The following is a 56,751-nucleotide window of genomic DNA, read 5'->3' on the forward strand; positions in this document are numbered from 1 at the left end:
CGTAGCCGGTCAGCCAGGCCGGTTCGGTCCCGCCCTGCAGCAGCGCCCGGTCGGTCATCACCAGCTGCACCTCGAGCCGGGCCGGGTCCGCGGTGCTCCGGCCGGTGACGCGTTCAAACACGGTATCGGCCATCATCTGGCCCCGGCTCCTGGGGTCCCCGGCGTTGCGCAGCCGCTCCGCTTCCTGATGCAGCGCGGCCATCACCGCGACCCCTTGGGAAACGGGCAGCAGGGTGCGGACCGAGACCATTACGTCGGGTTCGGGCCGGGAGGAGACGTGCCGGTCCGCTTCGGCCTTCGCCGCCCGGCCGACCACCGCCCGCGGGTCCAGCCGGTACGCGATCCGTTTGGCCTCGGCCTCCAGCTGCCGGTTGCCCATCCCGTGCAGTCGCTCCGGGTTCCCGGCCAGCTCCCGGTCCACCCCGGCCCGATGCTCCGGGCTCAGGCAGTCGGTTTCCCGGACCAGGATCGCCGCCCGCCACTCATTCAGCGTCCCCGTTTGCAGTGCTTCGAGTGTGTGCGGCATCTGGTTGACCAGGACCCTGGCCCGGCCCAACAGCAGGGCCGCCCGGTGCGGGGACTCCCGGCGCGCCAACCCGATCTGCTTCGCGATCCCTTCACCCCGCCGCCCGGCCGGGACGCCCGCGGCGGCGCGCTCGGCCCGGATCCGCTGCTCCAGCGCAACCATCAGCCTGGCCTGGTCCGCGGCGATCGCGTCCTTGGCATCCTCCCTCGCGGCGAGCTGGTCCACCAACTCCTCCACGGGAGCCTCCAGATCAACCGGCGGCAACGAAACCGCCACACCGCTCACGGCGGCAGGCGCCGCGGCGGAAGGTTCAGGTGCTACCGGATCAAACATTCTCACGCGTCTCAATCTTCAGCATGCCCACACAGGGCACGGCATCGACTACGAACGGTCACGGAACAAAGCCCGCAGACACCACCGGAAAACCCCGCCCCGATGGCCAACGTTTGGTACAGAACTGCTACTGAAAACAGCCTATAAGCCGGGTCGGACACTTTCGGTGGGTGCAAGAAGGGCTACTGAAACCAGCTTGTGCGGGACCAACGGTTTCGGATCCCCATCGGCTGTGAGCGACGCTACCCCTGTGTTGGCTTGAGTGCCGCCACGAGCCAATGCAAAACGCGCGCGTATCTGGTTGTCCGGCTGGCGCCGACTGGCCGGACGGCACGCGCTAGCTCAGGGCCGCGACGAGGTGCGGCAGCAGAGCGCGGAACGCTTGGCCGCGGTGGCTGATGGCGTTCTTTTCTTCCGGTTGCAGTTCCGCGCAGCTGCGGTCCATCCCGGCCGGCTGCAGGATGGGGTCGTAGCCGAAGCCTCCCGAGCCGCGAGGTTCGGTCAACAGGACGCCGGCTAGGCGGCCCTCTTCGACAGCTTCCAGCCGTGGGGACACAACGCTCGCGGCGCAGACGAAGGAGGCACCTCGGTGCTCGGGCGCGATGTCGGCCAGCTGGGCCAACAGGAGGCGCAGGTTGGCTTCGTCGTCGCCGTGTTTCCCGGCCCAGCGGGCGGAAAAGATTCCGGGTGCGCCGCCAAGTACGTCTACGGCTAAGCCTGAGTCGTCGGCGACAGCCACGAGGCCGGTGGCTTCGGCGACCGCGCGCGCCTTCAACAGGGAATTTTCCGCAAAGGTCAGGCCGGTTTCGGTGACGTCGGGCGCACCTGCTGCAGCAGCGTCGATCACCTGGGTGTCCACGTCGAGCCCCGGAATCTGATGCCGCAGCAGTTCGCGTAGTTCGCGGAGCTTGCCCTGGTTGTGGGTGGCCAGGACCAGACGGGGTTCGGTGCCCGGTGAGCTCTGGGGGTCCTGAGCGCTCCGGGAGCTCAGTGCGCCGCCCTGTTCAGCCGCTGCTTCAGCCACGGATGACTTCTCCCAGCGTCTCCGAGAGCGTGTCGCGCTGGATCTGGGAGAGCTGAGCAGTGCCAGCCAGAGCCAAGTCCAGCAGGGCGTCGAGCTCCGTGCGGTCGAACGGCGCGCCTTCGGCGGTGCCTTGGACCTCCACGAACTGACCGGATCCGGTGACCACCACGTTCATGTCGGTTTCCGCGCGAACGTCTTCAACATAAGGCAGGTCCAGCATGGGAACGCCGTCGATAATGCCCACACTCACGGCGGCCACAGTGTCGGTCAGGGGCCGGGCGGAGCGGGCGACCAGTTTCTGCTCTTTGGCCCAGTGCAATGAATCGGCGAGGGCAACAAAGGCGCCGGTGATGGCGGCGGTGCGGGTGCCGCCGTCGGCCTGCAACACGTCGCAGTCAAGCACGATGGTGTTCTCCCCCAGCGCCTTGGTGTCGATCACTGAGCGAAGCGAGCGGCCGATCAGCCGGGAGATTTCGTGCGTGCGCCCGCCGATCTTGCCTTTGACGGATTCTCGGTCAGAACGGGTGTTGGTGGCCCGCGGAAGCATGGCGTATTCGGCGGTGACCCAGCCACGCCCCTCGCCCTTGAGCCAGCGCGGTACGCCGGAGGTCAGCGAGGCGGTGCACAGCACGCGGGTGTTGCCGAATTCGATGAGCGCCGAGCCTTCGGCCTGGTTGGACCAGCCGCGGGTGATGCTGATCGGGCGCAACTGCTCAGGCGTCCGGCCGTCGGCTCGGACAGTGACGGCGGGCAGGGCGGAGCTGGAATCAACATCAGTCATGGCACCAGCCTATCGGCTCGCGGCTGCCGCGTGCGGTTCAGGAGGGCGAGTCAAGCGCCGCGGTTCGGCCGGAGTGAGCTAGGCGCCGCGGTTCAGGCGGTGCGAGTCAGTCAGTGTGGCACGGGCCGTGCGGTTAGGGCACGACGGCGCAGGCTTCCGCGCGCCGCCGCCGCCGCCGCGGTTCAGGAGGTGCGCGTCAGACGACGTAACTGACGCCGGCTACCGCCACGGCCAAATCGCCCTGGTAAGTTTCGCGGGCTTCGTTGACGGTCCGGACCGAGTCGTTCCAGACCGGCAGGTGCGTCAGCAGCAGCCGCCGGACCTGGGCCTCGGTGGCGGCTGCGCCGGCACGCTTCCCGGTGAGGTGCACGCCGTCGACCGCGTCGTCACGGCCTTCGTGGAAGGCGGCTTCGCAGAGGAACATGTCCGCGCCGGTGGCTGCTTCAACCAACCCAGGGCAGCTGTCGGTGTCCCCGGAGTAAGCCAACACCCGCGTCACCGGCCCATCGGGTGTGGGTTCAGTGGCCTCGACGCGAATAGCGTAGGCCTCGTCCACCGGATGGCGCACCGGGTAGGGCGTGATGGTGAACGGCCCCAGCTTCACCGGTTCCCGTTCGGCCCAGTGGTGGAAGTCGAACTCCTCGGTCATGCCGGGGTCCAGCTCCAGTCCGTAGGCGGTGGCCATCCGATCCGCGGTGGCAGCCGGTCCCCACACCGGAATCCGGCCCTTGGCCCAGCCGCCGGGATTCCAACGCACCGCAACGTGGAGTCCGCACAGGTCCATACAGTGGTCCGGATGCAGGTGGCTCAGGAAGATCGCGTCGATATCCTCCAGCTCCATGTAGCGCTGCGCGGTCCCCAGCGCGCCATTGCCCAGGTCCAACAGGATGCGCCAGATGCGTTCGCCGTCGTTGGCAGTTACCAAATAGCACGACGCCGGGGACTGCGGTCCGGGAAACGAGCCGCTGCAGCCGATGATGGTCAGGTTCATGCCCGCTCCCCTTGGCTGGGCTGCCCCGCCGTGGCGGCAAACGGCGAAATCCTGGGTTCCGACGGCGCGCCGGCGCGCGCGGCGGCAATCATCTCCGGAGTAATCCGGGCCATGCTGCCGGTGGGATATTGTGCGGCCACGTGGTCCACATGCTCTACCGCAATCACTTCGGGTCCCAGGAACCGGCGGGCCAGCACCTCGAAGGAAGCGGCATCGCCGGTGGCAATAAAGTGGTGCTGGCCCGGCGTTCCTTCCGGCCGAAGCAGATCGTGGGAAACCAGGGAACGGTAGACGTCCTTGGCGGTCTCTTCCGCGCTGGACACCAGCGTGACGCCGTCGCCCATGACATAGGAGATGACGCCGGTCAGCAGCGGATAGTGCGTGCAGCCGAGCACCAAGGTGTCGACGTCGGCCCGCTTGAGCGGCTCCAGGTATTCTTCGGCGGTTGACAGCAGTTCCTGCCCCGCGGTCACGCCGGCTTCCACGTATTCAACGAAACGCGGACAGGCCACCGAGGTCACGTCCAGGTGTGGCGCGGCGGCGAACGTGTCCTCGTAGGCGCGGGAGCCGACCGTGGCCGACGTGCCGATCACGCCGATCCGGCCGCTGCGGGTGGAGGCGACGGCGCGGCGGACGGCCGGCTGGATCACCTCGATCACCGGGATGCCGTAGCGGGCGGTGTAGCGCTCCCGGGCGTCGCGCAGCACGGCGGCGGAGGCGGAGTTGCAGGCAATGACCAAGAGCTTCACGCCGGCGTCGACCAGTTCGTCCATCACGCCCAGCGCGTTGGCGCGCACTTCGGCGATCGGCAGCGGACCGTAGGGGCCGTTCGCGGTGTCCCCCACGTACAGAATGGATTCGTTCGGCAGCTGGTCGATCACCGCGCGGGCCACGGTCAGCCCGCCCACCCCGGAATCAAAGATGCCGATCGGGGCTGCGGGTTGGATCAACATCTTCAGTTTCACTGCCTTTCCGGGCTCATGTTCACTAGAGGATAAGACGTTGGCGGCGGGTTGGGCGAACTTCTGCGCCACTTCTGTAAGCCATCTCACACCCCCGCGGGCGTCCAGCGGCCTCTCCTCGCGGCGGCGCGCAGCTCAGTACTCGTGCGCGGCGGCGCTGAGCCAGGAGCTAGGCGCTAGTGCGCAGCCCCGCGGAGCTCAGCGCCCGTGGCCGGATTGGCGGTCTAGTCCGTCCAGCAGGGCCTGCATCAACGTTTCCTGAAGCCAGGTCATGAAGTTATAGACCAGTGCCAGATAGGTCTCCAGGTCCTCGGCCTGGGACCAGTCGTCGATCTCATGCAGCGCCTGCGCGTCCTCATCGGTGCGGATGTTCAGCCGCTCGGCCAGCACCAGCCGGACGTCGTTGGTGGCGCGTGCGAACAGCCGGGCCTGCTCGTCGGTCAGTTGCAGCGGCGTGTGTTCCAGCAGCAGCGCACTGGCGCGCAGCGCCCCGAGTTTGTCCTCGCGCAGTGAGCGCTCGGTGAGCCTGCGGAACTCCAGCGCCTCGCCGTCGTCGTGCTTCACCGCGTCGGGAAGCAGTCGCAGCAAGGCGGCATCCTGGGGCTTGGCGGCGTCGAGGTCCAGCCCCACCATCGCCGCCAGCGGATCCTCGTCCTGCCGGTCGACCTCCAGCAAGGAGATCACGTCCCCGAACAATTTCCCGATAAGGTCCCGCTCGGCCGGCTCCAGGAAGCCGGTAATCCCCTTGCGTGTGCGCTTGAATGCCTTGGCCATCTACGCCTGGTCCGCCTTCTGGTAGGTGGCCCACAGGCCGAACGAATGCATCGCCACCGTGTCCCGCTCGGCCTGTTCGCGGCTGCCGGTGGCCACCACGGATTTGCCCAGCTGGTGCACTTCGAGCATCAGCTTGTGCGCTTTGGCCTCCGAATAGCCGAAGTAACTCTGGAAGACATAGCTGACGTAGCTCATCAAGTTGACCGGATCGTTCCACACGATGACGACCCACGGGACGTCTTTGGCCGTGAGTTCGGACGATTCCGTGCGGCGGGACGTCTCAATATCCGCGTCCAACACGGTTGTGCAGGAGGGAAGCATGCTCACGGTCATGGCTTCCATTGTAGGCAGGCGCCGCTTCGGGACCCGCCGGCGGCCTCGAAGTACTCAGACGGCGAACACAGGATTAGAGTCGTGGATGTGAACACTGCAGCTGGCTGGGGGCACCCCAGCACCTCCCTGTACACCGACCACTACGAGCTGACCATGCTCCAGGCCGCCCTGCACTCCGGGGCAGCCCATCGGCGTTCTGTCTTCGAGGCCTTCGCCAGGCGGCTGCCCGACGGGCGACGTTACGGAGTAGTGGCCGGCACGGGCCGGGTCCTGGAAGGAATTGAACACTTCACTTTCTCCGAAAACCAGCTGGACTTTCTTGCCCGCACGGACGTGGTGGACGCGAAGACCATCGACTGGCTGGCAGATTTCCGTTTTACCGGCGACATCTACGGGTATGCCGAGGGCGAGGCCTACTTCCCGTACTCGCCGATCCTGATCGTAGAGTCCAGCTTCGCCGAGGCCTGTGTGCTGGAGACGTTCATCCTGTCAGCGCTCAACCACGACAGCGCCATCGCCTCGGCTGCGTCGCGGATGGCCGGCGCGGCCGGCAATCGGCCCTGCATCGAGATGGGGTCCCGGCGTACGCACGAGGAGTCGGCTGTGGCCGCGGCCCGCGCTGCGGTGATTGGCGGCTTCTCCAGCACCTCCAACCTGGAAGCCGGCTACCGCTACGGCGTCAAGACGGTGGGAACCGCCGCCCATTCCTTCACCTTGCTGCATGACACCGAGCAACAGGCCTTCGAAGCGCAGCTGGCTTCGCTGGGTGTGGGCACCACCCTGCTGGCGGACACGTACGACGTCGAAACCGCCGTCCGTACGGCCGTGGACTTGGCAGGTCCCGAGTTGGGCGGCGTGCGCTTGGATTCGGGCGACCTGATCGCCCAGGCGCAATGGGTGCGCAAGTTGCTCGATGATCTGGGCAACCACCACACCCGCATCACCGTCACCTCCGACCTGGACGAGTTCGCCATCGCCGCACTGGCCTCGGCCCCGGTGGATTCCTACGGCGTCGGCACCGCACTGGTCACCGGGTCCGGCGCGCCCACCGCCAGCATGGTCTACAAACTCGTGAGCCGCGAGGGCCCGGACGGCGAGCAGGTCTCGGTGGCGAAGGCGTCCAAGAACAAGATCTCGGTCGGCGGACGCAAATACGCGCTGCGCCGACTCAATCCGAAGGGCGCTGCCACTGCCGAGGTGGTCGGCATCGGCCACCGGCCTTTGGACGACGGCAACGACCGGCCGCTGCTGCATCAATTTGTCACCAACGGCAAGCTGGCGGACGGTTGGACCGGCGCCGAAGGCGTCCGCCGTGCCGCGGAACGCCACACCGCTTCGATGGCCGAACTGCCCGGCGCCGTACACCGGCTGCAGCGCGGCGAGCCCGCCATTCCCACCGAATTCGAGGAGCTGTCATGACACGTGCACTGATCATCGTCGACGTCCAAAACGACTTCTGCGAGGGAGGTACCCTGGCGGTCGACGGCGGCGCCAAGACTGCCGCCGACATCAGCGAGCACTTGGACAACCGGCCGGATGACTACGACGTCGTGGTGGCGACCCAGGACTGGCATGTGGAGCCGGGCGGCCACTTCTCCGACGAACCGGACTTCGTGGACAGCTGGCCGCGGCACTGCGTGGCAGGCACGCGCGGGGCCGACCTGCACCCTGACTTGGACACCGACCGGATCGACGCCTACTTCCGCAAGGGCCAGTACGACGCCGGCTACTCCGGTTTCGACGGCCTGCTGGCTCCGGCCGACGAAGTAGCCACCGGCGAGCGCGACGGCGAAGAGGAAGAAGAAGAGACCGAACCACTAAGCCTGGACGACTGGTTACAGGAACACGAGGTGGACGAAGTGGTGGTGGCCGGACTGGCGACCGACTACTGCGTCCGGCAGACGGCGCTCGATGCCGTGCAGGCCGGCTATGCCACCTCAGTGAACCTGACGCTCTCGGCGGGCATCAACGCCGAACGCGTGGAGAAGACCCTGGCCGAATTCAGCGACAACGGCATCGACGTCATCGAGTAGTGCCTGCGCCGGAATCGCACGCGGCTTAGACACCTCGCTCGTTCCTCGCTCGGCGATGCGCCGCTTAGCGATTCCGGCCTCCGGCCCTAGCTTCTCCACCTGAGCCGTTCGCGCGGTGATCGACCAAAGGCGCCCGCGCCTGCGTGGAGATCCAGCTGCCCATCCGCCTATTTCATGTTGCTCTTGAGATCCTTCAGGCGGCCCTCGATAAGCGCAATGCGTTTAGCACGGCTCCAGTTCTGAACCTGCTTCTCCCGAACGAACGCGTCCTCTACTCGACTGAATTCTTCGCAATAGACAAGACGAACCGGCCTGCGGCGGGCCGTATATGCAGCCCCTTCGCCAGACCCGTGCTCACTGATCCGCCGTTCAAGGTCCCACGTGCTCCCGACGTAGAAGCTGTTGTCCGAGCACTGCAGGATGTACATGTATGGCATGCCGCCTCCTGTCGGAGGACCAGTGTGCCAAAAAGTCGTGGGAGCGGCAGGGGATTTCCACAGTGACCGATCTCCACGCAGGCGCGAGCGCCTTTGGTCGAACACCGACAGCGTTGGGAACAGGGTTCGCAGCCGGAATCGCAAAGCGGCGCATCGCCGAGCGAGGAACGAGCGAGGTGTCTAAGCCGCGTGCGATTCCGGCTGCGGATCTCCGCGCGGGCGGATCTCCACGCAGGCGCAAGCGCCTTTGGTCGATCAACGAACCGCAGGCGCAAGCGCCTTTGGTCGATCACCGCGGGGTTATTTGCGGCCGATGAACCAGTCCTGGAGCTTTTTGAGCCGCTTGTTCAGCTGTTCTTCGTTGGCCTGGGCCACGGCCGGACCGCCGCAGACCCGGCGCAGCTCCGAGTGGACGACGCCGTGCGGCATGCCGGAGCGGGCCGACCAGGCGGAGACGTTCTTGGCCAGTTGGTTGCGCAATTCGGTCAGCTGCCGGTGGTCCACCACGGCCGGCACGGGCTCAGCGGCGGCTGTTCCTCCGGCCCGCTGGCGCTTGCGGGTCTGCTGCTCCTGCTGGCGCTGGCGCAGCAGCACGCCCACTTGCTCGGCGTCCAGCAGGCCCGGGATGCCCAAAAAGTCCAGTTCGTCTTCGCTGCCGATCTCTCCCCCGGTGCCGAACTCGGCGCCGTCGAACAGCACCCGGTCGAAGGAGGCCTGCGAGTCCAGCGCCTCGAACTTCTGCTTGGTCAGCTCCCCCGAGGCCTTGTCCTCCCGGTTTGCCTGCTCCATCAGCGCTTCTTCGGGAATGAAGCCTTCGTCATTGTCCTTGTCCGGCCGGTCCAGCGCATGGTCGCGTTCCAGCTCCATCTGGTTGGCCAGTTCCATCAGGTTCGGCACCGACGGCAGGAAGACGGACGCCGTTTCGCCGCGCTTTCGGGCGCGCACAAATCGGCCCACGGCCTGGGCGAAGAACAGCGGAGTGGCCGTGGACGTGGCGTAGACGCCGACCGAAAGCCGCGGGACGTCCACGCCTTCGGAGACCATCCGCACGGCAACCATCCAGCGGCTGTCGCCGGCGGAGAACGACTCGATCTTTTCGGAGGCACCGGCGTCGTCGGAGAGGATGACCGTCGGGGATTCCCCGGTGATCTTCTTCAGCTGGCCGGCGTAGGCACGTGCGTCCTCGTGGTCGGTGGCGATCACCAGCCCGCCGGCGTCGGGCACGGCCCGGCGGACCTCGGTGAGCCGCTTGTCGGCGGCAGCCAGCACGGACGGAATCCACTGGCCCTGCGGGTTCAAGGCCGTCCGCCACGCCTGCGCGGTGATGTCCTTGGTGACCGCTGCCTCGCCGAGCGAGGCTGCGTACTCCTCCCCCGAGCTGGTCCGCCAGCGCATTTCCCCGGAGTAGGCCATGAACATCACCGGGCGCACCACGTGGTCGCGCAGCGCGCTGCCGTAGCCGTAGGTGTAGTCCGCCCGCGAACGGCGGATCCCGTCCTTGTCTTCGGCGTACTCCACGAAGGGAATGGCCGCGGTATCGGAGCGGAACGGGGTACCGGTCAGCGCCAGCCGCCGGACGGCAGGTTCGAAGGCCTCGCGGATGCCGTCGCCCCAGCTGAGCGCGTCGCCGCCGTGGTGGATTTCGTCCAGGATCACCAGCGTCTTCGCGGCTTCGGTCTTGGCCCGGTGCAGCAGCGGTTTCATCGCCACCTGCGCATAGGTGACGGCAACGCCGATGAAGTCGCGGCCGTGCGACCCGTCGGAGTTCTTGAAGTTCGGGTCGATGGCCAGCCCCACCCGGGCGGCGGCGTCCGCCCACTGCCGCTTGAGGTGGTCCGTCGGCGCCACCACGGTGATCCGGTTGACGAGCCCGCGGTCCACCAGTTCGGTGGCCACGCGCAGCGCGAAGGTGGTTTTGCCGGCGCCGGGCGTTGCGACGGCGAGGAAGTCTTGGGGTGCCATCTCGAAGTACTTCTGCAGGGCCTCGGCCTGCCACTGGCGCAGCTTGGGCGCCGTGCCCCACGCGGCACGTTCCGGGTAAGCCGGCGGCAGCACCGGTCCCGCGCCAAATAGTGTGTCATTGCTCATTCGGTGGCCTCCTCCCGTTGTTCCTGTCTGTCTTCCGTCCGTTCCGCGCTGCGCCACCCGGTGAAGATTCCGCCGGCCGCCACCACGGCAAGTACCAGCCAGATCACCACGTAGACGCCGATCGCGCCGGGATTGTCCGGATCGCGGAGCAGCGAAAACAGCGCTCCCGCTCCCGCTGTTCCCACCACGCCGCCCAGCTGGTCGGCCAGCTGCAGCGACGCTGAGTTCCGTCCGCGCTCTTCCGGAGCGGACATCTTCAGCACCAGCACCGAGGTGGTGGACAACGCCACCCCCATGGAAAACCCGGCCAGCGCCCAGACCGCAATAAGCGCCCAGAGCGGCACCGACGGGGCCGAGACCAGGGCCATCAGCCCCATGCAGGCGGTCAGGATGCCGGAGCCGACCACCAGCAACCGGTGCCGCGCCGTCTGCACGCGGGCCTGCAGCCAGGAGCCGATGCTCCAGCCCACCGCCCCGGCCGTCAGGGCCAGGCCCGCGGTGGCCGGCGAGATGCCGTGCGCCGCCACCAGCATCAGCGGGATGAACGCCTCGGCGCCGAAGAACGCCAGATTGATCAGCCCTCGAGTGGCGATCACGCTGGGCAGCCCGCGGCGCAGCCGCAGCGTCCCGGCCGGCATCAGCTTGGGCAGCGCCACCAGCGCCAGCACCACTCCCCCGGCGGCCAGCGCGTACAGCAGCACCAGCTGCCAGGCGGGCCCGCCGGCGACCACTTCGAACAGGGCCCATTGGGCCAGGAACACGCCGCCGGCCAGCATCAGGCCGCGCACCGCCTGCAGGCGTCCGGCGCGCCGGTCCGTCGTCGGGTTGTCCGGTGCCCCCACGCTCCGCGTCCGCGGCCAGATGACCAGCACGGCCAGCAGGAAGATGGGCGCCACGCCGTAAAACACCAGGCGCCAGGACAGGTACTCCGCGACCACGCCGGCGGCCAGTGGCCCCACCAGCGATGGAACCACCCAGGCCGCAGCCAGCCAGCCGAACACCACCGGCTGCATCCGCTGCGGATACACCTGCCCGATGATCACATAAACCGCCACGATGGCGAAGCCGCCGCCCAGTCCGGCCACGGCCCGGCCTGCGGTGAAAATCCAGAACTCTCCGGCCACCCCGGACAGCACCAGGCCGGCCACCATCAGCACCAGCCCTGCGCCAAGCGCCGGGCGCGGGCCCTTGGCATCGCACCAGACACCGGCCACCACGCTGGCCAGCAGCGAGGCCGTCAGGAACATGGAAAAGGCCAGCCCGTAGGCGGACTTTCCCTCCAGGTCGGCCGCCACCACCGGCATCGCCGTCGCCACCGCCACTGCCTCGAAGGCCGCCAGCGTGATCACTGCCAGCAGTCCCAGCGTCAGCGGCCGGTAGGCAGCCGACATCGCGCCGGGCGCGCGGACGGCAGTGGATTCGGTCATCGAGGAACCAGGGCTAGCTTTCTTTGCAGGCAGGGGGCAGCGCGGCGGACGCCGGACGCGCCCGCTTCAGGTGAGTGGGAGGGGCTACTTCTTCTTGCCGGAATCGTCGCCGCCGGGGCGCAGGCCTTCGTAGATGGCCTTGCAGTCGGGGCAGACGGGGAACTTGTTCGGGTCGCGACCGGGCACCCAGACCTTGCCGCACAGGGCGATCACCGGTTCGCCGGACAGTGCCGACTCCATGATCTTTTCCTTGCGGACATAGTGCGCAAAGCGTTCGCGGTCGCCTGGCTCAAGCTCTTCGCGGAGTTCTTCACGCTCGATCGTCGCGGTGGACCCGCCCGGGGTCTGCGGCGCGCGGGGGTCGTTTTCGAAAGGATCCGGGGGAAGACTCATGCCATCCATCTTAACCCCTGAAAAAGGAAGGACGACGGCGGAGCGCGCCTCCGCCGTCGTCCTCACCTGCCGTGGCGGCCGAGAGGGCCTGCTATTTGTTTTTCGCCACGGCCTGGAAGAGTTCCGGCGTGCGGCGGTCGTACCAGCGGCCGCCCAGCACCACGCCGACCACCAGCAGCACCGCACCGAGCACGACGCCGACCACCAGGGCCAGCCAGCCCCACAGCGCGTCGCCGGTGAAGACGCCGATCAGCGCCAGCACCACCTCCGGCAGCGAGAGCAGCCCCAGCACGCCGAGGCCGCCGAGCTGGACCAGCATCATCCGGGCGGTCGAACCGGGCGGGGTCTTGAACGGGCTCTCGCCGGGCAGCGGCACGTTGTAGGTGTACCGGGCCGAAACCACGCTGGACAGGCCAAGCCCGGTGAGCAGCACTCCGAACGCGACCCCGGACACGGGGGCCAGCAGGTGCCATTCGCCGATGAAGACGAACGGCAGCACGGTCAGCAGCACGGTGGCCGGCAGGGCGATCACCGCGCAGGCGACGACGCGCCCGATCCGCTCGGCCAAGCCGCTGACGCCGGTGGTGACGTGCAGCGCGAAGGCCGTGTTGTCGTAGGCGATATCGGCGGAAATGCCGAAGGACAGCAGGAAGGCGATCATCGGGCCCAGCCAGAGCATGAAGGTGAAGTCGCCGGCCTGCGAGAGGCCGAAGAAGACCGCCACCGGAATCAGCGGGATGGACACCAGTGATGCGCCGTAGCGCGGGTCCTTGAACCAGTAGATCAGCGCCCGCGCCGCCACCGCGCCTGCCGGCGTGCCGGGCATCCGGGAGAACCAGCCCAGCTTGCCGCCGGCCTTGCGGGACACCGCGTTGTACGGCGGCGTGACCAGCGCGCGGGCCAGGCTCAGCTTCCACAGCCAGGCCATCACGGCCAGGAAGGCCACCGCGATCAGCAGCCGGGCCGCGGCGGCGCCCCAGTTGCCCAGCGCCAGGTCACCCGGCACCGCCCAGACGGCGCCCAGCGGCGACCAGGCCAGCCCCTCGGCCAGTGCCGGCAGGAAGTTCTGCGAGCTGCGGAAACCCTCGACGACGCCGATGCTGATCGGTCCGAGGAGCATCAGCGGAATGATGCCGATGACGCCGCTCAGGTCCTTGAACCGGCGCGAGCTCGCCAGCGTGGTGGACGCCGAGGTCGTGACGCGGGAGAGCACCACGCAGGTGAGCGTGGCGATCCCCGCGCAGAGCACCGCGGCCACCAGCGCTGCCGGGTGCTGCCACCAGGCGGCCGCTTGCCCCAGCGCTGCCACCAGGGTGACCACGCCCGGGATGCCCACCAGGCCGCCGATGGCAAGGCCCAGCAGCAATTGCCGCATCGGTACGGCATAGGTGACGAAGCGGGCCGGGTCCAGCGTCATGTCCACGCCGGTGGCCATCATCGGGATCAGCGCCCAGCCCAGGAATGCCGCGGATCCGCCCAGCACCACCACCATGCGTGCCATCTCCGGCTCGGTGTAGCTGAGGAAGAACAGCCCGGCGATCAGCAGCGCCAGCACGCCGATGGCGTACAGGCCGCCGAGGATCACGCCGACCAGCTGCCACGGGCTGCGTTTGAAGCCGTTGCGCAGCAGGGTCAGCTTCAGCCTTACGAGGTGCGCAACCACTCGAGCCCCTCCGCCTGGTTCCGGCCGCCGACCAGCTGGACAAAACGCTCTTCCAGGCTGGCACCGGCGCGGACCTCGTCCACGGTGCCGGCGGCCAGCACGTTGCCGCCGGCGATCACCGCCACGTGGTCGCACATGCGCTGGACCAGGTCCATCACGTGGCTGGAGACGATCACCGTTCCGCCGGAGGCCACGTAGTCGTGGAGGATGTCGCGGATGTTCGCGGCGGAGACCGGGTCTACCGCCTCGAACGGTTCGTCCAGCACCAGCAGCTTGGGCGCATGGATCAGCGCCGTGGCCAGAGCCACCTTCTTGGTCATGCCGGCGGAGTAGTCCACCACCAGGGTGCCGGCGTCATTGGTCAGGTCCATGGCCCGCAGCAGGTCCGGCACCCGCGCGGCCACCGTCTCCCGGTCCATGCCGCGCAGCAAGCCGGCGTAGGTGACCAGCTGCTCGCCGGTCAGCCGGTCGAACAGCCGCACGCCGTCGGGCAGCACGCCCATCAGACGCTTGGCCTTCAGCGGCTCGGCCCAGACGTCCACCCCGTGCACCCAGACCTGGCCGTAGTCGGGCCGGAGCAGCCCGGTGGCCATGGAGAGCGAGGTGGTCTTGCCGGCACCATTGGGGCCGACCAGCCCGTAGAAGGACCCGGCCGGCACGTCCAGGTTGATGCCGTTGACGGCGATCTTCTCGCCGAACCGCTTGGCCAGCCCGCGCACGGCCAGGGCGGGAACGGGTGCCTGCGCGCCGTAGGCAGGGGCGGAAGCCTGGCCGCCGCCGGCCGGGGCGGGCGGCTGGCCGGGGTTCTGGTTGTCCGGCTGCTGGACCGGGGGCTGTGATGGGTGCGAAGTCATACTGCCACGTTAACAACGCGGCGTCCGCGCGGGCATCATCCGCAAGGACTAATAATTCTCCGTCACGGCGGCACGCTCGTACTGCGGCGCCCAGGCCAGCTCGTGCCCCAGTTCGACGGCGGCGCGCTGCCACCAGTGCGGATGGCGCAGCGCCGCCCGGGCCAGCAGCACGGCGTCGGCCGAGCCCTCCTTGATCACCGCGTCGGCCTGCGTTGGCGTGGTGATGAGTCCGACGGCGCCGGTCGGGACGCCGGACTGGCGGCGGATGGCGGCAGCGAAGGGCACCTGGTAGCCGGGGCCCAGCGGGATTTTCACCCCGTGTACCGCGCCGCCGCTGGACACGTCCACCAGGTCCACGCCGCGGGCGGCTGCCTGGGACACCACGTCGGCCACCGCTTCCGGTTCCAGGCCGCCGTCCGCCCAGTCGCTGGCGGAGACACGCAGCAGCAGCGGCATGGCGTCCGGGATCACGCCGCGGACCGCGTCCACTACCTCCAGCAGCAGGCGGGCACGCTTGGCCGCCGAGCCGCCCCACTCATCGGTGCGGGTGTTGACCAGCGGGGACAGGAACTGGTGCAGCAGATAGCCGTGGGCACCGTGGATCTCGATGGTGTCGAACCCCGCCCAGACCGCCCGGACCGCCGCATCGCGGAAGTCGGAGACGACCTGCTGGATGCCTGCCTCGTCCAGCGCCGCCGGCGCGTCGTAGCGGCCGAAGGGCTCCGCCGTCGGGCCGACCGTCCGCCAGCCGCCTTCGGCGTGCGGCACGGTGCCGGATTCCCGGGCAAACGGTGCGTAGGTCGAAGCCTTGCGGCCGGCATGGGCCAACTGGATGCCGATCTTGGTGTCCGCCGAACCGTAGCGGTGCACGAACTCCGTGATCCGGCTCCAGGCCTGCGCCTGCGCGTCGGTCCAGATGCCGGTGTCCTGGGGACTGATCCGGCCGGTGGCGTTGACCGCCGTTGCCTCGGTGAGGACCAGTGCCGCGCCGCCGGCGGCGAACTGGCCCAGGTGCATCAGGTGCCAGTCGTTCGGTGTTCCGGGTGCGTCCTCGCGGCTGACCGAGTACTGGCACATGGGAGCCACCCAGCCGCGGTGGGCCAAGTGCAGTCCGCGCAGCTGCATCGGCTCGAACAGGCCGCCGGCTGAATCCTGAGCCATTTAGAAGAGCGCCCGCGCCAAGGCCTGCCGTGCCTTGGAGACCCGTGGGTCGGAGCTGCCCACCACATCGAACAGTTCTACGAGCCGCGCCCGGGCTGCTTCCCGTTCGTCACCGGTATGCCGGCTGATGAAGCCGACCAGGCGGGCAAAGGCGTCTTCGACGTGTCCGCCGGAGATGTCCAGATCGGCCACGGCCAGTTGGGCCTGCAGGTCGTCGGGCTTGTCGGCGGCGGCGGTCCGCAGCTCATTCGCGTCGGCGCCCTGCAGCCGCTCCAGCAACTGCACCTGGTACAGCCCCGTGCGTGCCTCGTTGTCTGCCGGCTGTTCGGCCAGCGCCTTCTGGTACGCCGCCGCTGCCCGGGCATAGTCGCCGGCCTCGATGGCATCGAATGCTTCCTGATGCAGCGGCGGCAGCGGCTTCTCCTCTTCAGCCGGAGCGTCCGCCGCGCCGGGCGCCGTGCCGGTCACGCCGTTGGCCTGGGCCACCTTGAGCAGCTCGTTGACGAACTGCCGCAGTTCGTCGGCCGACGCCGCGCCCTGGAACAGCGGGATCGGCTGCCCCTTCAACAGCGCGACGGCGGCCGGCACGCTCTGCAGCTGGAAGGCCTGGGCGATGCCGGGACTGGCGTCCACGTCAACCCGGGCCAGCACAAACCGGCCGGCAAACTCGTTGGTCACCTCGGCCATGGCGGAGGCCAGCTGCTGCGCCAAGTCGCTCCACGTTGCGGTCAACTCCACGATCACGGGAACCTGGGCGGAGAGTTGGACGAGCGCCTGGAAGCTTTGCTCGTTGACCTCAACGATGTAGCCTGCGGTGTCGCCCGCTGCCGGCGCTCCGGCGGCCGTGGCCGGCGCACCCGAGGCCGGTTGCTGCGGCTTTTTCAGCGCTGACAGGTCAACGGCGCCGCGCAGGCTGACGGAAGACGGCGCGGGGCCCTGCTCTGGAGTTGGAGTGGTCATAGCATCACACTAATACGTCTCGGTGGGGGTCCGGAATTGTGCGGCGGCAAGCGCCGCTGCCCGGCCGGTTGCCCGGCCGGGCTGACTCTACTTCAGCTTGGCGTCCACCAGGCCCTGGGCCACCCCGACCACGTTGAGCTTTTCATCGGAGCCTGCCGGCGGCACGTACAGGAAGACCGCTTCGCTGTACGTCACGTCCACGCCTTCGGTGGTGGAGTCTTCCCCGGCCAGCGCCGCGAACTCGAGCGAAAGTTCCACGGTGGCACCGGCTTCGGCCGGCACGCTTCTGGTCACCGACTTGATGTGGCCGAACACCACCGCGCCGCCGTCGGCCGTGCGCAGCGCGCGCAGCGACTTGTCGTCGACGCTGCGGCGGAAGGAGATGTCCGCGCTCTTGTTGGATTTGACCTGGTCCTTCTGGATCTTCTGGATCTGGTCGGAGAAGGTGTTCTTGCCAATCTTGTTCTGGTGTTTGCCGCTGTCCAGGTTCTCGGCAACCATCTTCACGGCCGCTTGCGGCGAGTAGAGCAGGCCGTCCTTGGCATCCAGCGGAACAGCCGGCGTCCCGCTGCTCTCGGTGGAGACCTGCGGGAAGGTTGTCCCCGGCAGCATCTGCAGCGCGCCCACCATCCGGTAGTTCGACCGGGGATCCTGCTGCGTCAGCACAATCACCTGCGGCACCGGGTTGTCCTCGCCTTCGGTCACCGTCACCACGGTCCGCGGCCACTCTGCACTGGTGCTGACCATGGAGGTCAGGATTGGTCCGGCGGCCACCGGGACCGGAGCCGCAGACTTACCGTTTTCGGCCCGCACCGCGTAATTGGCCTCGCGCACGGTCAGCGCCGCTCCCCCGACACGCGGCTTCAGTTTGCCGGCGTCCTGCGCCTTGTCGGCATCAGATACCGATGCGGCCACCGCATCCATGATCCGGGTCAGCTGGCTCTCCTGCACCACCGGGAAGCCGGCCGCTTCCTCGGCCTCCGGTGACGGAGCCGCCTGCGCGGGCAGCACTGTGCCGGCGGCAAGCACGACGACGGTGCCCGCTGCGGCCGCAGCACGCAGGCCAAGCGCGGGGCGGACCATCAAGGACCGGCGGCCCGAGGGACGGCCCTCTTCCGGATTCTCCGTGCCCGGATTTGCCGTTGCGGCTTCATCAGCGCGGCCGGCCGGCACGGCGGCGTCGGTCGCGGCCAGCGGCGCGGTCGCCGGGCTGGCCACACTCTTGTTGCCGGTTCCGCTGCCGGGACCCGAGCCGTTGCCCGGCGAATCGTTGCCCGGCGTCTGGCGGTTCGGACGGCGGGACACCACTGCCATTGCCACGCCGAGCACCACCAGCAGGGCTCCCAGGATGATCAGGGCCAGCGACCACGGCACGGACGTGTCGTTCGGCCAGGTGACGGTCACCGTGGTCGGCGCCGGCGCGGTGCCGTCGGAGGCCAGCAGGATGGACCACTCGCCGTCGGCCGGAGCCACCCAGCGGTGCTCAATGCTGCCCTCGGCCTGCTGCTCGCTTACCCAGAGGTCGGACCCGGCCGGATTCGGCACTTTGGCCTCGCCTTCGGTCACGGTCCCCTGCAGTTGGCCGTCCTCGATTCCGGTCAGCGAGGTGTGCGCTGCCTCTCCGACCCAGGCGTCGACGTCCCCGGCACGGCCCACAGCCAGAAGGAACTCGCCGTCGGCCTCCACCGAAACATCCACTTCTTCCTCGTGGATTCCAAAGACTTCCGGTTGAATCACGGTCACCGGGGCGGAGGCCTCCGCCGTGTAGCTGGCGGTTGCCCGCTCGGGCGGAGCCCAGACGGTGCGCTGGGCGATGCCCAGCGCGATGGCCAACAGCCCGATCACCATCAGGGCCACGGAAATCTTGAAACGCACAAAAATACCAATCGTCGATCGTGCAGGAAGCAAGGGCCGCGGGTCCGCCCAAGCCGTCAGGGCCGGGGCGGGTTGCCCGGCGTCGGTTAAACTTTATAACCCTATGGTAACGAACCGCCTTGCGGTCCGTGCGAGGCTGGTTTCCCCCGCAGTCCGATGGCGTCCCTGCGGCCGGACGTCATCCGCTGCCGTGCCCTTCCATACTGGTAGTCTGTCGCTCAGAATCGCCCGCATCCTGCAGCCGTTGCTGCCTACCGCGCGTCGAAGCGCCCGCCCGCAGCTTCAGCGGCTGCAGGCGGAAGAGAGGATGCTGCGTGAACGAACACCGGGACGGTCCGATGCCGGGCGCCGGCAATGGACCGGATGCCAAAGACCACCGGCCTGCCGCCGGTGCGCCGGGGGAACCACCGGCCGGCCCACCTGAGTCGGCACCCCTGTCGGCGGCACGGCAGCGTGCCGTCTTGAGCGCACTCGGTCGCATCGGGGCGTCCATGCCGCGTGCCCGGCCCCGCGTCCGGTTCGAGATGCCGCCCGAAGGAACTGATCCGGCTGCTGCGCGCCCTGAGGGAGCCACCACAGACTGGTCCCCCGCCCGGCATCCCATCCATTTCGGTTTCATGGCTACAGTCGGCGTCGGTTTCGCCCTGCTGCTGTACTTTGTGCTCACCAACGTCGGTGGTCTGCTGGCGTGGATTGCGGCGGCGCTGTTCATTGCCTTGGGCCTCGACCCGATTGTCCGGTGGCTGGAACGCAAGGGGCTTCCGCGTCCGGCCGGCGTCATCATTGTGGTGCTGATCCTGGCCGGGTTGGTCGCTGCCTTTATCTCCACGCTCATCCCGACCATCGTCAACCAGACCACCCAGATCGTCGCCAATGCACCACGCTATGTGGACAACTTCCTGAACTCGGCTTTCTTCCAATCCATCGATCAGCAGTTCCAGGTCCGAGAGCGCATCGACGTCGAACTGGCGAAGTTTTTTGCCAATTCCGAAAACGTCACCGGCATCTTCGGCGGTGTCCTCGGCGTCGGCAGCGCCGTCCTGCAAGGGGCGTTCGGCGCACTGATCGTGCTGGTGCTGACGTTGTACTTCCTGGCGTCGCTTCCGGCGCTGAAGGTCTGGGCCTACCGGCTGGCTCCGCGGTCAAAACGCCAGCATGTGCAGAGCCTGTCCGAAGAAATCAGCAGCAGCGTGGGCAGCTATGTGATCGGTCAGGCGTGCGTCGCCTTGATCAATGCAGCGGTCGCCTTCATCGCCATGACCATTGCCCAGGTGCCGTTCACGGCCTTGCTGACGTTCGTCGTCGCTTTGCTGGCCTTCATCCCGCTGATCGGTGCGGTGATTGCCGGTGCGCTCGTCTCGCTGGTGGCCCTGACGGTGAGTTGGCAGACGGCGGCGCTGTTCGCCGTCATCTACTTTGCCTATCTGCAGATCGAGGCCTATTTCGTTTCGCCGCGCGTCATGCAGCGGGCTGTTGCGGTTCCCGGGGCGGTGGCGGTGATCGCCGTCATTGCCGGCGGCTCGCTGCTGGGGGTGCTGGGCGCGCTGATGGCGATTCCGGTGGCAGCCTCGGTGATGTTGCTGCTGAAGGACGTCTTCATTGTGCGGCAGGACCGCAACTGACTCAGCGGTAACGGAAACTGCGGGTTTGCCAGCAGCGCGGGTGCCAGTGCCGCCGCTCGGCCAGGGCCGTTTCGCCGCCGAACAGCGAATCCGCGCGCCAGGCCACCAGGTGCTCGATTCCGGGACCGATCGTTCGGTGGCAGCCCGGGCAGATGTAGTCCTTGGCGGCGTTCGAGCCGCTAATCCGCCGGACGTTCCATTCGCCGTCCGGCGCATTCTGCCGCTCGGGGATGCCGGCGCGGGCGCGGTCCAGGTCCAGTTCGCTTCCCCGTGTCCATTTGCTGTTGCCCGTCCCCGAACGGCGGCGCGGACGGTTCGATCGGGGCATGCTATCCATTCTGCCCCACCGCCACGGCGCGGACCGAACCACCCGTCCGGCAAAGGTAAAGTGGCCTACTGTGCGTCTTGTCATTGCCCGTTGCTCCGTTGATTACATCGGCCGCCTCCGCGCCCACCTTCCGCTGGCCACGCGCCTGTTGATGGTGAAAGCGGACGGCTCCGTCCTGATCCATTCCGACGGCGGTTCGTACAAGCCGCTCAACTGGATGAGCCCGCCGGCCACCCTGCGGGTCACCGAACCGGAGTCCGATGACGCAGAGTCCGGCGTGCAGGAAGTCTGGCACGTCCAGCACGCCAAAAGCGATGACCGCCTGGTGATCAGCATCCACGAGCATCTGCACGAGTACAGCCACGACTTGGGCGTCGACCCGGGGCTGGTCAAAGACGGGGTGGAGGCCGACCTGCAGCGCCTGCTGGCGGAGCAGATCCACCGCCTCGGACCGGGCCACACGCTGGTGCGGCGCGAATACATGACCGCGATCGGCCCGGTGGACATTCTGGCCCGCAACGCCGACGGCGGCACCGTGGCTGTTGAACTCAAACGGCGCGGCGACATCGACGGCGTGGAACAGTTGACCCGCTACCTGGAACTGCTCAACCGCGATCCGCTGCTGGCCCCGGTCAAGGGTATTTTCGCCGCGCAGCAGATCAAGCCGCAGGCGCGGGTGCTCGCCACGGACCGCGGCATCACCTGCCTGACCCTGGACTACGACGAGATGCGCGGCGTGGACGACGCCGAATCCCGCCTGTTCTGAGCCGGAGCTCTCCGATCCGCAGCCGGGACCGGCACCGGCCTAGAATCGGACCATGAGCTCCCCCGGGCGGACCGGTCCGCAACCGCAGTACGTCCGCGGCCGGATCGTCTCCTCAGGAACCTCGCTCGACGACGGGGTCGTCGCCTTTGAGGGCGACCGCATCCGATACGCCGGCCCCGCCTCACACTTCGAGCCCGCCGGCTGGCACCAAGTGGACCTCCCGCCAGAGAGCCTGCTGCTGCCCGGACTGATCGATACCCACTGTCACGGAGCCTACGGCGGCGATTTCTCCTCCGCAGACGAAGAGGGCGTCCGGCGCGCCGTCGATTTCCTGCACCGCAGCGGAACCACCACCCTGGTGGCCAGTACGATGGCCGGTCCCCGGGACGAAATGCTGCGGGCCGTGCGACTGCTGGGGGAACTGACCGGCGAGGGCTTGCTCGCCGGCGTCCACGCCGAAGGCCCCTTCCTCTCGCCAGCCCGCTGCGGCGCGCAGAACGCCGAACACCTGCTTGCCCCGGACACCGGCTTCGCCACCGTGCTGGTCCAGGCGGCCGGTGGGCACCTGTTCTCCATGACCTATGCCCCGGAACTGGACGGTGCCGACGAACTGGTTGACCTGCTCTCGGCGCTCGGCGTGACACCTGCCCTCGGGCACACCAACGCCGATGCCGCGACAGCCGCCGCCTCGCTGGTCCGCGCTTCGGAGGGCCTGGCGCAGGCCGGCTCCGACCGGAACCAGCGGCGGCCGCTCGTCACGCACCTGTTCAACGCGATGCCACCCCTGCACCACCGCTCCCCCGGCGCTGCGGCAGCCTGTCTGCGCGCCGCCGCGGCCGGACGCGCCGCCGTCGAACTCATAGCCGACGGAACCCACCTGGACCCGGAGACCGTGCTGACCGTGTTTGATCTGGTGGGCGGCGCCAACATCGTGTTGGTGTCCGATGGGATGGCGGCCACCGGACTGGGCGACGGCCGGTATGTGCTGGGCGGCAACGACGTGAGCGTCAGCGGCGGCGTCGCGCGGGTGGCCGCCAGCGGTGCCCTGGCGGGCGGCACGGCCACCCTCCTGGACGTGGTGCGCGGCGCAATTGCCGCCGGAGTCCCGCTGGAGACTGCCGTTTCCTCCGCCTCCGCAGTACCGGCCGCGGCGCTCGGACGGGCGGAGGAAGCCGGCGCGCTGGCCCGCGGCTTCAGGGCCGACCTTTTGGTGACCACCCGGGACCTGGCCTTGACGGCAGTGTTGCGCTGGGGCCGCTGGCTGGACCCGCTGCCGCGCTGAAGCGGACGGCGGCGTAACCACGGGGCGAACTCTTCCTTAATTTGAATTGAATCTACCTTTGTACCGTTGACCGCCCGTATAAACGTATGTGATGCTTGACTCAGTCTTTGTGTAGGTGAAGTATTCATGCTCGCAAGACATGTTGCGAGTGTGAAGCTCCTCAGCGTCCGGCCTGACGGCCTTTGTTGTTCGGATCTTCCACGGAGTAACCGGGTTGGTACGAGGTGTACCGGCTTGATTCTGTTCCACGATGAGGAGATTTAAATGGCACAGGGGACCGTCAAGTGGTTTAACGCGGAAAAGGGCTTCGGCTTCATCACTCCGGATGAGGCAGACGGAGATGTCTTCGTTCACTACTCCGAAATCCAGTCGGGCGGCTTCAAGACGCTCGATGAAAACCAGCGCGTGAGCTTCGAGATCGGCCAGGGAGCCAAGGGCCCGCAGGCCACCGGCGTCACTGTCATCTAGCTTCGGCTTGAGCACCGCGCGGCCGACGGCAGCGCACCGCCAGCAGAACCCCTCCGGACGGTTTCGGAGGGGTTCTGCTGCGTGCTGGGTCAGGCCGGCACGGTAGGCGGTCCCTGCCGGACCACGTCTCCGCCCAAGGCCTGCAGACGCTCGTCGAACCGCTCGTAACCCCGGTCGATGTGCTCCACGCCGTGCACTTCGGTAGTCCCTTCCGCCACCAGCCCGGCGATCACCAGCGCGGCACCGGCACGAATGTCGTTGGCTTCGACCGGAGCGCCGGAGAGCTGCGGGACGCCCTTTATCAGTGCGTGGTGGCCGTCCAACCGCACCACCGCACCCAACCGGGACAATTCGGCGGTGAACCCCCAGCGTGCTTCAAACACGTTTTCCGTCACCATTCCGTGCCCGTTGGCCACGGCGTTCAAGGCAACAACGAACGGCTGCAGGTCCGTGGGGAAGCCCGGATACGGCAGCGTGGAGACGTTGATCGGGTCCGGGCGCTGCGGCCCTTCCACCGTGAATCCGTCGTCCCTGCGGGTAATCTGGCAGCCCGCCTGCGACAACTTGTCCAGCACCACGGTCAGATGGCCGGGATTGGACTTGGCGACATCCACGGTCCCGCCCGTGATGGCCGCGGCAAAGGCCCAGGTACCGGCGACAATCCGGTCCGGCACGGTGCTGTGGCACACCGGGTGCAGGCGCTCGACGCCCGTGATCACCAGAGTGGGCGAGCCGATCCCTTCGATCCGCGCACCCATCGATACCAGCAGGTCGGCGATGTCGGTGATTTCCGGTTCCCGCGCGGCATTGTCGATCACCGTCACTCCACGCGCCAGCGTCGCCGCCATCATCAGGTTCTCCGTGGCGCCGACGGACGGATAGGGCAGGCGGTGGTGGGCGCCGTGCAGCCCGTTCGGCGCCTTGGCCACCAGATAGCCGTGGTCAATGCTGATGCTGGCACCCATTTGCTCCAGCCCGGCCCGGTGCATATCCAGTCCACGGCTGCCGATGGCGTCTCCCCCGGGCAGCGCGACTTCGGCCTGGCGGCAGCGGGCCACCAGCGGGCCCAGCACGGAGATGGAGGCCCGCATGGCGCGAACCAGGTCGTAGTCGGCTTGGTGCGCGGGTTCGGCCGGCACGTCGATGTGGACGCTGGCAGCGTCGACGTCGTAGTCCACCGCACAACCAAGCCGGCGCAGCAGTTCCGACATGATCCAGACATCTTGGATATCCGGCACGTTGGTGATCGTGGACCGCCCCTCCGCCAGCAGCACTGCGGCCATCAGCTTCAGGACGCTGTTTTTCGCGCCCGAGACCTCCACTCGCCCGTTCAGCGTGCTGGGCCCGCGCACCACGATCACCTCATGCATGGAATCCATCCTACGGTTGTGCCGGAGTTGTGCTGTTTAACGGCTGACGGCGCGGCTCCCGGGGGAACCGCGCCGTTTCATCCAGGCCTAGCGCCAGGTGCCGATGCCGATCACCGGCCCGGCTTCCAGCCAAGACGAAAGACCGGCGTAGACATCGAATGTCATCGCCATCGCCAGATCCTGTTTTTCATGCGTGAGCATCACGACGATCGCACCGGGCTGGATCTTGGCCCGCTCGGTTTCGGTCGGTTGCCGCCAGCCCTGCAGCTCCAGCGAACTGCGCCGGAACCTGTAGCGCGGCTTGGGGCTCAGCGACAGGAGGCGCAACCATTCCAAATGGGTGTCCGTATAACGACAAACCCCCATCTGCCAGCTGCCGGGCAGCATGGCGATGGAGGCGTCGAAGGTGCCCAGAGTGCGCCGCAGTTGATAGCGGCGCACTCCGAAGGCAATCAGTGCCAACACCAGCAGCAGGAAGACTGCGGCCAGGATGGCGAACGTGATGTCGAGACCGTTCACCGGCGGCTAGCTGGTCGCCGTGGCCTCGTCGCCAACCGTCGCATTATCTGCAACGATGACGACCCGGTTGCTGTCGACGGAGAAGAACCCACCGTCGACATTAACGTTGATGCGGTCACCAGACACGGGCTCGATGGCCAGCTCTCCGGCTGCCAGGATGGCCAGCACCGGGGAGTGTCCCGGCAGGATCCCGATTTCGCCGTCGCTGGTCCGCGCCTTGACCATTGTTGCCTGGCCGGACCACACGAAGTGGTCCGCGGCAACAATCTCAACTTCCAGTTCAGCAGAATTATTAGCCACAGGCCTTACTTCCCGGTCTGTTCCTGGATCTTGGCCCACTGGCGCTCAACATCGTCCAGGCCGCCCACGTTGAAGAAGGCCTGCTCGGCGATGTGGTCGAGCTCGCCGTCGCAGATGGCCTTGAAGCCTTCCACGGTGTCCTTGATGGAAACCGTGGAACCCTCGACGCCGGTGAACTGCTTGGCGGTGTAGGTGTTCTGCGACAGGAACTGCTGGATGCGGCGGGCCCGGGCGACGACGATCTTGTCTTCTTCGCCCAGTTCATCAATGCCGAGGATGGCAATGATGTCCTGCAGTTCCTTGTTCTTCTGCAGGATCTGCTTCACGCGCACAGCGGTGTTGTAGTGGTCGTGTCCGATGTACTGCGGATCCAAGATGCGTGACGTCGAGGTCAGCGGATCCACGGCCGGGTACAGGCCACGCGATGCGATTTCACGGGAAAGTTCCGTGGTCGCGTCCAAGTGGGCGAAGGTGGTCGCCGGAGCCGGGTCGGTGTAGTCATCCGCGGGGACGTAGATCGCCTGCATCGACGTAATCGAGTGGCCCTTGGTGGAGGTGATGCGTTCCTGCAACACGCCCATCTCGTCGGCCAGGTTCGGCTGGTAGCCCACGGCGGAGGGCATGCGGCCCAGCAGCGTGGAGACCTCGGAACCGGCCTGGGTGAAACGGAAGATGTTGTCGATGAACAGCAGCACGTCCTGCTTCTGCACATCGCGGAAGTACTCCGCCATCGTCAGGGCAGACAGGGCCACGCGCAGACGCGTTCCCGGCGGCTCATCCATCTGGCCGAACACCAAAGCGGTGTCCTTGAGCACGCCGGCTTCTTCCATTTCCACCCAGAGGTCGTTACCCTCGCGGGTACGCTCGCCGACACCGGCGAACACGGAAGTACCGCCGAAGTTGCGGGCCACACGGGTGATCATTTCCTGGATCAGCACGGTCTTGCCTACACCGGCGCCGCCGAACAGGCCGATCTTGCCGCCCTTGATGTACGGGGTCAGCAGGTCGATCACCTTGATGCCGGTCTCCAGCATCTCGGTGGAGCCTTCCAGCTCGGCGAAGTTCGGCGCCTTGCGGTGGATCGGCCAACGCTCGGTGATCTCCAACTGCGAGGCTTCAACGTCCAGCGGTTCGCCCAAAACGTTGAAGATGTGGCCCTTGACGCCGTCGCCCACGGGCACGGTGATTGGGGAGCCAAGGTCCTGCACCGTGGTGCCGCGGACCAGGCCGTCAGTAGCCTGCAGCGAGATGGCGCGAACCAGGTTATCGCCCAGGTGCTGCGAGGTCTCGAAGGTGATGGTGCGGGTCTCGCCGTTGAGGGTGATCTCAGCGGTGAGGGCGTTGTACATTGCGGGGATTGCGTCCGCCGGGAATTCGACGTCGACAACCGGGCCGATGACACGGGCGATACGGCCGGTAGCGCCCGTAGCGACGGAACCGGTTCCGTGCTCGATGGTTTGGGCAGTCATCTTTCTCACTTCTCAGTTTCGATGGCGTGGTTTATGTGTGCTGTTGCTGCAGGGACTGATTAGGACGCTGCCAGGGCGTCCGCGCCACCGACAATTTCGGTGAGTTCCTGCGTGATCTCTGCCTGACGCGCGTTGTTGCGCAGTCGCGTGTACTTCTCGATCAGGTCCGTGGCGTTGTCGCTGGCGGACTTCATCGCTCGCTGGCGGGCTGCAAGCTCGCTGGCAGCAGCCTGCAGCATAGCCGCGAAGATGCGCGATTCGATGTAACGCGGCAGCAGTGCGTTCAGAACCTGTTCGGGCTCCGGCTCGTACTCGTACAGCGGCAGCAGGTCGGTCTCCTCGGTGGCCTCTTCTTCCACAACCTCCAGCGGCAGCAGTCGGATGACCGCCGGCTCCTGGACGACCATGGACTTGAAGCGGGTGTAGACGATGTGAATCTCGTCCACGCCACCGTCCTCGAACGGCGTGTTGAAGTCGGAGAGCAGTTCCTCACCGATCTCGCGGGCGGTGCTGAACTCCGGAGAGTCAGTGCCACCCGTCCAGACCTGCTGGTACTGGATGTTCCGGAAGTCGAAGTAGGCCTGCGCCTTGCGGCCGACCAGGTAGTGGCGGACTTCCTTGCCTTCTCCGTGAAGCAGCTCAGTCAAAGCCTGGGCCTGCTTCAGCACGGACGCGGAGTACGACCCCGCCAGACCGCGGTCGGAGGTCAGCACGAGCACGGCGGCCCTGCGGATCTGCTCCGGCTCGGTGGTCAGCGGATGGTCGATCTCGGACTGCGAAGCCACAGCAGAAACGGCACGGGTGATCGCATTGGCGTACGGCATCGAGGCCGCGACACGGCTGCGGGCCTTGCCAATGCGTGAGGCGGCGATCAGCTCCATCGCCTTGAAGATTTTCCGCAGCGACGAAGTCGATGCGATCTTCTGGCGGTAGACCCGAATCTGGGCTCCCATACTCTTCCTTTCCTCGTCCTCGGCGGCCGGGCGGGACCGCTATGTGGTCCCGCCCGATCAACGAAGATGAATTAGCGCTTCTGCCTGACGATCTGTTCCTGGGCGACTTCGTCTTCGGCCAGGGCATCGTACTCTTCGCGGCCGGCGCCAACCAGACGGTTGTCGCCCTCCCCGAAGAATCCCTGCTTGAAGTCTGCGATCTGCGACTTCAACTCGTCCACCGTGGAATCCTCGAGCAGGTTCGTCTGCGCGATGGTCGTCAGTACCGAGCTGCGGTGCTTCAGGTGCGAGAGGAAGTCGGTCTCGAAGCGGGTAACGTCCTCGACCGGAACATCGTCCAAGTAACCGTTGGTACCGGCCCAGATGGAGACAACCTGGTCTTCCACCGGGTACGGCGTGTACTGGCCCTGCTTGAGCAGTTCCATCAACCGCGCACCGCGGGTCAGCTGCTGGCGGGATGCCGCATCGAGGTCCGATGCGAACATGGCGAAGGCCTGCATATCGCGGTACTGGGCCAGGTCCAGCTTCAGCGTGCCGGAGACCTTCTTCATCGCCTTGACCTGTGCTGCGCCACCAACGCGGGAGACGGAGACACCCACGTCAACGGCAGGACGCTGGTTGGCGTTGAACAGGTCGGACTGCAGGAAGATCTGGCCGTCCGTGATCGAGATGACGTTGGTCGGAATGTAGGCCGAGACATCATTTGCCTTGGTCTCGATGATCGGCAGGCCGGTCATCGAGCCCGCGCCCAGCTCGTCGGAGAGCTTGGCACAACGCTCCAGCAGGCGGGAGTGCAGGTAGAACACGTCGCCCGGGTAAGCTTCGCGTCCCGGCGGGCGGCGCAGCAGCAGCGACACGGCACGGTAGGCTTCGGCCTGCTTGGAAAGGTCATCAAAGATGATCAGGACGTGCTTGCCGCCGTACATCCAGTGCTGGCCGATGGCCGAACCTGCGTAGGGCGCCAAGTACTTGAAGCCGGCCGGGTCGGATGCGGGCGACGCCACAATGGTGGTGTACTCCAGCGCGCCCCTGTCTTCCAGGGTCTGGCGGACGGCAGCGATGGTCGAGGCCTTCTGGCCGATCGCCACGTAGATGCAGCGGACCTGCTTGGCGACGTCGCCGGACTCCCAGTTGGCCTTCTGGTTCAGGATGGCGTCGACGGCGATGGCGGTCTTGCCGGTCTGGCGGTCGCCGATGATCAGCTGACGCTGGCCGCGGCCGATCGGAATCATGGCGTCGATGGCCTTCATACCGGTCTGCAGCGGCTCGTGCACGGACTTACGCTGGGTGACGCCCGGAGCCTGCAGCTCCAGTGCACGGCGTTCGGCCGACTCGATCGGGCCCTTGTCGTCGATCGGGTGGCCCAGCGGGTCCACCACGCGGCCAAGGTAGGCGTCACCGACCGGAACGGACAGGATCTCACCGGTGCGGTGAACTTCCATGCCCTCTTCGATGCCGGTGAAGTCGCCGAGGATCACGACGCCGATTTCGCGGGTGTCGAGGTTCTGGGCCAGACCCAGTACGCCGTTCTCGAAACGCAGCAGTTCGTTCGCCATAACCGAGGGAAGACCCTCGACGCGGGCGATGCCATCGCTGGCAGTGGTCACGTGGCCGACTTCGACCCGTTCGGCGCTTCCGGGTTCATAGGACGCCGCGAACTCGTTCAGCGCATTGCGGACGTCGTCGGCGTTGATGGTCAATTCGGCCATCTGCAGTCCCTGCTCTCCTGTGTTTGTGATCATCGCGTGGTGCACGATGACCGGTGTTTAATTCAGTCTGTGTGAGGCTTCCGGTGCCAGTCTCCGTGAGGAAACTACGCCGAGAGGCTCCTGCGAAGTTCAGCCAGGCGGGAGATCACGGACGCGTCCACAACCTCGTCCCCGACCATGACCCGCACGCCGCCAACAAGTCTCGGATCAACGTTTACGTTCATCTTCAACCCGCGACCATACAGCCGGTCAAGACCAGCCTGCAGCCGGGCTGTCTGTTCGCTGGTCAGCGGACGGGTGACGCTGACCTCCGCGATCCAGCGCTGCTGGCGCTTGGCCACCAGTTGGACGAACCGTTCGACCAGTGCCGTGGGCCTGATGCCGCGCGGTGCGGTCACCGCCTGCCGGATCAGCAGCCGGGCTGCCGGTCCGGCATTCGGCACCAGCTGCAGTGCCAGCGCCGTCTTGGCTTCGTCCGATGCCTGGGGCTCAACCAAAGCACGCTGCAGGTCGTGATCCGACCCGACAACGCGGTTGAACGCGAACAGGTCGCTCTCCAGACCTTCGAGTCCGTCAACACCCTGGCCCTTCTCTGCAACGACGACAGCGGTGGTGGCCGCGAGGGTCTCCAAGGCGTCCCCGATGTCGCGCGCAGAAGCCCAGCGCTTGGCAGCGAGCGAGGTGACGATGTCCCGCGCTTCCGCCGAGACCTTCCCCTCGAGGAGACGGCCGAACAGTTCGGCCTTCTCCTTGCTGTCGCGCGCCGGATCGGTCAGGGCACGGCGCAGTCCGGCATTGCTATCCAACAGACCCAGGACGCTAAAGAGTTCCTCGGCCAGGGACAGCGAAGCGGTGGGAAGCTTAGCTTCCAGCTCCTGCAGTGCCGCTTTCAGCGACTCGCTCGATACACCGGCCATTACTTAGCAGCACCTGCGCTCTGGGACTCAAGGTCGGCAAGGAAGCGGTCCACGACGCGCGCAGAACGCTCGTCGTCGTCCAGCGCTTCGCCAACGATCTTGCTGGCCAGCTCGGTCGCCAAGGCACCAACCTCGCTGCGCAGCGAGGTCACAGCAGCCTGACGCTCGGCGTCGATCTGCACCTGAGCCTGCTCGCTGATGCGTGCGGCTTCGGACTGTGCCTTCTCCTTCAGCTCCGCCAGGATCTGGGCGCCTTCGGCGCGGGCATCCTCACGGATGCGGTTGGCTTCCGTGCGGGCCTCCGTCAACTGCTGCTTGTACTCGTCCAGTGCAGCGCTGGCTTCAGCCTGAGCTGCCTCCGCCTTAGCGATCCCGCCCTCGATGGCTTCGGTCCGCTCTGCAAACGTCTTCTCAAACGCCGGAACGACGAACTTGGCGACGATGTACATGAGGATCGCGAAGCCGATCAACGTGACGAGGATTTCCCAGACGTTAGGGATCAGAGGGTTAGTACCCTCCGCGGCGGCGAGGATCATTGCCTGATTCATATCTCACCCGTCCTATCTATTCGGTGTGGATGGTTCGCGTTGCCTTGATTAGAGGACGAACGCGAACACCAGACCAAGGATGGCCAAAGCTTCAGTCAGCGCCAGGCCCAGGAACGCGATCGGCTGCAGCACGCGCTGTGCCTCCGGCTGGCGGGCAACGCCGTTGATGTAAGCAGCGAACACGAGACCCACACCGATGGCACCGCCGATAGCGGAGAGACCGTAACCGACGAGGTTGATATTGCCTTGGATGTTGCCTTCCATTTTTTTCCTTTCAAGATGCCCAGAGGGCAGGTTGTTTGGTTCAGGTTCTTCCCCAGAGGGGAAATTTAGTGTTCCTCGGCCAGGGAGCCTTGGATGTAGATCGCGGTCAGCAGGACGAATACGTAGGCCTGCAGGACCTGGATCAGGATTTCGAAGAAGTACATGCCGACGCCGCCGGCGAGGGTGAGGACGCCCAGCGGCTTCAAGAAGAAATCAGCGTCCACCAGCAGGAACTGCGTACCGGCTGCGGCCAGCATGATGATCAGGTGGCCGGCCAGCATGGTGGCGAAAAGACGGAGGCTGTGCGTGACCGGGCGGACCAGGAAGGTGGAGATGATCTCGATCAGGACGACCAGCGGCAGAATCGCCTTCGGTACACCGGAAGGGACCACGGCCAGCTTGAAGTAGCCGATGCCGTGCCTCTTGATGCCAAGCACGATCCAGGTGACGTAGACGATGCCGGCCAAGGCGTAGGCCGTGCCTACGTGGGACGTCGTCGGCATCTGGATCAGCGGAATGGAGCCGAAAAGGTTGTTCACCAGGATGAAGAAGAACAGCGAGAACAAGAGCGGCACGAAAGGCTTGAAGTCGCGCTCACCGATGATGTCCTTACCCACCGAGTTGCGGACAAAGTTGTAGCTCATTTCGCCCAGGTACTGCAGCTTGCCGGGGACAAGCTGGCGGCGGCGGGCGGCGGCAATAAAGAACCAGGAAATCAAGGCGACGGACAGCAGGACCAGCAGCATCTGCTTGCCGAAGCCCTCGCCGTACGGGGCCATCCACGGAAGAATCTCCGGTAGATGCATGTCTTCGAGGGTCGGTGGGACGAAGCCACCTTCATTAGCGGCCGCCGGAAGCGCAAGCGCGATCAACGCGTTTCCTCTCTGCAGTGTCCATCTTTGGGCGTTTCAGGGTGGGTCGCCGTCAAGGCAGGCCACCATATGAAGTTGTCTGACATTTAGGTGTGGTCCCCCGGGCCGCCCTCATGGCGACGCCGAGCGCCGCGCGTGAGCTTGTGTTTGCGGGCCAAGTAATATCCGCCTCCAGCGCCTAGAACGGCGCAGACGAAAATCAGCCAGCGGGTATCCAGCAGATAGTCCAAGGCCCAGCCTATCAAACCCCAGGCAATGATCCCGCCAACTATATAGGTCAGGACGGTGTTGCCGCCTTGGTAGGTGGAGCCGTCGCCGGAATCGTTGCGCGCCGGGTCGGATGAGCCTTTAGCTGCCATGGCCGGACTCCCCTTTCGGCTGCTGGCTGTCTTCCGGCGCTGGCTCGGGCTCGGCGTACAGCTGATGCCGGGTGCGCGAAAACGCGAACACCTCAGCGGCCTGCCACACGACGACGGCGGCTACTCCCGCGACGAAGAACCAGGTCCGTTCCAACCAGCCCGGTGTCCCGATCATGAACAGTGCGGCGCCGAATCCCACGACTTTGATGATGTACGTGGCAATGAAAGCGCCGATGGCACCGGACGGATTCGACCGTCCGACAAAATGGCCCACCAGCAAACTGATGGCGAAAAACAGCATTACCAGCACCGCGCCGAGCAGGGCGCTCACCGCACCCACTGCGCCGGCCGCGATGGCCGACGTCGTGATGATCAGCACGGTAGCTGCGCCGCTTGCCAGCAGGGAAGCACGGAGGATTTTCAGCCAGGGCGACCGGGTCGGGCCGGAAACGTCGACGGCTCCGCCAGCGGCTGGAGTGCCGTGGTGGCGGGTAGCGCGCATGGTGGGTCCGTTTCGGTCGCAGTCGGAGCAGCTGGCCGGAAGCGGCCGAAATAATTCTACATGAGATAGAACTGGCCGACGATGCGCGACCCGCTGTTACGCTGTCGGTCCGGCAGCCTTGGCCGACCGCCGGCTGAAAATTACCGGGGAACGCAAATAGAAAACAACGACGGCGGCGCCTGCCACGATGGCGGCGGCCTTGCCCAACAGGTCTGATTCGGCGGCCAAGTAGCCGCAAAAACCGGTCAGCAGCGAGCACCCGGTGACCAGCAGCGCCGACTGCAGGTGGCTGAAGCCCACGTCCGTCAGGCGCTGGTAGGCGTGCGTGCGGTGCGGCGCGTACCACCGCTCCCCCGCACTGATCCTGCGCAGCAGCGTAGCGAGAGTATCCGCCAGGTAGATGGCCACCGGCCCCAACAGGTACTCGGCGGCTACTCCATCGAGGAAAGCCGTCAGGCCAAGCATGGCCAGGGAGGCACCCAACAGGTAGCTGCCGACATCGCCCAGGAAGACGTTGCCGCGCCCGAGGTTCCAGGGCAGGAACGCCACGAACGCGGCGGCCACGACGGCGCCGCCGACCACCAGCCAGCCATGGCCGGTCACGGCTCCGGTGGCGGCAAACATCAATCCCACGGCGGTTCCGTGCAGCCCGGAGATCCCGTTCACGCCATCCATGAAATTGGCGATGTTGATGTAGGCGGCCAGGGCCAGGGCGCCGAGCGGCAGCCACCACCATGTCTGGCCGGTCAGTTCGATGGCCAGTGCGGTTCCGCCGGCGCCGATGCCGAGCTGCAGCGCGGCCCGGCCGCGGATGGACAGCCCGCGGAAGTCCTCGACCCAGCCCAGCAGCGCTGCCGCCGCCGCCACGACCGCGACCGCGAGCAGCAACTGCGGGAATTCCGCGGCATTGCCGAAGCCTGCAATGAGGAGCCCGGCCACCAGCCCGACCGCCACCGTGATGCCGACGCCGCGGACCACGGCCCGCGTGTGCGACGAACGTTCATTCGGCACGTCAAGCACTCCGTGCCGTTTGAGCAGCGGGATCAGCCCAAACGGCAGAAGGAGGCTCAGCAGAAGGGCTGCAACAACGGACACCACGGCTGTGGTCACGAGGCCCGCTCCCGCTCGTCGGGTTCAAGGTTGTCATCCGGCGCCATTGCCACTGGGACAGTGTCCAGCGCGCCGGTCGATGCGGAGACCAGATGCTGCCGGCTCTTCCAGTCGGCCAGGCTCATCCGGTCCGGATCAAGTCCCTCGATGCTCGCGTGCGAGATCTTGGGGTGCAGCGGCCGCGAATCGCTTTCGCCGTCCCCGATCAGGTCTTCGTGCAGCTTTTCGCCCGGGCGCAGGCCGGTGAAGACAATCTCCACGTCCCGGCCCGACATCGCGATCATCCGCTCGGCTACATCCAGGATCTTGACCGGTTCGCCCATGTCCAAAATCATCACTTCGCCGCCGGTGCCGATGGCGCCGGCCTGGATCACCAGCTGGCACGCTTCCGGGATGGTCATGAAGAACCGGGTGGCCTCTGCGTCGGTCACCGTGACCGGACCGCCCTTGCGGATCTGTTCGCTGAACAGCGGCAGCACCGATCCGCGGCTGCCCAGCACGTTGCCGAACCGCACGGAGACATACTTCAGTCCGGTTTCCTGCGCCACCCAGGCAGTGAGCTTCTCCGCTACCCGCTTGGAATGGCCCAGCACGGTGGTGGGGTTGGCTGCCTTGTCGGTGGAAACGTTGACGAAAGTCTCGACTCGGGCAGCGCGGGCGGCGCGCAGCACGTTCAGCGAGCCGAGCACGTTGGTCTTCCAGGCCTCTTCCGGATACTGCTCCAGCAGCGAAACGTGCTTCAGCGCCGCAGCGTGGAACACCACTTCGGGCCTGCGGTCCAAGAAAATGGCTTCCAGTGCACCGGCGTCGCGGATGTCGGCCAGCACCGTATCCTTGCCGGTGAGCAGGCCCTGGCCGGTGATTGAAATCTGGGTGCCCTGCAAACCGGTCTCATCGCGGTCCAGCATGATCAGTTCGGCCGGCTGGAAGGCGTGGATCTGCCGGCACAGCTCGGAACCAATGGACCCGCCGGCGCCAGTGACCAGCACCCGCCTGCCGGTCACGTAGTGGGCAATTTCTTCCACGTGGATATCCACCGGTTGGCGCCCGATCAGGTCCTCAATCGCCACTTCGCGGAAGGAGAAGTCCTGCCGACCGGTCAGCATGTCCTTCAGCGGCGGGACCACCAGGACCCGTACGTTCAGGCCGGCGACGGTGTCGGAGATTTTCCGCATCTGCACGGAGTCGATGTCCGCGATCGCCACCAGCAGGACGGTTGCCTGGGTGCGGTGCACAATTTCCGGCAGGTCTTCCATCCTGCCCAGCACCGGAACGGACGCGATGCGCAGGTGCTTCTTGGCGGGATCGTCATCGATCAGTCCCACCGGCAGCCACGGCGAGGCAGGATCATTGCTCATCCGGGTGACGATGTTGTTGCCGACAAACCCGGCGCCGTAGATCAGCGTGCGTTCGGCCTGTTCGCCCGGCTTGGCTTTGCTTTCCACATACATGCGCTTCAGGTAGCGCACCGCCGCCATGAACAAGCAGGCGAAGGGGAACGCGATCAGGCCGGTGCCGCGGGCGATGCCCAGCGAGATACCGAACGTCAGCAGTCCGACGGTCAGGATCACGGACACCGAGATGGTCACCATGACCAGCAGCTTGGCCTCGTGGAAACTGCCGAAACTGTAGCGTCCCTTATAAAGCGCGAAGGCGGAGCCGACGGCCACCTGGGCCGCGATCGCCAGTGCGCACAGCAGGATGATGCCGGGGATCTTGGCGGGGCTCAGCGCCATTTCGTAGCGCAGGAAAACGGCCAGCACAATCGCCACAACCCAGGCCAGGGAGTCCAGCAGGATCTGCGACCAGAGCCACAAGGCGCGGTCGCTGCTGGCCGTCTTGCCGGGGGGAAGAGCGGAAACGCGGCTCATGCTTCCACCGTCTCCCCCAGGCCAAGGACATCCGGGACGACGGTTCGCAAGGTTTCCAGGCTGATGGTGCCTTCGCGCACCACCCGCAGGGGGCTGGAGGTGCAGTCCACGATGGTGGAGGGCACCGCCGTCGCGCCCTCGGCAGGACGGAAACCGTCTTCCAAATAGACGTCCACCGATTCAGCCAGCTGCTCCCTGGCCTGCGCGGCCGTCTGGGCCGAGGGGTGGCCGGTGCGGTTGGCGGAGGAAACGGCCAACGGTCCGGTGGCTGCCAGCAGTTCCAGCGCCAGCTCGTCGTCGGGCATGCGCAGCGCCACGGTGCCCTTGGTTTCGCCCAGGTCCCAGGTCAGCGACGGCTGGGCACGGAAAATCAACGTCAGGCCGCCGGGCCAAAAGGCATCGGCAAGGGCGCGGGCTTCGTCGCTCACGTCGGTGGCGAGGCCGTCCATGGTTTGCGGTCGCGGCACCAGGACCGGCGGCGGCATTTTCCGCCCGCGGCCCTTGGCTGCCAGCAGGGTGGCCACCGCCTGGGGCGAGAACGCGTCGGCGGCGATCCCGTAAACCGTATCGGTGGGCATGACAACACACTGCCGGTCGGCGAGGGCGGCTTGTGCGGCCGCGAGTCCCTCGCTGCGGTCTGCGGCGTCGGTGCAGTTGAACGTGGTGCTCACAGTTTCATTGTTCCATTCTCATAACCGTCGAGCGGACGTGGCCCGCTCGCGCCCGGTTAGATCGTACTCGGTAGCCACCTGCTGCCAGCATCCGGCAGCGTCCAGCAGGGACAACACCGCTGCGGCCTGGACCTCGGCATGCTCCATGATGAAGTAGCCGCCGGGCTTCAACAGCCGCGCAGCGGTTGCCGCCGTGGCGGCCGGCAACTCCATACCGTCCGCTCCCCCGCCGTAGAGTGCCATCTGCGGATCGTGGTCGGCGACTTCGGGCTCACGCGGGATCGCTTCGGCGGGAATGTAGGGCGGATTGGACACGACGACGTCGAAGGTTCCGTCATGCGCGGACAGCGCGGTGCGCAGGTCCTCCTTTAACAGCCTGACGCCCAGCGGCGCGAGGTTCCGTTCGGCCCAGGCATGTGCAAGGTCGCTAAGCTCCACCGCGTACACGGTGGCCGTCGGCACTTCACTGGCGACGGCGGCGGCGATGGCACCGGAGCCGGTGCCCAGGTCCACTACTTTGGCAGCGGGCAGGGCCCGCGCATGGTCGATTGCACGCTGGGCGACCGTTTCGGTCTCTGGCCGCGGCACGAAGACTCCCGGTCCCACCTGCAGCTCAAGGTGCCGGAAGAAGGCCCGGCCGGTGATGTGCTGCAGCGGAACCCGGGTGGCGCGTTCGGCCACCAAGTCCTCCAGACCGGCCGGAGACTCCGCGTCCATCAGCGCCAGCGCACGGACGCGACCGAGCGAAACGCCCAGCAGGTGGGCGGCCAGCAACTCGGCGTCCACGCGCGGCGAAGGGACGCCGGCCTCTGCCAGCCGCGCGGCGGCGGCGGAGAGGGCTTCGGCAAGACTCGTGCCGGGCACCGCTGGCTAGTTTTCCTCGCCCAGGGCGGCCAGCCGGTGTTCCTCGTCTGCCTGGATGGCGGACTGGATCACGGGTTCCAGTTCGCCGTTCATCACCGCGTCCAGGTTGTAGGCCTTGTAGCCGGTGCGGTGGTCGGCAATCCGGTTTTCCGGGAAGTTGTAGGTACGGATGCGCTCGGACCGGTCCATGGTGCGGATCTGCGACTTGCGCGTCTCGGAGTTCGCGGCGTCGATCTGCTCCTGTTGGTGGGCCAGCAGCCGCGCACGGAGCACACGCATACCGGCCTCACGGTTCTGCAGCTGCGACTTCTCGTTCTGCATCGCCACCACGATGCCTGTGGGCAGGTGGGTGATGCGCACCGCCGAGTCGGTGGTGTTCACGGACTGGCCGCCGGGCCCTGAGGAACGGTAGACGTCGATTTTCAGGTCGTTCTGGCTGATGTCGATTTCTTCCGGTTCGTCCACTTCGGGCAGCACCAGCACGCCCGCGGCGGAGGTGTGGATGCGGCCCTGGGATTCGGTCACCGGGACACGCTGCACACGATGCACGCCGCCCTCGAACTTCATTCTGGCCCACACGCCCTCGGCCGGGTCGTTGGAATTGCCCTTGATGGCCATCTGCACGTCCTTGTAGCCGCCCAGATCGGATTCCGTTGCCGAGATGATTTCGGTCTTCCAGCCGCGCGACTCCGCATAGCGCATATACATCCGCAGCAGGTCGCCCGCGAACAGCGCCGCTTCGTCGCCGCCTTCGCCGCCCTTGACCTCAATGATCACATTGCGGGCGTCGTCCGGATCGCGCGGGATCAGCAGCCGGCGGAGCCGTTCCTGGGCGGTCTCGAGTTCGGCCTCGAGCCCTGGAACCTCGGCCGCCAGTTCCGGATCCTCATCGGCGAGTTCGCGGGCCGCTTCCAGATCGTCCGACAGGTGCGACCAGCGCTTGTGCGCCTCCACAATGCCGTTCAGCTCCGCCGACCGCCGCCCCAGCTTCCGCGCCCGCGCCTGATCGGCATAGACAGCAGGGTCGCTCAATTCCTTCTGCAGCTGGGCATGCTCATCCAACAGCCCCTGAACGGACTCAAACATCTTCAAACCTCTTTCGACTCACAACAAGTCTAAATAGCAACCACAACGACGGGGACGGAAAGGTGACTTAACAGCAACAGCCGCTGAGTTTTTTGCCGGCCCGGGAGTGGCATCGGGCCTACCGGAGCCGGGCGGCTCAGGATCGCAGATCCTGGGCCGCCCGGCGTAGGGGCGGGGCCGGCAAAAAATCAGCGGCTATAAACCAGCTACTTGTCGTTCTCAGCCTTCGAGCCGAGCGTCGTCTTCTGGACCTGCATCAGGAACTCGACGTTGGACTGCGTTTCCCGGATCTTGCCGGTGAGCAGTTCCAGCGCCTGCTGGGTGTCCAGTCCGGAGAGGACCCGGCGCAGGCGCCACATGATCTTGACCTCTTCGGGCGAGAGCAGGTTTTCCTCGCGGCGGGTGCCGGAGGCGTTGACGTCGACGGCCGGGAAGATGCGCTTGTCCGCCAGCGAGCGGGACAGCCGCAGTTCCATGTTGCCGGTGCCCTTGAATTCCTCGAAGATGACCTCGTCCATCTTGGACCCGGTCTCCACCAAAGCGGTGGCGAGGATGGTCAGGGAGCCGCCGTTTTCGATGTTGCGGGCGGCACCGAAGAAGCGCTTCGGCGGGTACAGCGCGGACGAGTCCACACCGCCGGAGAGGATACGGCCGGAGGCGGGAGCGGCCAGGTTGTAGGCACGTCCCAGGCGGGTCATCGAGTCCAGCAGGACCACCACGTCCATGCCCATTTCCACCAGGCGCTTGGCACGCTCGATGGCCAGTTCGGCCACCGTGGTGTGGTCATCGGCGGGACGGTCGAAGGTGGAGGCGATGACCTCGCCCTTGACCGTGCGCTGCATGTCGGTGACCTCTTCAGGCCGCTCGTCAACCAGCACCATCATGAGGTGGACCTCAGGGTTGTTGGTGGTGATCGCATTCGCGATGGACTGCAGGATCAGGGTCTTGCCGGCCTTCGGCGGGGAGACGATCAGGCCGCGCTGGCCCTTGCCGATCGGCGCCACCAGGTCGATGACGCGGGGGCCGATCTTCTTCGGCTCGGTCTCCAGGCGCAGGCGCTCCGACGGGTAGAGCGGAACCAGCTTGGTGAAGTCCACGCGGTCCTTGTTGTCTTCCACCGGCTTGCCGTTGACGGAAGTGAGCTTGACCAGCGCGTTGAACTTCTGCCGGCTGCTCTGGCCGCCCGAGTCGCCGTCGCGCGGGGCGCGGATGGCGCCGACGACGGCGTCGCCCTTGCGCAGGTTGTACTTCTTGACCTGGGCCAGCGAGACGTAGACGTCGTTCGGTCCGGGCAGGTAGCCGGAAGTGCGCACGAAGGCGTAGTTCTCCAGCACGTCCAGGATGCCGGCGACGGGCAGCAGCACATCGTCTTCGGAGATCTCGGTGTCGTCGACGTCAGGACCGCGTTCGCGGCCGCGGCGGCGCTCATTGCGGTCGCGGTAACGGGTGTTGGTGTCATTGTCGCGGCGGTTGCGGCGGTTGCGGTTGCGTCCGCGGCCGCCGTCCTCGCCGTCATCCTGACGGTTGTCCCGGTTGTCCCGACCTGCGTCGCGGTCGGATTCGTTGCGGCTGCGGGTGCGATCGCGGGTGCGGCGGTCGGACTGGCCCTCGCCGCGGCCGGACTGCTGCTGGCCGGCGCCGTCCTGGCCGTCCTTCTTCTCGTCCTGCTTGCCGGCTTCGGCGGTTTCCTGCTGGGTATCGCCCTTGGTTTCGGCTACGTCCTGCTGGCCGGATTCCGAACGGCGGTTGCGTCCGCGTCCGCGGCGCTCCTGGCGGACTTCGCCGTCGGCCTGGACGGTCTCCACTGCGGGAGCCTGGGCAGGGGCTTCGGCCGGCGCGGCGGCGGCGGTGGTCGCGGCCGTGGCCTCGCCCTCGGCAGACGCCACCGTGCCGTCGCTGCTGGCGCGACGGTTGCGGTTGCGGGTACGGCTGACCCGCTCGGCGGCCTTGTTGAGGTCACCGCCGGACTTGCTGCCGGCGCCCTCGCCCGCGGTGCCAGTGGTCTCTTCCTTGGCCGGGGCCTCCTTGGCCGGAGCCGAAGCTTCCTTGGCCTGGGCCGGAGCTTCGGTGCGTGTCGGCTGGTCCACCTTCTTGGCCGCCCGGTCGGCGACTGAGGAGCCACGCTGGTGGTCGGAAATCGCGGCGACGAGGTCGCCCTTGCGCATCCGGGAGCCACCGGTGATGCCGAGCTGTCCGGCCAGCACCTGCAGTTGGGCCAGCTTCAGGCCGGCAAGGCCTGCACTCTTCGGTGCAGGAGAGTCTATTGTTTCCACACCTGCAGTCAGGTCAGTGGTTTCGGTCACGAAGGATCCTTCCCCCTCGTCGGGCGGTGTGCATATGAAGCGCACCGCGTTGTTTGCCACCCGACCGTTGCATGAGAAGCCCGGCCGGGGTCCGTTATTGCCTGCGGCATCATGCCGAGGAAAATCCGGGTGAACAGATATGAAAGCCCTTGAAACAAGCCGTCCGGCTGGAACGAGTGAGGTCCTGTCCGGCCGATGGCCGGCAGCAACGCCTGAGTGCCGCGGAAGGCTCCTGAAAGGCTGCACCTGGAACGGGGATCCTGCCTCAACGGCTACTCGGCTTGCGTGATCCGGAATATCCGGACAGGGTTCCTCGCCGGTTAATCCCGGGGGTGCACTTCCACTTTAGCACCATCTGTGTCTACTGCCAGTTTCAGAACACGCCAGTTCCCCGGCATGTCGAGCTGGTCCAGATGGGTGGCGATGGCCTTCTGGACCTGCGCCGCCTCGGCCTCATCCGCGGCCAGCGTCATGACGGTCGGCCCGGCTCCGGACACGACGGCCGCATGGCCTTGGCCGCGCAGCGTCTCGATGAGCGCAGCGCTGGGTTTCATCGCCGGCGCCCGGTGCCGCTGGTGCAGCCATTCTTCAGTCCCTGCCCGCAGCAGGGACGGGTCGCGGGTGAGTGCCTGGACCAGGAGTGCGGCGCGGCCGGAGTTGGCGGCAGCAACGTGGTGCGGAACCGAAGCCGGCAGCAGATTGCGTGCCGTTTCGGTGGAGAGTTCGTAGGACGGTATGGCCACCACCGGCACGACGTCCGGGCAGATCGGAACCCGGGTGCTATAGAACACACCGGCTTCCTCCCAGGAGATGGCCAACTGGCCGCTCAGCGCCGGCGCCACGTTATCCGGATGGCCTTCCAGAGTGGAACAGATTTGCAGGATCTTCCCGGCCCCCAGGCGTGCCTGTTCCGGCAGCAGCGCATCGGCCAACAGCACGGCGGACACCACGGCGGCGGCGGAGGAACCCATCCCCCGCCCGTGCGGGATCAGGTTCTCGGCTTCCAAACGCAACCCATCGGCGTCGTACCCCGCCTGGCGCAGCGTGTCGCGCAGGGTGCGGATGATGAGGTGCGATTCGTCCGAGGGCAGGTTGGCCGCGCCTTCACCCGTGACGGAAGCGTGGAAAACACCGTCGTCGGTCGACTCCACCGTAACGGTGTCATGGAACGACAAGGCCAGGCCCAGGCTGTCGAAGCCCGGCCCCAGGTTGGCGCTGGTGGCCGGCACCCGGACCGTGACGCGCTGGCCGGGCGCGATGCGGCCGGCCACCGCGGCGTCCTCCCCCGCCAAGGTGCTGCTACTCAAGACCCAGGGCGGAGGCCACGCTGACCACGTCGAAGTCCACCTTGATCGGCGACGCTTCGCTGCCGTCCTCGGTTCGCAGCGCCCACTGCGGGTCCTTCAGGCCGTGTCCGGTGACCGTGATGACGATGGTCTTGCCCGCGGGCACTTCGCCGGCGGCGTGCTTCTTGATTACGCCGGCCACGCCCGCGGCAGAGCCGGGCTCCACGAAGACGCCCTCCTTCGAGGACAGCCAGCGGTGCGCGGCCAGGATCTCGTCGTCGGTCACCGAGTCGATCAGGCCGCCGGACTCGTCGCGGGCAGCAATGGCGGTGTCCCAGGAGGCCGGATTGCCGATCCGGATCGCGGTGGCGACGGTCTCCGGTTCGGTCACCGGGTGCCCCAGCACCAGCGGGGCGGCGCCGGCGGCCTGGAAGCCCCACAGCGTCGGAGTCTTGGTGGCGACCGGGCCGAGCATGCCGGCGGTAGCGGACTCGTACGGCGCGGCGTACTCCTGGTAGCCCTTCCAGTAGGCGGTGATGTTGCCCGCGTTGCCCACCGGCATCACGTGGATGTCCGGCGCGTCGCCCAGGTAGTCGACCGTTTCGAAGGCTGCCGTCTTCTGGCCCTGGATGCGTGCCGGATTCACCGAATTCACCAGGAACACCGGGTAGGCCTCGGAGAGTTTGCGGGCCACTTCCAGGCAGTTGTCGAAGTTGCCATTGATCTGGATGATTTCGGCACCGTGCGCGATTGCCTGGCTCATCTTGCCCATGGCGATCTTGCCGGCGGGCACCAGCACCGCGCACTTCAGCCCTGCCTGGGTGGCGTAGGCGGCCGCGGAGGCGGAGGTGTTGCCGGTGGACGCGCAGACCACTGCCTTGGCGCCGGCCTCCACCGCCGCCGTCATGGCCATGGTCATGCCGCGGTCCTTGAAGGAGCCGGTGGGATTCATCCCCTCCACCTTCAGGTACACCTCGGAGCCGGTCAGCTCGGAGAGCGCCTTGGCATGCACCAGCGGGGTGCCGCCTTCGCCGAGGGTGATTATCTCGGTCTGCTCCGTTACCGGCAGCCGGTCCGCGTATTCACGGATGACGCCGCGCCATTGGTGGGCCACTTAGATTCCTTCTACTCGCAGGACAGAGGTTACAGCGTTGACAATATCGAGCCCGCGCACGGCCTCAACCGTCGCGGCCAGCGACGCCTCGGACGCCCGGTGCGTGACGAAGCGCAGTTCGGCGGTCAGCTGGCCGCCGGCCTCGGCGGCGTCCGGGTGCGCTTCGGCGTGAATGGTTTGGCGCATGGTCTCGATGGAGACGCCGTGGTCGGCGAAGACGCCGGCAATCTTGGCCAGCACGCCCGGCTGGTCGGCCACTTCCAGGCCGACATAGTAGCTGGTCTTGACCGAGTCCAGTCCGACGGCGGGCAGCGCCACCGTCGGCGTTTCGGTCCGGCCGGGGCCACCGCCGACCATGCGCCGGGCGGCGCTGACCACATCGCCTACGACGGCTGAAGCGGTCGGCGCCCCGCCGGCCCCCTGGCCGTAGAACATCATTTCGCCGGCGTTTTCGGCTTCCACGAAGACCGCGTTGAACGCTCCGTGCACGGCTGCCAGCGGGTGCTTGCGCGGCAGCAGGGTCGGGTGGACCCGCACGGCCACGCCCTCGCGGCCGTCGGCGCCGCGCAGCCGCTCGGCGATGGACAGCAGCTTGATCACGTAGCCGGTGTCCTTGGCCGCGGCGATGTCGTCCGCGGAGATGGAACTAATGCCCTCGCACTGCACATCGGCCAGGTCGAACGCGCTGTGGAAGGCCAGCTCGGCCAGGATCGCGCCCTTGGCTGCGGCGTCATGGCCTTCGACGTCGGCGGTGGGATCCGCCTCGGCGTAGCCGAGTTCCTGCGCGGCGGCCAGCGCATCGGCAAACTGGGCGCCGGTGGAGTCCATCTGGTCAAGGATGTAGTTGGTGGTGCCGTTGACAATGCCCATCACCTTGGTGATGCGGTCACCCGCCAGCGACTCGCGGATGGGCCGCAGCAGCGGGATGGCGCCGGCAACTGCTGCTTCGAAGGAGAGCTCGACGCCGGCTTCGTCGGCGCGGGCGTACAGGTCCTGGCCTTCGGCCGCCAGCAGGGCCTTGTTGCCGGTGACCACCGCGGCGCCGTTGTCGATCGCGGTGCGGATGAGCGTCCGGGCCGGCTCCAGTCCGCCGAGCAGCTCAATCACAATGTCGGCGTCCTTGACCAGCGGCTCGGCCTCGGTGGTGAACAGCTCTGCGGGCAACTCCACTGTCCGCTTGGCGGCAACGTCGCGCACCGCGATCCCGGTCAGTTGCAGCCGCGCGCCGGTGCGCGCGGCGAGCACTTCGGCGTCGTCAATCAGGATCCGGGCCACCTGGGCTCCGACATTCCCGCATCCCAACAGTGCTACTTTCAGCGTTTTCATGCTGCCCAAACTCTCAGTCTTTTGTCTCGCTCGCCTTGCCTGCCGCCGCCGGGGGTCAGCCCAGGTCGCGGGCCAGCAGGTCGTCTTCGGTTTCGCCGCGGATGATCAACCGCGCCTGCCCGCCGCGCACCGCCACTACGGGCGGCCGGGCAACGTAGTTGTAGTTGCTGGAGAGCGCCCAGCAATAGGCCCCGGTCGCCGGCACTGCCAGCAGGTCCCCCGCCTCGATGTCCTCGGGCAGGTAAACGTTCCTGACTACAATGTCACCGCTCTCGCAGTGTTTACCAACCACGCGGGAAATAATCGGCGCTGCTTCCGTCACACGGGAAGCCAACACGGCCGAATAATCGGCGTCGTAGAGCACCGGGCGGGCGTTATCGCTCATGCCGCCGTCCACCGACACATAGCGCCGCGGACTGCTGCCGCCACCGTCCAGGTCAACCTGCACGGTCTTGCGGGTACCGGCCGAGTAGAGGGTGAACGTGCTCGGCCCGGCGATCGCGCGGCCCGGCTCGATCGAGATCCGCGGCACCGGGATGCCCAGCCGCTCGGTGGTGGCGCGCACGACGGCGGCCATCGCCTGGGCGAGTTCGGCCGGCGGGCGCGGGGTGTCGGCTTCGGTGTAGGCAATGCCGTAGCCGCCACCCAGATCGAGTTCATGCAGGTCAACGCCGTGATCCTCCCGGACCTGCGCGACGAAGGTCAGCAGCCGTTCAGCCGCCAGTGCGAAGCCCTCGGGCTCGAAAATCTGCGAGCCGATATGGCAGTGCAAGCCCAGCAGGTTGATCGACTCGTGCGCCAGCGCCGCCGCCACGGCCTGCGCGGCGGGTGAGCCGGCAGACTGAGCCGACGCGCCGCCGTCGTGCTCCGGACGGTCCTGTTCCTGGCCGGAGTCGGCGGCAGCCATCGAGAGGCCGAACTTCTGGTCTTCATGCGCCGTCGCAATGAACTCGTGGGTGTGCGCGTGCACGCCCGGGGTCAGCCGCAGCATCACGTTGGCCATGTCGCCGCGGGCTGCGGCGATCGCACCGACCCGAGCCAGTTCATCCAGGCTGTCCACCACAATGCGGCCCAGGCCCATGTCCAGCGCGCGGTGGATCTCGGCGTCCGACTTGTTGTTGCCGTGCAGGCCCAGGTCCTCCCCCGGGATGCCCGCGCGGGCGGCAACGGCAAGCTCGCCGCCGGAGCAGGTGTCCAGCCGAAGCCCTTCCTGGGCCACCCAGCGGGCAATCTCCACGCTGAGGAACGCCTTGCCGGCGTAGTAGACGTCCACGCCGCCGCACAGCGAACTGAAGGCATCGTCGAAGGCCTGCTTGAAGGCGCGCGCACGGGCGCGGAAGTCGTCCTCGGATACCACGAACAGCGGCGTGCCGAACTGCTCCTTGAGCGCGGCGACGCCGATGCCGGAGACTTCCAGCTCTCCGGCTGCACCGCGGGCCACGTCCTGGGCCCACAGCTTGGCGTCCAGCGTGTTGACATCCTGCGGGCAGGTCAGCCAGTCCGGGGCCAGCTCGGACGCGGCGCCGGATTCTTGTGCTGTGGGCATTACATCCTCTCCGGGGCGCTGACGCCCAGCAGGTCCAGACCGTTGGCCAGCACCTGGGTCACGGCGGTGTTCAGCCACAGCCGGGTACGGTGCGTGTCGGTCACTTCGCCGTCGCCAATCGGGGTGACGCGGCAGGCGTCGTACCAGCGGTGGTAGGCGCCGGCGATGACTTCCAGGTGGCGGGCGACTCGGTGCGGTTCGCGGAACTTCGCGGCCATGGCGACCACCGACGGGTAGGCGCCCAGCACGGCCAGCAGTTCATTCTCGGTGGCGTGGTCCAGCAGCGACGCGTCGAACGTGCTGCGGTCCACTCCGGAGGCAGTTGCATTGCGGGCGACGGCGCAGGTGCGCGCATGCGCGTACTGCACGTAGTAGACCGGGTTGTCGTTGCTGTGCTTGACCAGCAGGTCCAGGTCAATGTCGATGTTCGAATCGGCGTGCGAGCGGGTCAATGCATACCTGGCCGCATCCACGCCCACCGCGTCGACGAGGTCCTCCATGGTCACCACGGTGCCGGCGCGCTTGGACATCCGCATCGGCTTGCCGTCCTTGACCAGGTTGACCATCTGGCCGATCAGCACTTCCACCCGGTCGGCGCTGTCGCCCATGGCGGCCGCGGCGGCCTTCAACCGGGCGACGTAGCCGTGGTGGTCGGCGCCGAGCATATAGATGCAGAGGTCGAACCCGCGGTCCCGTTTGTTCTTGAAGTAGGCAATGTCACCGGCGATGTAGGCTGCGTTGCCGTCGGACTTGATGACCACGCGGTCCTTATCGTCGCCGAAGTCGGTGGACTTCAGCCACCATGCGCCGTCGTTGAAGTAGAGGCTGCCCGAGCTTTTCAGCTCTTCCAGCAACTTCTCGACGGCGCCGTCCTCGAACAGCGAATTCTCGTGGAAGTACACATCGAAATCCACACCGAATTCATGCAGCGATTTCTTGATGGCCGCGAACATTAACTCGACGCCGCGGCTGCGGAATTCTTCCTGCGGGTCCGCAGCCGAGAGCGCGCCGGGGTTCTGTTCCAGCACCGCGTTGGCGATGTCGGCGATGTAATCTCCGCCGTACCCGTCCTCAGGTGCGGGCTCGCCCTTGGCCTTCGCCAGCAGGGAGCGGGCAAAGCGGTCGATCTGCGAACCGTGATCGTTGAAGTAGTACTCGCGCGCGACGTCCGCGCCCTGGGCAACCAGGATGCGCGCCAGCGAATCGCCCAGCGCTGCCCAGCGGGTGCCACCCAGATGGATCGGGCCGGTGGGGTTGGCGGAGACGAACTCCAGGTTGATGCGCTGCCCGGCCAGATCATCGCTGGTACCGTAGCCGGTTCCAGCTTCGACGATGCTCTTGGCCAGCACGCCGGCGGCGGCGGCATCCACGGTGATGTTGAGGAAGCCGGGGCCGGCAATCTCGACCCGGGCCACGCCGTCGATCTTCTCCAAGCGAGCACTGAGGATCTCCGCGAACTGGCGGGGATTCATGCCGGCCTTTTTGCCCAACTGCATGGCAATGTTGGTGGCCCAGTCCCCATGCTCCCGGTTCTTCGGTCGCTCCACCCGGACCTCGTCCGGCATTTCGACGGCGAAATCGCCGGCGTCGACGGCGGCCTGCAGGCAGGCGGCAATGGCAGCGGAAAGTTCTTCAGGAGTCACCCCACAAGCATAGGGCAATCGCTTGTACCGCCCGGCTTTCCGCGGTCCGGCTGTGACGGGGCTCGCACCGGTCTTTCGGGGGCGCCTTTCGGCGCGGTCGCCGGCCGCTCCCCCACGACCGGCCCTCCGGCGGTGCGGCGTTGCGCATTTCTTTTGCCGGGCCGGATGCTGATAAGCTCAATAGGTCCCGCAGGGCACCAGGCGAACAGCCGGTGCCGCGCCCTCGTAGCTCAGGGGATAGAGCGTCTGCCTCCGGAGCAGAAGGCCGTAGGTTCGAATCCTATCGAGGGCACTGATGATGCAGGACAAGGGGAATCCCCGGCCAATCGGCCGGGGATTCCTTGTTTAAGCGCCAGCCGGAGCACCTTGCCCCTGTCTGTCTGGCTTTGGCAGCCGCCTGCGTCAGCGCTCTGCCGACCCCAGGCTGTGGTCCACACCGACCTGGTCCACTTTGCGGTGGAAGTGCATTCCGGCCCTGCCACCGAGCAGCGCACCCGCCAGCGAGACTAGTGCCGCAACCACCAGGACGATGATCCCGCCGGTCGTCAGCGTGTCTTCACCCACGGGAAGGCGGGGGAAACCGTTCAACGTGCTGAGGACATTGAACTGGCTACCGACGATCAGCCCCAGCACGGCCAGGACAATCGCCGCCACGACGGCCCAGAGCCACACGGCCAACCCTTGCTTCACACCGTCGAACCGAGCCATCCGTCCTGCCACATACCCGCCGCAGAAGTACGAAATGAACAGGATCACGGCCAGGGCGATACCGCCGACAATGCCCACCGTGCCCAGATTTTGGGACGCCTGCTCGGCGGCCTGGCTCGGATCTGCGCTCTGCGAGCTGGTGGCCGCGCCGATGGCGGCCACCAGCGCAGTCAGAATCGCTCCTATACCCGTGGCGGCTATCCAGCCGAAGAACGCCGACCCGAACTTCATGCCGCCGAACTGGCGATGCTCGGCGGCCACCACATCATTGCGCCGTTCCTTTGAACTGCTGGCTCCTGCTGAAAACGAACTCATCACCGGATCTCCCTTGCTCACGTTGTGTCGCGCGCCTAGCAACCCACTGACCGGTGATGCCAGCCCATATACTAAGCACGCTTATGATTGTCCATGCGGCATGGTCGCAGCACAAGGGCAGTCATCGCGGATCCAGGGCCTGACAGTCGCTAATGGGCCGCGGCCGCAGACTGAAGAGCCTTGGCCGAAACGCCGCTGCCGCGGAAAGTGCGGCGGTAGGCCGCCGGGCTCACGCCGACGGACTTGGCGAAATGGTGTCGCAGCAGCACCGCTTGGCCGAAGCCGGTGAGCCGTGCGATTTCCTCGATATTCAGATCCGATTCCTCCAGCAACTCCTGAGCGCGCAGGACCCGCTGCGCGTTGATCCATGCTGCAGGTGTTGCACCGGTTTCGGCCCGGAACCGGCGCGCGAAGGTGCGCTCGGACATGTGCACCCTGGCGGCCAACTGGGCGACCGTCACGTCCTGGGCCAGGTTTTCATCCAGCCACACCAACAGGTCTTTGAGCGTGTGGCAGCCCGCCAGCGACATCGGGCGGTCAATGTACTGCGCCTGCCCGCCGGCCCGGTGCGGCGGCACCACCATGTCCCGGGCGATGGCGGTGGCCACCGAGGCCCCGAGTTCGGTCCGGACCAAGTGCAGGCAGGCGTCGATCCCCGCGGCCGTTCCGGCGCTGGTGATGATGCGGTCGTCCTCTACATACAGCACGTTTTCGTCGACGTCGATTTGCGGATAGCTGGCCGCCAACTGGTGGGAGTACTGCCAGTGCGTTGTGGCGCGGCGGCCGTCCAGCAGTCCCGCTTCGGCCAGCACAAAGGCCGCCGAGCACACGGACAACACCCAGGCGCCGCGGGCGTGCGCGGCGTGCAGGGCGTCCCGCAGCTCGTCGGGGACTTGATCCATCTGCTGGTAGGGGGCAACTACCACCAGGTCTGCATCGGCCGTCGCCTCCAGCCCAAGCGGGACGTTGAGGGAGAATCCCAGCTTGCTGCTGACCACTCCGGGCACCGTGGTGCAGATCCGGAAGTCGAACGCCGGAACGCCCGTGCCACGGTCGGACCGGTCAATGCCGAAGACCTCGCAGACCACGCCAAACTCGAACGGCGCGGCCCCGGGAAGCACCACCACAGCCACTGTTTTCAACATGCAACCAGTATGGCAGTTTTTTATGCTTTATGGTCGTTTCTGCCACTCTTTTTTGGGCTGCATCAGGATCACCATTGAGGCATGGAACTACTTCTGATCACCGTCTTGGCACTCTTCGTCATCGTCGCCACCCTCCGATTGGTTATCCGGGACGGACGCGGCGCCACCCCGCCGGAACGTTCGCACGCCGATTGGACCGCGGGCTCCATCCCGAGCCGCCCCTATTCCGATCTCGTCCGGCTGGTCTGAGCTAACCGTTCTTGCCTGGCCTCCATCCACCCCCGAGCCCGACCGCTACCCGGCCGGGCTCCGTCATGCTACTGACGGTGGGCGAACAAGTCCCGCAAGAGCGCAATCTCGGCCAGATGATGAATCATTTCCCGGTTGATGTGCAGCACCAGCGTCCCCATGGACCGGTCGGCAAAATGCCCCTCCGCCGGTCCGCACGGCCGGCCCAGCCCGTCCTCGCCGAGCGCGCGGACACCGTCAAGCCACCGTTCGTAGTATTCGTCCAGCAAGGCCAACGCCCCGGCGGCGGTTGCCGGATAGTCGAAGGACTCGTAGCCCACCTCCGGGCCGCCAAAGTGTGAAGCGTTCCGGCTTCCCAGCACCCCCACCAGAATGTGGTTCAGGCGCCAGGCCACCGTCGTGAAGGGCGGGGGTTTCGGTTCCGGCAAGGCGAATTCGATGACAAAGTCCCCGGCGCCCACCGCCATCTGGGCCGTGCTGGTGCCGCGGCGTCGGACGTTCCAGCAGCCCTCGGCCGGCTCCCAAAAATACTCCTCGTCGGTGAGTCCGTGCAACCGGGGCCGCGCCTGGGCGTCCCAGTGCCAGGTCAGTTGTTCAACCAACTCCACTGCTGCGTTGAATGACATCGCCGCTCCCATCCCGCCTGCAACCCGGTCAGGCGGACCCTCGAGTCCATCTTGAAGGGTAGGCCAGGTCTTGCCCAGTGCCCGGGGGCCACGATGCCTCTTCCGCGCCACCATCGCGGACACTTCCCGTCCGCAATGGTGGGTAGATTGGGCTCCATGCTCGAAACGTCCGCACGACTGCTGCAACTGCTTTCCCTGCTCCAGATGCGCCGGGAGTGGACCGGCTCCGCCTTGGCCGAGCGGATGAGCGTCACCGAGCGCACGGTACGCCGGGACATCGGCAAGCTGCGCAGCCTGGGTTATCCCATCAACGCTTCCCCCGGCGTGGCCGGCGGCTACCAGCTGGGCGCGGGGGCCCAGCTTCCGCCGCTGCTGCTTGACGACGACGAAGCCCTGGCCGTGGCCCTGGGCCTCAGCGCAGTGACGGCCAGCCCGGTGGCGGGCGTCGGCGAAGCCTCACTGCGCGCCCTGACCAAGCTGGAGCAGGTCCTGCCTTCGCGGCTGCGGCCCAAGTTCTCCACGCTGAAGAACGCAGTGGTCACCCTGGCCGGCCCCACCGCCGCGGTGGATCCCGAGGTGCTGACCGGTATTTCCGGGGCCATCGCCGAGCGACGCGTGATCGGGTTCCGCTACGCCAAGGCCGACGGCGAATCCTCCCGCCGGCTGGCCGAACCGTACCGGCTGGTGGACACGGGCCGGCGCTGGTATCTGGTGGCCTTCGATACCGGTCGGCGGGACTGGCGCACCTTCCGGGTGGACCGCTTCGAGTCCGTACCGACGCCCCGGGAGCGCTTCACACCGCGACAGTTGCCGCAGCCGGACCTCGCCGCGTACGTCCAGCAGTCGATCACCCGGTCGCCGTACCAGTTCGACGTGGTGGTACGGATCGATGCCCCGCTGCAGGCCGTCGCCGAGCGCATCCCACCGAACATCGCGGCCCTCTCCGACGACGGCGATGCCACCGTGCTGCGGGCAGGCTACGATTCGCTCGACTATCCGCTGGTACAGCTGGCCTCCGTCGGCTTCGCGTTCGAGATCCTGGAACCGGCGGAATTCCGGCAACGAGCCGCGGAGCTCGGCGGCCGGCTGGCTGCTGCCGCGGGCGCCAAAACGGCGGCCACCCCACCCGCATGGGTGGGACAGCCGCCGTCGTAGGTTTGGTCTGGGACGCGTTACTCCGGGAGCACCAGGCGCTACTGGAGCATGGTGCGGTCGTCCACCACGCCCTTGATCTTTTCGAACTCGTGCAGCAGGTCCGGCACGGTGGCCTTCAGTTTCTGCTCCTGATTGAGGTCCAGGATGATTTGGCCGTCGTGCATCATGATCAGCCGGGTGCCCAGCCGCAGCGCCTGCTCCATGTTGTGCGTGACCATCAGGGTGGTCAGCTGATGGCGCTCCACCACCTCGGCGGTCAGCCGGCTGACCAGGTCCGCACGCTGCGGATCCAGTGCGGCGGTGTGCTCGTCCAGCAGCAGGATCTTCGGACTGCTGAAGGTGGCCATCAGCAGCGACAGGGCCTGCCGCTGGCCGCCCGAGAGCAGTCCCACCTTGGTCTTGAGCCGGTTCTCCAGCCCCAACTCCAAGGAGCGCAGCTCTTCTTTGAAGAACTCGCGCTTCTTGCGGGTCACGCCGGGCCGCAGACCGCGCCGCTTGCCGCGCTCATAGGCGATGGCCAGGTTCTCTTCGATGGTCATTTCCGGCGAGGTGCCGGCCATCGGATCCTGGAACACCCGCCCGATGAAGCGTGCGCGCTGATGGTCGGCCAGCCTGGTGACGTCCTTGCCGTCAATGCTCACCGTGCCGGTGTCCGGACGCAGCTTGCCGGAGGTGATGTTCAGAATGGTGGATTTTCCGGCGCCGTTGCTGCCGATGACCGTGACGAATTCGCCCGCGGCCAGGGACAGGTTGATCTCACGCAGGGCAACACGCTCGTTGACGGTTCCCGCGAAGAAGGTCTTGTGAACGTTAGTGATTTCCAGCATGTCAGCCCTTCGCTCCCGTCAGGGACTTCTTCATCTTCCCCAGACCACCGACCCGGGCGAAGACCTTCCATTGCGGAAGGAGCAGCGCCATGACCACCAGCACGGCGGAGACCAGTTTCATGTCGGTCTGCTTCAGCCCGGCTTCCAACGCCAGTTGGATGACCACGCGGTAGAGCACCGACCCGAACACCACGGCCAGCGTGGCGATCCAGATCAGGCGGGTGCCGAAGATGGCCTGGCCGATAATGACCGAGGCCAGGCCGGCCAGGATCAGGCCGATGCCCATGCCGATGTCGGCAAACCCCTGGTACTGGGCAATGAACGCCCCGCAGAGTGCTACCAGTCCGTTGGACAGCGACAGGCCAAGGATTTTTTGGTTGTCGGTGCTGACGCCGAAGCTGCGGATCATTTGTTCGTTGTCGCCGGTGGCCTGCATGGCCAGCCCGACGTCGGTGTGCAGGAACCAGTCCATGATCACCTTCACCGCCAGCGCGACCAGCAGGAAGATGGCGATGGCGCCGATGCCACCGAGCCAGCCTGCTTCACGCAGCGGCGTAATGAGGGTTTCTTCACGCAGCAGCGGCAGGTTGGCTTTGCCCATGATGCGCAAGTTGATGGAATAGAGGGCAATCATCGTGAGGATGCCGGCCAGCAAGCCGTTGATCTTGCCCTTGGTATGCAACAGGCCGGTGACGGCGCCGGCAGCCATGCCGGCAATGAAGGCCAAAACTGTGGCCATCACCGGCGGCATGCCGTTGATGATGCTGATGGCGGCAACTCCGGCACCGGTGGTGAAGCTGCCGTCGACGGTTAGGTCGGGAAAATTGAGGATGCGGAAGGTCAGATAGACCCCCAGGGCCATGATCGCGTAGATCAGCCCAAGCTCAACCGCGGTAATCATAGGTAAAGGACCTTGGTTCTCTCGTCGGGTCCGTCCGGCGGCCGGGGTGGCCGGTCGCCGGACGGACTGCGGACTTCTGCAGCTCGCGCTGGAAGTGCCTTCGGGTTTACTCGAAGACGTGCTCGGCCTTGGCCTTGTCAGTGAAGCCGTCGGGCAGCGTGACGCCGGTGCGCTTGGCGGCAGCCGGGTTCACGTAGAGTTCCAGCTCGGTCTGGGTCTCCACCGGCATCGATGCCGGCTCGGCCTCGCCCTTGAGGATCTTTACGGCCATCTCACCGGTCTGGTAGCCCAGCTTTTCGTAGTTGATGCCGTAGGTGGCCACGGTGCCGCGCTTGACCGAATCGCCTTCGGCGGCGATGGTGAGGACCTTCTTGGATTCGGCCACCTGGATCAGCGACTCCAGGGCCGAGACGACGGCGTTGTCGGTCGGGACGTAGAACGCATCGACGTCCAGCGACTCGGCCGCCTGCTGGACTTCGGTGGAGTTGGAGATGGCGGCTTCCTTGATCTCCAGGCCCAGCTTCTTGCCGGCTTCCTTGGCCCACTCAACCTGGACGCCGGAGTTGACCTCGCCAGAGGAGTAGACGATGCCCACGGACTTCGCGTCCGGGTTCAGTTCCTTGACCAGGGCCAGCTGCTCTTCGACGGGGTTGCGGTCGGAAGTACCGGTGACGTTGGACCCCGGGGCGTCCATGCTCTCCACGAGGTCGGCGGATACCGGATCGGTGACGGCGGTGAACAGGATCGGGGTGTCCACGATGGCCTGGACGGCCGCCTGCGCGGTCGGCGTGGCGATCGCCAGGATGAGGTCCTTCTTGTCGCTGGCGAACTTGCCGGCGATGGAGGTGGCCGTGGCCTGGTCGCCCTGCGCGTTCTGCTCGTCGTAGGTCACGGTCTCACCCTCGACGTAGCCGTTGTCGGCCAGCGCCTTCTTGAAGCCTTCGTTCGCCGCGTCCAGGGACGGATGCGAAATAATCTGGCTGATGCCGATTTCTACGGATTCGGGAGCCCCTTCGGCGGCGTTGCCTTCGGACGATGCCGAGCTGCCGCACGCCGAAACCAGCAGGGTGGTGGCCAGCAGGCCTGCACCGAGGCCGAGCTTGGTAGAACGTTTCTTCACGGTGTTCCTTTCGAGTGTCCATCACGTGCCGGTAGTCCGGCACGTTTCCGCCTGACTGCCCCTCCCCGGTGCAGCTGTTGCGGTCCGCCACGCACGGCAGCGTCGTCGGCGCCGGAAGATGTGGCAGCGATCCCTGCGGAAAGCGTCCTGAAGATCTTACCTGTGAACGGAGTCACATTGTCTAACCAGACCCGCGGGGTCAGGACAACCATATGAGATACGTCTCCCTCCCCGGACAGATTGCATCCTAATGTCGCCGGATATTTATTTTTGTCCACGGGCAGCTTCCCTTTGTGGACCCCTGTCCGGCCGGCCAAGAGCGGCTGTGCCAGCCGCTAGACTGTGATCAATCATGGCTGTGAACATCACGTATCCCGCGGCCCTGCCGGTTTCAGAGCGGCGCGAGGACATCATGGCGGCCATCGCCGCGAACCAGGTAACCGTCATCGCCGGCGAAACCGGCTCCGGCAAGACGACCCAGATCCCCAAGATGTGCCTGGAGCTGGGCCTCGGCGAGAAAGGTCTGATCGGCCACACCCAGCCCCGGCGGCTGGCGGCCAGGACCGTTGCCGAGCGTATCGCCGAAGAGCTGGACGTACAGATTGGCCAGGAGGTGGGCTTCCAGGTCCGTTTCACCGGTGAAGTCAGCCGCGAAACACGGATCAAGCTGATGACCGACGGCATCCTGCTGGCCGAGATCCAGCACGACAAGCTGCTGAAGAAGTACAGCACCATCATCATTGACGAGGCGCACGAACGCAGCCTCAACATCGACTTCATCCTGGGCTACCTCAAGCGCATCCTGCCGAAGCGCCCGGACCTGAAGGTGATCATCACCTCGGCCACCATCGACCCGGAGCGCTTCGCCCGCCACTTCGGCAACGACGACGAACCCGCCCCGGTCATCGAGGTCTCCGGCCGGACCTACCCCGTGGAGATCCGCTACCGCCCGCTGAACCAGCCGGCGGGTTCGGACGCCGACAACCTGGACGCGGACGAGCTGGAGGAAGACAGGGACCCGCTCGACGCCGTCTGCGATGCCGTGGACGAATTGTCCTTGGAAGCGCCCGGCGACATCTTGGTCTTTTTCTCCGGCGAGCGCGAAATCCGCGATGCCGCCGACGCCCTCACGGCCAGGATCAAAACCAACCGGCGGCTGGCGGGCACCCAGATCCTGCCCCTGTATGCCCGGCTCTCGCTGGCGGAGCAGCACCGCGTCTTCTCCCCCGGAAGCCAGCGCCGGATTGTGCTGGCCACCAACGTGGCGGAAACCTCGCTGACCGTGCCGGGCATCAAGTACGTGATTGACACCGGCACGGCGCGCATCTCCCGCTACTCGCACCGCACCAAGGTCCAGCGGCTGCCGATCGAACGGATCTCGCAGGCCTCGGCCAACCAGCGCTCGGGCCGCTGCGGCCGGGTCAGCGACGGCATTGCCATCCGGCTCTACTCCGAAGAGGACTACGACTCGCGGCCGGAATTCACCGACCCCGAAATCCTGCGCACCAACCTGGCCGCGGTCATCCTGCAGATGACCGCCATGGGGGTGGCGCGTGACACCAAGGACATCGAGGCGTTCCCGTTCGTGGAGCCGCCCGAGACCCGGGCCATCAACGACGGCGTCACCCTCCTGCGTGAGCTCGGTGCGCTGCCCGAACCCGGCGCCGCGGCGGCCGGATCTCCACGCGCGGGCCTCACCGCCGTCGGGCGCAAACTGGCGCTGCTGCCGGTGGACCCACGGTTGGGCCGGATGATTGTGGAAGCGGGCCAGCGCGGATGCGTGCGCGAGGTGATGGTGTTGGCGGCTGCGCTGACCATTCAGGATCCGCGGGAACGCCCTACCGACCAACAGCAGCAGGCGACCGAGAAGCACAAGCGCTTCGTGGACGAGAAGTCCGATTTCACCGGTGTTCTAAACCTCTGGCGCTACCTGCAGGAGAAGCAGCAGGAACTCTCCTCCACGCAGTTCCGCAAACTGTGCCGCACTGAGTTCATTAACTACCTGCGGGTCCGCGAGTGGCA

Annotated in this window: 54 protein-coding genes, 1 tRNA gene and 1 pseudogene (1 of these 56 only partly in view); 10 read left to right on the top strand and 46 right to left on the bottom strand. The window is 66.7% G+C overall.

The genetic code is table 11. The features are described 5' to 3' along the window. The 7 genes from AC5RWX_RS02825 to clpS form a co-directional block, all read right to left on the bottom strand. A partial coding sequence (locus tag AC5RWX_RS02825; RefSeq protein WP_494097049.1) for a DUF222 domain-containing protein occupies positions 1-859 on the bottom strand: 859 nt, incomplete at its 3' end. A gap of 337 nt (positions 860-1,196) precedes the next feature. Then, complete coding sequence (gene rdgB / locus AC5RWX_RS02830; protein ID WP_493938918.1) at positions 1,197-1,850, bottom strand: RdgB/HAM1 family non-canonical purine NTP pyrophosphatase; 654 nt, start codon at positions 1,848-1,850, stop codon at positions 1,197-1,199. Positions 1,851-1,875: 25 nt separating this feature from the next. After that, positions 1,876-2,664 (bottom strand): ribonuclease PH, encoded by a 789-nt coding sequence (rph, locus tag AC5RWX_RS02835; RefSeq protein ID WP_493938889.1) that lies wholly within the window; start codon positions 2,662-2,664, stop codon positions 1,876-1,878. A 196-nt stretch (positions 2,665-2,860) separates the two neighbouring features. Beyond that, complete coding sequence (locus AC5RWX_RS02840; protein WP_493938888.1) at positions 2,861-3,655, bottom strand: MBL fold metallo-hydrolase; 795 nt, start codon at positions 3,653-3,655, stop codon at positions 2,861-2,863. Next, on the bottom strand, positions 3,652-4,608 hold the full coding sequence (murI, locus tag AC5RWX_RS02845) for a glutamate racemase (protein WP_493938887.1): 957 nt from the start codon (positions 4,606-4,608) through the stop codon (positions 3,652-3,654). Before murI ends, AC5RWX_RS02840 begins: the two co-directional genes overlap by 4 nt. Positions 4,609-4,815: 207 nt before the next feature. Continuing rightward, positions 4,816-5,391, bottom strand: a complete 576-nt coding sequence (locus AC5RWX_RS02850; RefSeq protein WP_493938886.1) for a DUF2017 domain-containing protein — start codon at positions 5,389-5,391, stop codon at positions 4,816-4,818. Further along, on the bottom strand, positions 5,392-5,724 hold the full coding sequence (gene clpS / locus AC5RWX_RS02855) for an ATP-dependent Clp protease adapter ClpS (protein ID WP_414958557.1): 333 nt from the start codon (positions 5,722-5,724) through the stop codon (positions 5,392-5,394). 87 nt (positions 5,725-5,811) lie between these two features. Between clpS and AC5RWX_RS02860 the strand changes: the two genes are divergently transcribed. Together AC5RWX_RS02860 and AC5RWX_RS02865 are read left to right on the top strand one after the other, a co-directional pair. Further along, complete coding sequence (locus AC5RWX_RS02860; RefSeq protein ID WP_493938885.1) at positions 5,812-7,143, top strand: nicotinate phosphoribosyltransferase; 1,332 nt, start codon at positions 5,812-5,814, stop codon at positions 7,141-7,143. Beyond that, positions 7,140-7,757: an isochorismatase family protein gene (locus tag AC5RWX_RS02865; protein WP_493938884.1), complete on the top strand. Its 618-nt coding sequence runs from the start codon at positions 7,140-7,142 to the stop codon at positions 7,755-7,757. Before AC5RWX_RS02860 ends, AC5RWX_RS02865 begins: the two co-directional genes overlap by 4 nt. 167 nt (positions 7,758-7,924) lie before the next feature. Here AC5RWX_RS02865 and AC5RWX_RS02870 read toward each other — a convergent pair whose 3' ends face one another. From AC5RWX_RS02870 to AC5RWX_RS02910, 9 genes are all read right to left on the bottom strand, one after another. Next, complete coding sequence (locus AC5RWX_RS02870; protein WP_493938883.1) at positions 7,925-8,194, bottom strand: GIY-YIG nuclease family protein; 270 nt, start codon at positions 8,192-8,194, stop codon at positions 7,925-7,927. A 300-nt stretch (positions 8,195-8,494) separates the two neighbouring features. Beyond that, positions 8,495-10,282, bottom strand: coding sequence for a DEAD/DEAH box helicase (locus AC5RWX_RS02875; protein ID WP_493938882.1), 1,788 nt, complete (start codon positions 10,280-10,282; stop codon positions 8,495-8,497). Then, positions 10,279-11,709: an MFS transporter gene (locus tag AC5RWX_RS02880; protein ID WP_493938881.1), complete on the bottom strand. Its 1,431-nt coding sequence runs from the start codon at positions 11,707-11,709 to the stop codon at positions 10,279-10,281. Before AC5RWX_RS02880 ends, AC5RWX_RS02875 begins: the two co-directional genes overlap by 4 nt. Positions 11,710-11,793: 84 nt before the next feature. Further along, positions 11,794-12,111, bottom strand: a complete 318-nt coding sequence (locus AC5RWX_RS02885; RefSeq protein ID WP_493938880.1) for a DUF3039 domain-containing protein — start codon at positions 12,109-12,111, stop codon at positions 11,794-11,796. 82 nt (positions 12,112-12,193) lie between these two features. Then, entirely contained in the window at positions 12,194-13,765 is a 1,572-nt protein-coding gene (locus AC5RWX_RS02890) for a transporter (RefSeq protein WP_493943405.1), read from the bottom strand. Then, positions 13,747-14,619 (bottom strand): ABC transporter ATP-binding protein, encoded by an 873-nt coding sequence (locus tag AC5RWX_RS02895; protein ID WP_493938878.1) that lies wholly within the window; start codon positions 14,617-14,619, stop codon positions 13,747-13,749. Before AC5RWX_RS02895 ends, AC5RWX_RS02890 begins: the two co-directional genes overlap by 19 nt. A 48-nt stretch (positions 14,620-14,667) precedes the next feature. Continuing rightward, the gene (locus AC5RWX_RS02900; protein ID WP_493938877.1) at positions 14,668-15,780 is read right to left on the bottom strand and encodes an NADH:flavin oxidoreductase/NADH oxidase; all 1,113 of its coding nucleotides are present in this window, start codon (positions 15,778-15,780) and stop codon (positions 14,668-14,670) included. Beyond that, a complete protein-coding gene (locus AC5RWX_RS02905; RefSeq protein WP_493938876.1) occupies positions 15,781-16,740 on the bottom strand; it encodes a tetratricopeptide repeat protein in 960 nt (319 codons plus the stop codon). Between the two features lie 87 nt (positions 16,741-16,827). Beyond that, positions 16,828-18,615: a DUF8094 domain-containing protein gene (locus tag AC5RWX_RS02910; protein ID WP_493938875.1), complete on the bottom strand. Its 1,788-nt coding sequence runs from the start codon at positions 18,613-18,615 to the stop codon at positions 16,828-16,830. Between the two features lie 338 nt (positions 18,616-18,953). On the opposite strand from AC5RWX_RS02910, the gene AC5RWX_RS02915 reads away from it, so the two are divergent. Next, positions 18,954-20,237 (top strand): AI-2E family transporter, encoded by a 1,284-nt coding sequence (locus tag AC5RWX_RS02915; protein ID WP_493956905.1) that lies wholly within the window; start codon positions 18,954-18,956, stop codon positions 20,235-20,237. Position 20,238: 1 nt separating this feature from the next. Here AC5RWX_RS02915 and AC5RWX_RS02920 read toward each other — a convergent pair whose 3' ends face one another. Beyond that, positions 20,239-20,565 carry an Rv1322 family protein gene (locus tag AC5RWX_RS02920; RefSeq protein ID WP_493938873.1) on the bottom strand — a complete coding sequence of 109 codons (327 nt, stop codon included), beginning with the start codon at positions 20,563-20,565 and terminating at the stop codon, positions 20,239-20,241. 70 nt (positions 20,566-20,635) lie between these two features. On the opposite strand from AC5RWX_RS02920, the gene nucS reads away from it, so the two are divergent. From nucS to AC5RWX_RS02935, 3 genes are all read left to right on the top strand, one after another. Further along, positions 20,636-21,331: an endonuclease NucS gene (gene nucS, locus AC5RWX_RS02925; RefSeq protein WP_493938872.1), complete on the top strand. Its 696-nt coding sequence runs from the start codon at positions 20,636-20,638 to the stop codon at positions 21,329-21,331. 52 nt (positions 21,332-21,383) lie between these two features. Beyond that, the gene (locus AC5RWX_RS02930) at positions 21,384-22,613 is read left to right on the top strand and encodes an N-acetylglucosamine-6-phosphate deacetylase (RefSeq protein WP_493938871.1); all 1,230 of its coding nucleotides are present in this window, start codon (positions 21,384-21,386) and stop codon (positions 22,611-22,613) included. 264 nt (positions 22,614-22,877) lie between these two features. Continuing rightward, positions 22,878-23,081 (top strand): cold-shock protein, encoded by a 204-nt coding sequence (locus AC5RWX_RS02935; protein WP_136787594.1) that lies wholly within the window; start codon positions 22,878-22,880, stop codon positions 23,079-23,081. 89 nt (positions 23,082-23,170) lie between these two features. On the opposite strand, the gene murA is transcribed toward AC5RWX_RS02935, so the two are convergent. From murA to argS, 23 genes and pseudogenes are all read right to left on the bottom strand, one after another. Then, complete coding sequence (murA, locus tag AC5RWX_RS02940) at positions 23,171-24,451, bottom strand: UDP-N-acetylglucosamine 1-carboxyvinyltransferase (protein ID WP_493938917.1); 1,281 nt, start codon at positions 24,449-24,451, stop codon at positions 23,171-23,173. 87 nt (positions 24,452-24,538) lie between these two features. Further along, complete coding sequence (locus tag AC5RWX_RS02945) at positions 24,539-24,970, bottom strand: DUF2550 domain-containing protein (protein WP_493938870.1); 432 nt, start codon at positions 24,968-24,970, stop codon at positions 24,539-24,541. 6 nt (positions 24,971-24,976) lie between these two features. Then, on the bottom strand, positions 24,977-25,270 hold the full coding sequence (locus AC5RWX_RS02950; RefSeq protein WP_493938869.1) for a F0F1 ATP synthase subunit epsilon: 294 nt from the start codon (positions 25,268-25,270) through the stop codon (positions 24,977-24,979). A gap of 5 nt (positions 25,271-25,275) precedes the next feature. Further along, a complete protein-coding gene (gene atpD / locus AC5RWX_RS02955; protein WP_493938868.1) occupies positions 25,276-26,739 on the bottom strand; it encodes a F0F1 ATP synthase subunit beta in 1,464 nt (487 codons plus the stop codon). Positions 26,740-26,798: 59 nt separating this feature from the next. After that, positions 26,799-27,692: a F0F1 ATP synthase subunit gamma gene (locus AC5RWX_RS02960; protein ID WP_493938867.1), complete on the bottom strand. Its 894-nt coding sequence runs from the start codon at positions 27,690-27,692 to the stop codon at positions 26,799-26,801. Positions 27,693-27,763: 71 nt separating this feature from the next. Beyond that, a complete protein-coding gene (gene atpA, locus AC5RWX_RS02965; RefSeq protein WP_493938916.1) occupies positions 27,764-29,401 on the bottom strand; it encodes a F0F1 ATP synthase subunit alpha in 1,638 nt (545 codons plus the stop codon). Positions 29,402-29,505: 104 nt separating this feature from the next. Then, entirely contained in the window at positions 29,506-30,318 is an 813-nt protein-coding gene (locus tag AC5RWX_RS02970) for a F0F1 ATP synthase subunit delta (protein ID WP_493938866.1), read from the bottom strand. Then, positions 30,318-30,866, bottom strand: a complete 549-nt coding sequence (locus AC5RWX_RS02975; protein WP_493938865.1) for a F0F1 ATP synthase subunit B — start codon at positions 30,864-30,866, stop codon at positions 30,318-30,320. Before AC5RWX_RS02975 ends, AC5RWX_RS02970 begins: the two co-directional genes overlap by 1 nt. A 48-nt stretch (positions 30,867-30,914) precedes the next feature. Then, positions 30,915-31,130 (bottom strand): ATP synthase F0 subunit C, encoded by a 216-nt coding sequence (gene atpE, locus AC5RWX_RS02980; RefSeq protein WP_127511455.1) that lies wholly within the window; start codon positions 31,128-31,130, stop codon positions 30,915-30,917. A gap of 65 nt (positions 31,131-31,195) precedes the next feature. After that, positions 31,196-32,002 carry a F0F1 ATP synthase subunit A gene (gene atpB / locus AC5RWX_RS02985; protein WP_493938864.1) on the bottom strand — a complete coding sequence of 269 codons (807 nt, stop codon included), beginning with the start codon at positions 32,000-32,002 and terminating at the stop codon, positions 31,196-31,198. Positions 32,003-32,088: 86 nt separating this feature from the next. Further along, positions 32,089-32,361: an AtpZ/AtpI family protein gene (locus AC5RWX_RS02990; protein ID WP_493938863.1), complete on the bottom strand. Its 273-nt coding sequence runs from the start codon at positions 32,359-32,361 to the stop codon at positions 32,089-32,091. Next, positions 32,351-32,863, bottom strand: coding sequence for a Cg1360 family ATP-synthase-associated protein (locus tag AC5RWX_RS02995; RefSeq protein WP_493938862.1), 513 nt, complete (start codon positions 32,861-32,863; stop codon positions 32,351-32,353). The genes AC5RWX_RS02990 and AC5RWX_RS02995 overlap by 11 nt, the downstream gene beginning before the upstream one ends. 96 nt (positions 32,864-32,959) lie before the next feature. Further along, a complete protein-coding gene (locus AC5RWX_RS03000) occupies positions 32,960-33,973 on the bottom strand; it encodes an MraY family glycosyltransferase (RefSeq protein WP_493938860.1) in 1,014 nt (337 codons plus the stop codon). Further along, the gene (locus AC5RWX_RS03005) at positions 33,970-35,844 is read right to left on the bottom strand and encodes a polysaccharide biosynthesis protein (protein ID WP_493938858.1); all 1,875 of its coding nucleotides are present in this window, start codon (positions 35,842-35,844) and stop codon (positions 33,970-33,972) included. Before AC5RWX_RS03005 ends, AC5RWX_RS03000 begins: the two co-directional genes overlap by 4 nt. An 11-nt stretch (positions 35,845-35,855) precedes the next feature. Further along, a pseudogene (locus AC5RWX_RS03010) lies at positions 35,856-36,515 on the bottom strand (L-threonylcarbamoyladenylate synthase); the annotation flags it as partial. 18 nt (positions 36,516-36,533) lie between these two features. Further along, positions 36,534-37,379 (bottom strand): peptide chain release factor N(5)-glutamine methyltransferase, encoded by an 846-nt coding sequence (gene prmC / locus AC5RWX_RS03015; RefSeq protein ID WP_493938856.1) that lies wholly within the window; start codon positions 37,377-37,379, stop codon positions 36,534-36,536. Positions 37,380-37,385: 6 nt separating this feature from the next. After that, on the bottom strand, positions 37,386-38,465 hold the full coding sequence (prfA, locus tag AC5RWX_RS03020; RefSeq protein WP_493938854.1) for a peptide chain release factor 1: 1,080 nt from the start codon (positions 38,463-38,465) through the stop codon (positions 37,386-37,388). A 206-nt stretch (positions 38,466-38,671) separates the two neighbouring features. Continuing rightward, positions 38,672-40,768, bottom strand: a complete 2,097-nt coding sequence (rho, locus tag AC5RWX_RS03025; RefSeq protein ID WP_493938852.1) for a transcription termination factor Rho — start codon at positions 40,766-40,768, stop codon at positions 38,672-38,674. Between the two features lie 320 nt (positions 40,769-41,088). Next, positions 41,089-42,075, bottom strand: a complete 987-nt coding sequence (gene thrB, locus AC5RWX_RS03030) for a homoserine kinase (RefSeq protein WP_493943407.1) — start codon at positions 42,073-42,075, stop codon at positions 41,089-41,091. Beyond that, on the bottom strand, positions 42,068-43,168 hold the full coding sequence (gene thrC, locus AC5RWX_RS03035) for a threonine synthase (RefSeq protein WP_493938848.1): 1,101 nt from the start codon (positions 43,166-43,168) through the stop codon (positions 42,068-42,070). Before thrC ends, thrB begins: the two co-directional genes overlap by 8 nt. Beyond that, complete coding sequence (locus AC5RWX_RS03040) at positions 43,169-44,494, bottom strand: homoserine dehydrogenase (RefSeq protein WP_493938915.1); 1,326 nt, start codon at positions 44,492-44,494, stop codon at positions 43,169-43,171. 55 nt (positions 44,495-44,549) lie between these two features. After that, positions 44,550-46,040, bottom strand: coding sequence for a diaminopimelate decarboxylase family protein (locus tag AC5RWX_RS03045; RefSeq protein WP_493938846.1), 1,491 nt, complete (start codon positions 46,038-46,040; stop codon positions 44,550-44,552). After that, entirely contained in the window at positions 46,040-47,683 is a 1,644-nt protein-coding gene (gene argS, locus AC5RWX_RS03050) for an arginine--tRNA ligase (RefSeq protein WP_493938845.1), read from the bottom strand. The genes AC5RWX_RS03045 and argS overlap by 1 nt, the downstream gene beginning before the upstream one ends. A 219-nt stretch (positions 47,684-47,902) precedes the next feature. Between argS and AC5RWX_RS03055 the strand changes: the two genes are divergently transcribed. Beyond that, a tRNA-Arg gene (locus AC5RWX_RS03055) sits at positions 47,903-47,975 on the top strand. A 110-nt stretch (positions 47,976-48,085) separates the two neighbouring features. On the opposite strand, the gene AC5RWX_RS03060 is transcribed toward AC5RWX_RS03055, so the two are convergent. Both AC5RWX_RS03060 and AC5RWX_RS03065 read right to left on the bottom strand, forming a co-directional pair. Further along, positions 48,086-48,706: a hypothetical protein gene (locus tag AC5RWX_RS03060; RefSeq protein ID WP_493938843.1), complete on the bottom strand. Its 621-nt coding sequence runs from the start codon at positions 48,704-48,706 to the stop codon at positions 48,086-48,088. 149 nt (positions 48,707-48,855) lie between these two features. Further along, positions 48,856-49,851 carry a GlxA family transcriptional regulator gene (locus AC5RWX_RS03065; RefSeq protein ID WP_493938841.1) on the bottom strand — a complete coding sequence of 332 codons (996 nt, stop codon included), beginning with the start codon at positions 49,849-49,851 and terminating at the stop codon, positions 48,856-48,858. 81 nt (positions 49,852-49,932) lie between these two features. On the opposite strand from AC5RWX_RS03065, the gene AC5RWX_RS03070 reads away from it, so the two are divergent. Then, positions 49,933-50,100, top strand: coding sequence for a hypothetical protein (locus AC5RWX_RS03070; protein ID WP_493938839.1), 168 nt, complete (start codon positions 49,933-49,935; stop codon positions 50,098-50,100). Between the two features lie 68 nt (positions 50,101-50,168). On the opposite strand, the gene AC5RWX_RS03075 is transcribed toward AC5RWX_RS03070, so the two are convergent. Next, on the bottom strand, positions 50,169-50,726 hold the full coding sequence (locus tag AC5RWX_RS03075; RefSeq protein WP_493938837.1) for a DinB family protein: 558 nt from the start codon (positions 50,724-50,726) through the stop codon (positions 50,169-50,171). Between the two features lie 156 nt (positions 50,727-50,882). Between AC5RWX_RS03075 and AC5RWX_RS03080 the strand changes: the two genes are divergently transcribed. After that, complete coding sequence (locus tag AC5RWX_RS03080) at positions 50,883-51,881, top strand: helix-turn-helix transcriptional regulator (protein ID WP_493943408.1); 999 nt, start codon at positions 50,883-50,885, stop codon at positions 51,879-51,881. A gap of 38 nt (positions 51,882-51,919) precedes the next feature. Here the strand turns inward: AC5RWX_RS03080 and AC5RWX_RS03085 are convergent, their stop codons facing one another. From AC5RWX_RS03085 to AC5RWX_RS03095, 3 genes are all read right to left on the bottom strand, one after another. Continuing rightward, complete coding sequence (locus AC5RWX_RS03085) at positions 51,920-52,708, bottom strand: ABC transporter ATP-binding protein (RefSeq protein WP_493943409.1); 789 nt, start codon at positions 52,706-52,708, stop codon at positions 51,920-51,922. A 1-nt stretch (position 52,709) separates the two neighbouring features. After that, the gene (locus tag AC5RWX_RS03090) at positions 52,710-53,609 is read right to left on the bottom strand and encodes an ABC transporter permease (protein WP_493943410.1); all 900 of its coding nucleotides are present in this window, start codon (positions 53,607-53,609) and stop codon (positions 52,710-52,712) included. A 106-nt stretch (positions 53,610-53,715) separates the two neighbouring features. Further along, on the bottom strand, positions 53,716-54,729 hold the full coding sequence (locus tag AC5RWX_RS03095; RefSeq protein ID WP_493938829.1) for an ABC transporter substrate-binding protein: 1,014 nt from the start codon (positions 54,727-54,729) through the stop codon (positions 53,716-53,718). A 352-nt stretch (positions 54,730-55,081) separates the two neighbouring features. On the opposite strand from AC5RWX_RS03095, the gene hrpA reads away from it, so the two are divergent. Further along, positions 55,082-56,751, top strand: the 5' end (the start) of a protein-coding gene (gene hrpA, locus AC5RWX_RS03100; RefSeq protein ID WP_493943411.1) for an ATP-dependent RNA helicase HrpA. It continues 2,350 nt past the right edge of the window; only the first 1,670 of its 4,020 coding nucleotides appear in the window; the start codon lies at positions 55,082-55,084; the stop codon falls past the right edge of the window.

It is taken from the genome of Arthrobacter sp. SPT-J7, assembly GCF_059089965.1.

Coding starts and splice junctions, on each gene's coding strand:
- AC5RWX_RS02995 (WP_493938862.1), bottom strand. CDS start 32,863: ATGCGCGCTACCCGCCACCACGGCACTCCAGCCGCTGGCGGAGCCGTC.
- AC5RWX_RS03045 (WP_493938846.1), bottom strand. CDS start 46,040: ATGCCCACAGCACAAGAATCCGGCGCCGCGTCCGAGCTGGCCCCGGAC.
- AC5RWX_RS03060 (WP_493938843.1), bottom strand. CDS start 48,706: ATGAGTTCGTTTTCAGCAGGAGCCAGCAGTTCAAAGGAACGGCGCAAT.
- AC5RWX_RS03040 (WP_493938915.1), bottom strand. CDS start 44,494: ATGAAAACGCTGAAAGTAGCACTGTTGGGATGCGGGAATGTCGGAGCC.
- AC5RWX_RS02930 (WP_493938871.1), top strand. CDS start 21,384: ATGAGCTCCCCCGGGCGGACCGGTCCGCAACCGCAGTACGTCCGCGGC.
- AC5RWX_RS02920 (WP_493938873.1), bottom strand. CDS start 20,565: ATGCCCCGATCGAACCGTCCGCGCCGCCGTTCGGGGACGGGCAACAGC.
- AC5RWX_RS03065 (WP_493938841.1), bottom strand. CDS start 49,851: ATGTTGAAAACAGTGGCTGTGGTGGTGCTTCCCGGGGCCGCGCCGTTC.
- atpA (WP_493938916.1), bottom strand. CDS start 29,401: ATGGCCGAATTGACCATCAACGCCGACGACGTCCGCAATGCGCTGAAC.
- AC5RWX_RS02865 (WP_493938884.1), top strand. CDS start 7,140: ATGACACGTGCACTGATCATCGTCGACGTCCAAAACGACTTCTGCGAG.
- AC5RWX_RS02960 (WP_493938867.1), bottom strand. CDS start 27,692: ATGGGAGCCCAGATTCGGGTCTACCGCCAGAAGATCGCATCGACTTCG.
- AC5RWX_RS03005 (WP_493938858.1), bottom strand. CDS start 35,844: ATGAGCCGCGTTTCCGCTCTTCCCCCCGGCAAGACGGCCAGCAGCGAC.
- AC5RWX_RS02905 (WP_493938876.1), bottom strand. CDS start 16,740: ATGACCACTCCAACTCCAGAGCAGGGCCCCGCGCCGTCTTCCGTCAGC.
- AC5RWX_RS02840 (WP_493938888.1), bottom strand. CDS start 3,655: ATGAACCTGACCATCATCGGCTGCAGCGGCTCGTTTCCCGGACCGCAG.
- AC5RWX_RS02990 (WP_493938863.1), bottom strand. CDS start 32,361: ATGGCAGCTAAAGGCTCATCCGACCCGGCGCGCAACGATTCCGGCGAC.
- rph (WP_493938889.1), bottom strand. CDS start 2,664: ATGACTGATGTTGATTCCAGCTCCGCCCTGCCCGCCGTCACTGTCCGA.
- AC5RWX_RS02850 (WP_493938886.1), bottom strand. CDS start 5,391: ATGGCCAAGGCATTCAAGCGCACACGCAAGGGGATTACCGGCTTCCTG.
- AC5RWX_RS02875 (WP_493938882.1), bottom strand. CDS start 10,282: ATGAGCAATGACACACTATTTGGCGCGGGACCGGTGCTGCCGCCGGCT.
- AC5RWX_RS02895 (WP_493938878.1), bottom strand. CDS start 14,619: ATGACTTCGCACCCATCACAGCCCCCGGTCCAGCAGCCGGACAACCAG.
- AC5RWX_RS03085 (WP_493943409.1), bottom strand. CDS start 52,708: ATGCTGGAAATCACTAACGTTCACAAGACCTTCTTCGCGGGAACCGTC.
- AC5RWX_RS03075 (WP_493938837.1), bottom strand. CDS start 50,726: ATGTCATTCAACGCAGCAGTGGAGTTGGTTGAACAACTGACCTGGCAC.
- AC5RWX_RS02880 (WP_493938881.1), bottom strand. CDS start 11,709: ATGACCGAATCCACTGCCGTCCGCGCGCCCGGCGCGATGTCGGCTGCC.
- AC5RWX_RS02915 (WP_493956905.1), top strand. CDS start 18,954: ATGCCGGGCGCCGGCAATGGACCGGATGCCAAAGACCACCGGCCTGCC.
- AC5RWX_RS02970 (WP_493938866.1), bottom strand. CDS start 30,318: ATGGCCGGTGTATCGAGCGAGTCGCTGAAAGCGGCACTGCAGGAGCTG.
- murA (WP_493938917.1), bottom strand. CDS start 24,451: ATGCATGAGGTGATCGTGGTGCGCGGGCCCAGCACGCTGAACGGGCGA.
- AC5RWX_RS03080 (WP_493943408.1), top strand. CDS start 50,883: ATGCTCGAAACGTCCGCACGACTGCTGCAACTGCTTTCCCTGCTCCAG.
- atpE (WP_127511455.1), bottom strand. CDS start 31,130: ATGGAAGGCAACATCCAAGGCAATATCAACCTCGTCGGTTACGGTCTC.
- clpS (WP_414958557.1), bottom strand. CDS start 5,724: ATGACCGTGAGCATGCTTCCCTCCTGCACAACCGTGTTGGACGCGGAT.
- AC5RWX_RS02900 (WP_493938877.1), bottom strand. CDS start 15,780: ATGGCTCAGGATTCAGCCGGCGGCCTGTTCGAGCCGATGCAGCTGCGC.
- AC5RWX_RS02870 (WP_493938883.1), bottom strand. CDS start 8,194: ATGCCATACATGTACATCCTGCAGTGCTCGGACAACAGCTTCTACGTC.
- AC5RWX_RS03090 (WP_493943410.1), bottom strand. CDS start 53,609: ATGATTACCGCGGTTGAGCTTGGGCTGATCTACGCGATCATGGCCCTG.
- AC5RWX_RS03070 (WP_493938839.1), top strand. CDS start 49,933: ATGGAACTACTTCTGATCACCGTCTTGGCACTCTTCGTCATCGTCGCC.
- AC5RWX_RS02885 (WP_493938880.1), bottom strand. CDS start 12,111: ATGGATGGCATGAGTCTTCCCCCGGATCCTTTCGAAAACGACCCCCGC.
- atpD (WP_493938868.1), bottom strand. CDS start 26,739: ATGACTGCCCAAACCATCGAGCACGGAACCGGTTCCGTCGCTACGGGC.
- prfA (WP_493938854.1), bottom strand. CDS start 38,465: ATGTTTGAGTCCGTTCAGGGGCTGTTGGATGAGCATGCCCAGCTGCAG.
- murI (WP_493938887.1), bottom strand. CDS start 4,608: ATGTTGATCCAACCCGCAGCCCCGATCGGCATCTTTGATTCCGGGGTG.
- AC5RWX_RS02935 (WP_136787594.1), top strand. CDS start 22,878: ATGGCACAGGGGACCGTCAAGTGGTTTAACGCGGAAAAGGGCTTCGGC.
- AC5RWX_RS02975 (WP_493938865.1), bottom strand. CDS start 30,866: ATGAATCAGGCAATGATCCTCGCCGCCGCGGAGGGTACTAACCCTCTG.